Annotated in this window: 55 protein-coding genes (1 of these 55 running past the window's edge); 30 read left to right on the forward strand and 25 right to left on the reverse strand. The window is 66.2% G+C overall.

The window, feature by feature from the left end; genetic code table 11:
* The 11 genes from B2W22_RS03920 to flhF form a co-directional block, all read left to right on the forward strand.
* On the forward strand, positions 1-966 hold a 966-nt coding region (locus B2W22_RS03920), incomplete at its 5' end, for a chemotaxis protein CheW (protein WP_286936251.1).
* A gap of 17 nt (positions 967-983) precedes the next feature.
* Positions 984-1484, forward strand: coding sequence for a chemotaxis protein CheW (gene cheW, locus B2W22_RS03925; protein WP_129247084.1), 501 nt, complete (start codon positions 984-986; stop codon positions 1482-1484).
* Positions 1485-1577: 93 nt separating this feature from the next.
* On the forward strand, positions 1578-3281 hold the full coding sequence (locus tag B2W22_RS03930) for a methyl-accepting chemotaxis protein (RefSeq protein ID WP_286936253.1): 1704 nt from the start codon (positions 1578-1580) through the stop codon (positions 3279-3281).
* An 8-nt stretch (positions 3282-3289) separates the two neighbouring features.
* Entirely contained in the window at positions 3290-4144 is an 855-nt protein-coding gene (locus tag B2W22_RS03935) for a CheR family methyltransferase (protein WP_175139609.1), read from the forward strand.
* A 22-nt stretch (positions 4145-4166) separates the two neighbouring features.
* Complete coding sequence (locus B2W22_RS03940) at positions 4167-5225, forward strand: protein-glutamate methylesterase/protein-glutamine glutaminase (protein ID WP_175126221.1); 1059 nt, start codon at positions 4167-4169, stop codon at positions 5223-5225.
* Between the two features lie 51 nt (positions 5226-5276).
* Complete coding sequence (gene cheY, locus B2W22_RS03945; RefSeq protein WP_056316584.1) at positions 5277-5666, forward strand: chemotaxis response regulator CheY; 390 nt, start codon at positions 5277-5279, stop codon at positions 5664-5666.
* Positions 5667-5674: 8 nt separating this feature from the next.
* Complete coding sequence (gene cheZ / locus B2W22_RS03950) at positions 5675-6307, forward strand: protein phosphatase CheZ (protein ID WP_056570181.1); 633 nt, start codon at positions 5675-5677, stop codon at positions 6305-6307.
* Between the two features lie 295 nt (positions 6308-6602).
* Positions 6603-8150: a methyl-accepting chemotaxis protein gene (locus tag B2W22_RS03955; RefSeq protein WP_254594347.1), complete on the forward strand. Its 1548-nt coding sequence runs from the start codon at positions 6603-6605 to the stop codon at positions 8148-8150.
* 249 nt (positions 8151-8399) lie between these two features.
* Complete coding sequence (gene flhB / locus B2W22_RS03960) at positions 8400-9554, forward strand: flagellar biosynthesis protein FlhB (protein ID WP_175126220.1); 1155 nt, start codon at positions 8400-8402, stop codon at positions 9552-9554.
* 3 nt (positions 9555-9557) lie between these two features.
* Complete coding sequence (gene flhA / locus B2W22_RS03965; RefSeq protein ID WP_286936259.1) at positions 9558-11678, forward strand: flagellar biosynthesis protein FlhA; 2121 nt, start codon at positions 9558-9560, stop codon at positions 11676-11678.
* A complete protein-coding gene (gene flhF, locus B2W22_RS03970; protein ID WP_286936261.1) occupies positions 11675-14551 on the forward strand; it encodes a flagellar biosynthesis protein FlhF in 2877 nt (958 codons plus the stop codon). Before flhA ends, flhF begins: the two co-directional genes overlap by 4 nt.
* An 83-nt stretch (positions 14552-14634) precedes the next feature.
* Here flhF and B2W22_RS03975 read toward each other — a convergent pair whose 3' ends face one another.
* The 3 genes from B2W22_RS03975 to flgA form a co-directional block, all read right to left on the reverse strand.
* Entirely contained in the window at positions 14635-15108 is a 474-nt protein-coding gene (locus B2W22_RS03975) for a flagella synthesis protein FlgN (protein WP_175139611.1), read from the reverse strand.
* Between the two features lie 31 nt (positions 15109-15139).
* Positions 15140-15433 (reverse strand): flagellar biosynthesis anti-sigma factor FlgM, encoded by a 294-nt coding sequence (gene flgM, locus B2W22_RS03980; protein ID WP_056570190.1) that lies wholly within the window; start codon positions 15431-15433, stop codon positions 15140-15142.
* Positions 15434-15559: 126 nt separating this feature from the next.
* Positions 15560-16273, reverse strand: a complete 714-nt coding sequence (gene flgA / locus B2W22_RS03985; protein WP_286936264.1) for a flagellar basal body P-ring formation chaperone FlgA — start codon at positions 16271-16273, stop codon at positions 15560-15562.
* Between the two features lie 178 nt (positions 16274-16451).
* On the opposite strand from flgA, the gene flgB reads away from it, so the two are divergent.
* From flgB to B2W22_RS04065, 16 genes are all read left to right on the forward strand, one after another.
* Positions 16452-16859 (forward strand): flagellar basal body rod protein FlgB, encoded by a 408-nt coding sequence (gene flgB, locus B2W22_RS03990; protein WP_175126215.1) that lies wholly within the window; start codon positions 16452-16454, stop codon positions 16857-16859.
* 22 nt (positions 16860-16881) lie between these two features.
* Positions 16882-17301 (forward strand): flagellar basal body rod protein FlgC, encoded by a 420-nt coding sequence (gene flgC / locus B2W22_RS03995; protein ID WP_105238489.1) that lies wholly within the window; start codon positions 16882-16884, stop codon positions 17299-17301.
* 20 nt (positions 17302-17321) lie between these two features.
* On the forward strand, positions 17322-18020 hold the full coding sequence (locus B2W22_RS04000; protein ID WP_175126214.1) for a flagellar hook capping FlgD N-terminal domain-containing protein: 699 nt from the start codon (positions 17322-17324) through the stop codon (positions 18018-18020).
* A gap of 69 nt (positions 18021-18089) precedes the next feature.
* Complete coding sequence (locus tag B2W22_RS04005) at positions 18090-19556, forward strand: flagellar hook-basal body complex protein (protein WP_286936266.1); 1467 nt, start codon at positions 18090-18092, stop codon at positions 19554-19556.
* A gap of 38 nt (positions 19557-19594) precedes the next feature.
* Complete coding sequence (locus B2W22_RS04010) at positions 19595-20359, forward strand: flagellar basal body rod protein FlgF (RefSeq protein WP_175126212.1); 765 nt, start codon at positions 19595-19597, stop codon at positions 20357-20359.
* 51 nt (positions 20360-20410) lie between these two features.
* On the forward strand, positions 20411-21196 hold the full coding sequence (gene flgG, locus B2W22_RS04015; RefSeq protein WP_105238493.1) for a flagellar basal-body rod protein FlgG: 786 nt from the start codon (positions 20411-20413) through the stop codon (positions 21194-21196).
* Entirely contained in the window at positions 21196-21885 is a 690-nt protein-coding gene (locus B2W22_RS04020) for a flagellar basal body L-ring protein FlgH (RefSeq protein ID WP_175126211.1), read from the forward strand. The genes flgG and B2W22_RS04020 overlap by 1 nt, the downstream gene beginning before the upstream one ends.
* Before the next feature lie 3 nt (positions 21886-21888).
* On the forward strand, positions 21889-23025 hold the full coding sequence (locus B2W22_RS04025) for a flagellar basal body P-ring protein FlgI (RefSeq protein WP_279975072.1): 1137 nt from the start codon (positions 21889-21891) through the stop codon (positions 23023-23025).
* Positions 23026-23030: 5 nt separating this feature from the next.
* Positions 23031-24008, forward strand: coding sequence for a flagellar assembly peptidoglycan hydrolase FlgJ (gene flgJ, locus B2W22_RS04030; RefSeq protein ID WP_191578098.1), 978 nt, complete (start codon positions 23031-23033; stop codon positions 24006-24008).
* Between the two features lie 73 nt (positions 24009-24081).
* Positions 24082-25755, forward strand: a complete 1674-nt coding sequence (gene flgK / locus B2W22_RS04035) for a flagellar hook-associated protein FlgK (RefSeq protein WP_286936269.1) — start codon at positions 24082-24084, stop codon at positions 25753-25755.
* Between the two features lie 46 nt (positions 25756-25801).
* Entirely contained in the window at positions 25802-27061 is a 1260-nt protein-coding gene (flgL, locus tag B2W22_RS04040; RefSeq protein WP_175126208.1) for a flagellar hook-associated protein FlgL, read from the forward strand.
* A gap of 141 nt (positions 27062-27202) precedes the next feature.
* On the forward strand, positions 27203-29062 hold the full coding sequence (locus B2W22_RS04045; protein ID WP_286936271.1) for a methyl-accepting chemotaxis protein: 1860 nt from the start codon (positions 27203-27205) through the stop codon (positions 29060-29062).
* A 102-nt stretch (positions 29063-29164) separates the two neighbouring features.
* Complete coding sequence (locus B2W22_RS04050) at positions 29165-31036, forward strand: methyl-accepting chemotaxis protein (protein WP_286936272.1); 1872 nt, start codon at positions 29165-29167, stop codon at positions 31034-31036.
* Between the two features lie 29 nt (positions 31037-31065).
* Entirely contained in the window at positions 31066-31533 is a 468-nt protein-coding gene (locus B2W22_RS04055; protein WP_175126269.1) for a hypothetical protein, read from the forward strand.
* Between the two features lie 137 nt (positions 31534-31670).
* Entirely contained in the window at positions 31671-33395 is a 1725-nt protein-coding gene (locus B2W22_RS04060; protein WP_175126268.1) for a methyl-accepting chemotaxis protein, read from the forward strand.
* Positions 33396-33638: 243 nt separating this feature from the next.
* Positions 33639-35234 (forward strand): methyl-accepting chemotaxis protein, encoded by a 1596-nt coding sequence (locus tag B2W22_RS04065; RefSeq protein ID WP_175126267.1) that lies wholly within the window; start codon positions 33639-33641, stop codon positions 35232-35234.
* Between the two features lie 68 nt (positions 35235-35302).
* Here B2W22_RS04065 and fliR read toward each other — a convergent pair whose 3' ends face one another.
* The 7 genes from fliR to fliL are packed head-to-tail and all read right to left on the reverse strand — an operon-like array spanning position 35303 to position 39779.
* Positions 35303-36091: a flagellar biosynthetic protein FliR gene (fliR, locus tag B2W22_RS04070; RefSeq protein ID WP_175126266.1), complete on the reverse strand. Its 789-nt coding sequence runs from the start codon at positions 36089-36091 to the stop codon at positions 35303-35305.
* A gap of 34 nt (positions 36092-36125) precedes the next feature.
* A complete protein-coding gene (gene fliQ / locus B2W22_RS04075) occupies positions 36126-36395 on the reverse strand; it encodes a flagellar biosynthesis protein FliQ (protein WP_008163193.1) in 270 nt (89 codons plus the stop codon).
* An 18-nt stretch (positions 36396-36413) separates the two neighbouring features.
* Entirely contained in the window at positions 36414-37205 is a 792-nt protein-coding gene (gene fliP / locus B2W22_RS04080) for a flagellar type III secretion system pore protein FliP (RefSeq protein ID WP_370633024.1), read from the reverse strand.
* 34 nt (positions 37206-37239) lie between these two features.
* A complete protein-coding gene (fliO, locus tag B2W22_RS04085) occupies positions 37240-37563 on the reverse strand; it encodes a flagellar biosynthetic protein FliO (protein ID WP_056570231.1) in 324 nt (107 codons plus the stop codon).
* 11 nt (positions 37564-37574) lie between these two features.
* Positions 37575-38132, reverse strand: a complete 558-nt coding sequence (fliN, locus tag B2W22_RS04090; protein WP_286936275.1) for a flagellar motor switch protein FliN — start codon at positions 38130-38132, stop codon at positions 37575-37577.
* The gene (fliM, locus tag B2W22_RS04095; RefSeq protein ID WP_175126262.1) at positions 38125-39132 is read right to left on the reverse strand and encodes a flagellar motor switch protein FliM; all 1008 of its coding nucleotides are present in this window, start codon (positions 39130-39132) and stop codon (positions 38125-38127) included. Before fliM ends, fliN begins: the two co-directional genes overlap by 8 nt.
* A 2-nt stretch (positions 39133-39134) precedes the next feature.
* Positions 39135-39779: a flagellar basal body-associated protein FliL gene (fliL, locus tag B2W22_RS04100; RefSeq protein ID WP_175126261.1), complete on the reverse strand. Its 645-nt coding sequence runs from the start codon at positions 39777-39779 to the stop codon at positions 39135-39137.
* 14 nt (positions 39780-39793) lie between these two features.
* Here fliL and B2W22_RS04105 point away from each other — a divergent pair, with 14 nt between their 5' ends.
* A complete protein-coding gene (locus tag B2W22_RS04105; RefSeq protein WP_175186097.1) occupies positions 39794-39952 on the forward strand; it encodes a hypothetical protein in 159 nt (52 codons plus the stop codon).
* Here B2W22_RS04105 and B2W22_RS04110 read toward each other — a convergent pair.
* The 6 genes from B2W22_RS04110 to fliF form a co-directional block, all read right to left on the reverse strand.
* The gene (locus B2W22_RS04110; RefSeq protein ID WP_286936279.1) at positions 39949-41334 is read right to left on the reverse strand and encodes a flagellar hook-length control protein FliK; all 1386 of its coding nucleotides are present in this window, start codon (positions 41332-41334) and stop codon (positions 39949-39951) included. The two genes, B2W22_RS04105 and B2W22_RS04110, sit on opposite strands and share 4 nt — an antisense overlap.
* A gap of 24 nt (positions 41335-41358) precedes the next feature.
* Positions 41359-41811, reverse strand: coding sequence for a flagellar export protein FliJ (gene fliJ, locus B2W22_RS04115; protein ID WP_175126259.1), 453 nt, complete (start codon positions 41809-41811; stop codon positions 41359-41361).
* The gene (gene fliI, locus B2W22_RS04120) at positions 41804-43231 is read right to left on the reverse strand and encodes a flagellar protein export ATPase FliI (RefSeq protein WP_056318674.1); all 1428 of its coding nucleotides are present in this window, start codon (positions 43229-43231) and stop codon (positions 41804-41806) included. Before fliI ends, fliJ begins: the two co-directional genes overlap by 8 nt.
* An 86-nt stretch (positions 43232-43317) precedes the next feature.
* Complete coding sequence (gene fliH, locus B2W22_RS04125; RefSeq protein ID WP_175126258.1) at positions 43318-44061, reverse strand: flagellar assembly protein FliH; 744 nt, start codon at positions 44059-44061, stop codon at positions 43318-43320.
* The gene (gene fliG / locus B2W22_RS04130) at positions 44054-45064 is read right to left on the reverse strand and encodes a flagellar motor switch protein FliG (protein ID WP_286936282.1); all 1011 of its coding nucleotides are present in this window, start codon (positions 45062-45064) and stop codon (positions 44054-44056) included. Before fliG ends, fliH begins: the two co-directional genes overlap by 8 nt.
* Positions 45054-46730, reverse strand: a complete 1677-nt coding sequence (gene fliF / locus B2W22_RS04135; RefSeq protein ID WP_175126256.1) for a flagellar basal-body MS-ring/collar protein FliF — start codon at positions 46728-46730, stop codon at positions 45054-45056. The genes fliG and fliF overlap by 11 nt, the downstream gene beginning before the upstream one ends.
* A gap of 331 nt (positions 46731-47061) precedes the next feature.
* On the opposite strand from fliF, the gene fliE reads away from it, so the two are divergent.
* A complete protein-coding gene (fliE, locus tag B2W22_RS04140) occupies positions 47062-47394 on the forward strand; it encodes a flagellar hook-basal body complex protein FliE (protein ID WP_175126255.1) in 333 nt (110 codons plus the stop codon).
* A gap of 89 nt (positions 47395-47483) precedes the next feature.
* On the opposite strand, the gene B2W22_RS04145 is transcribed toward fliE, so the two are convergent.
* The 7 genes from B2W22_RS04145 to B2W22_RS04175 form a co-directional block, all read right to left on the reverse strand.
* Entirely contained in the window at positions 47484-48287 is an 804-nt protein-coding gene (locus B2W22_RS04145; protein ID WP_175139215.1) for a flagellar brake protein, read from the reverse strand.
* A 14-nt stretch (positions 48288-48301) separates the two neighbouring features.
* Positions 48302-48628: an EscU/YscU/HrcU family type III secretion system export apparatus switch protein gene (locus B2W22_RS04150; protein WP_175126254.1), complete on the reverse strand. Its 327-nt coding sequence runs from the start codon at positions 48626-48628 to the stop codon at positions 48302-48304.
* Positions 48628-49995 (reverse strand): flagellar hook-length control protein FliK, encoded by a 1368-nt coding sequence (locus B2W22_RS04155; protein WP_286936284.1) that lies wholly within the window; start codon positions 49993-49995, stop codon positions 48628-48630. Before B2W22_RS04155 ends, B2W22_RS04150 begins: the two co-directional genes overlap by 1 nt.
* A complete protein-coding gene (locus B2W22_RS04160; RefSeq protein ID WP_175121949.1) occupies positions 49992-50342 on the reverse strand; it encodes a flagellar protein FliT in 351 nt (116 codons plus the stop codon). The genes B2W22_RS04155 and B2W22_RS04160 overlap by 4 nt, the downstream gene beginning before the upstream one ends.
* Positions 50343-50389: 47 nt before the next feature.
* Entirely contained in the window at positions 50390-50818 is a 429-nt protein-coding gene (gene fliS / locus B2W22_RS04165; RefSeq protein ID WP_175121948.1) for a flagellar export chaperone FliS, read from the reverse strand.
* A gap of 20 nt (positions 50819-50838) precedes the next feature.
* Positions 50839-52233, reverse strand: a complete 1395-nt coding sequence (gene fliD / locus B2W22_RS04170) for a flagellar filament capping protein FliD (RefSeq protein WP_286936286.1) — start codon at positions 52231-52233, stop codon at positions 50839-50841.
* 143 nt (positions 52234-52376) lie between these two features.
* Entirely contained in the window at positions 52377-52754 is a 378-nt protein-coding gene (locus B2W22_RS04175) for a flagellar protein FlaG (RefSeq protein WP_175139155.1), read from the reverse strand.
* Between the two features lie 139 nt (positions 52755-52893).
* Here B2W22_RS04175 and B2W22_RS04180 point away from each other — a divergent pair, with 139 nt between their 5' ends.
* Positions 52894-53631: an IclR family transcriptional regulator gene (locus B2W22_RS04180; protein WP_175121945.1), complete on the forward strand. Its 738-nt coding sequence runs from the start codon at positions 52894-52896 to the stop codon at positions 53629-53631.
* Positions 53632-53652: 21 nt separating this feature from the next.
* On the opposite strand, the gene B2W22_RS04185 is transcribed toward B2W22_RS04180, so the two are convergent.
* Both B2W22_RS04185 and B2W22_RS04190 read right to left on the reverse strand, forming a co-directional pair.
* Positions 53653-54819, reverse strand: a complete 1167-nt coding sequence (locus tag B2W22_RS04185) for an acyl-CoA dehydrogenase family protein (RefSeq protein WP_175139156.1) — start codon at positions 54817-54819, stop codon at positions 53653-53655.
* Positions 54809-55646, reverse strand: the 3' portion of a protein-coding gene (locus tag B2W22_RS04190; RefSeq protein ID WP_286936289.1) for a CaiB/BaiF CoA transferase family protein. The gene runs 404 nt beyond the window's last position; the window shows 838 of its 1242 coding nt (coding positions 405-1242); its start codon lies off the right edge, out of view; it ends in the stop codon at positions 54809-54811. The genes B2W22_RS04185 and B2W22_RS04190 overlap by 11 nt, the downstream gene beginning before the upstream one ends.

A 55646-nucleotide genomic window follows, 5' to 3' on the forward strand; every position in this document is an offset into this window, starting at 1 on the left:
TTCCCGCGCCTGGTGCGCGATATCGCCGGCAAGATGGGCAAGCAGATCGAACTGCAAACGTACGGCCGCGCGACCGAGCTGGACAAGAGCCTGATCGAACGCATCATCGATCCGCTGACCCACCTGGTGCGCAACAGCTTGGACCACGGCATCGAAACGCCCGAAAAGCGTATCGCCGCCGGCAAGGATCCGGTTGGCCAGCTGGTGCTGTCCGCGCAGCACAACGGCGGCAACATCGTCATCGAAGTCAGCGACGACGGTGGTGGCCTGAGCCGCGAAAAGATTCTGAAGAAGGCCATGGCGCAAGGCCTGGCCGTCAACGAAAACTCGCCCGACGACGAGATCTGGCAGCTGATTTTTGCGCCCGGTTTCTCCACGGCCGAAAAGGTCACGGACATTTCCGGCCGCGGCGTGGGCATGGACGTCGTGCGCCGGAACATCCAGGACATGGGCGGCCACGTGCAGCTGTCGTGCGAGCCGGGCAACGGCACCACGACCCGCATCGTGCTGCCGTTGACCCTGGCCATTCTGGACGGCATGTCGGTGCGCGTCGGTGAAGAAACCTTCATCCTGCCGCTGAACCACGTCACCGAATCGCTGCAGCCCACCAACGACCAGATCTACTCGGTTGCCGGCAACGAGCGCGTCATGCACGTGCGCGGCGAATACCTGCCGCTGGTCGAGATGCACCGCGTGTTCTCGGTGGGCGAGGCCCAGACCGATCCCACGCAGGCGATCGCCGTCATCATGCAGGCCGAGGACCGGCGCTTTGCGCTGCTGGTCGATCACCTGATCGGACAGCATCAGGTGGTGGTCAAGAATCTGGAATCGAATTACCGCAAGGTCCCGGGCATTTCCGCCGCCACCATTCTTGGCGATGGCAGCGTGGCCCTGATTGTCGACGTATTTGCGCTCGCGCGCGCCAACCGGGAGCGCTGGTCGCAGCCCGAAGCCGTTCTGAATTGATGGAGCACTAAAAAATCATGGCAGCCAAACCGCAAGCGCAAGCCGCGCGCAATGAAGATGTCGGCAGCGAGTTCCTGGTCTTCACGCTGGGCGACGAAGAATACGGGATCGACATCCTGAAGGTGCAGGAAATCCGCGGCTACGACGCCGACACGGTCACCCGCATCGCAAACGTCCCGCCGTTCATCAAGGGCGTGACGAACCTGCGCGGCATCATCGTGCCGATCGTCGACCTGCGCATCAAGTTCAACCTGGGCCGCGTCGACTACAACGAGCAGACCGTCGTCATCATCCTCAACCTCGACCGCCGCGTCGTCGGCATCGTGGTGGACGGCGTGTCGGACGTGCTGATGCTCAACTCGGGCCAGGTTCGTCCGGCGCCCGAGTTCGGCGCCACGCTGTCGACCGAGTACCTGACGGGTCTGGGCACCGTGGATGAGCGCATGCTGATCCTGGTGGACATTGAAAAGCTGATGACCAGCGACGAAATGGCGCTGGTGGAGAAGGTCGCCTCCTGATCGGAGTCTGGCCGGAATGCGGGGTAAAGGCGCCATATTGATCGCGATGTGGCGCTTTCCTTTAACGATTGCAGTCAAGGGATGGTTCTTGTGATGCGCAAGTTTTTCGCGAACATGACGATACGCAGCAGCCTGTTGTGGGTGCTGGCGTTCTTCTCATTCATGTTGGTGATTGGTGCCGCGCTGGGCGTGTTGTCGTTGCGCATCAGCAATGGGACGCTGGCCGAGATCAAGCAATCGCAGGAATTGGACGACGCCGTCAACCGCGTCGTGCTGAGCCACAAGGACACGCTGAACGGCCTGGCCCGTGCCGCGACCCTGAACTATGCGGACATCGTGCGCAGCGTCGGTCAGCCGACCCTGCTGGCGCAAGGTCTGTCCAGCGAGGCCGCCGGCCTGCTCGAGCGCGCCAAGGCGTCGCTGAACAAGGGCCAGGCCGAGTTCGATTTCTTCAAGACCCTGCCACAGCCGGCCGAAGCCGCCGAGGCCCTGAAGGAAATCGACGACTCCTATGCGGCGCTGGTGCAGCAGGGTGTCGCACCGTTGGTCGCGGCGCTGGAAAAGGCCGACATGCCGGCTTACCAGACGCAGATCCAGAAGGTGCAGGACGCCCTGGAAGGCCGCTTTGCGCGCGCCGTCGAAGGCTTTGACTTCTGGCGCGCCAGCAAGATGACGGACGCGTTCGAAGTGGCGCAAGTGCGCTACCAGTTTGTGCTGATGGCCGTCAGCGCCGGCGGCATCATCGCGGCGCTGCTGGTGTTCGCCACCTACGTCTTCCTGCGCCGCCGCGTGCTGCAGCCGCTGAAGGAAGCCGGCCACCATTTCGACCGCATTGCCGGCGGCGACCTGACGGCGCGCGTGGAAGCCAGCAACACCAATGAAATCGGCCAGCTGTTCGCGGCGCTCAAGCGCATGCAGGAAAGCCTGACGCGCACGGTGGCCTCGGTGCGCCGCGGCGTCGATGAGATCAACGTGGGCTCGCATGAGATCGCGGCGGGCAACACGGACCTGTCCAGCCGCACGGAGCAACAGGCCGCTTCGCTGGAAGAGACCGCCGCCTCGATGGAAGAGCTGGCGTCGACCGTCAAGCAGAACGCGGACAACGCCCGCCAGGCCAACCAGCTGGCCGCCAGCGCGTCTGACGTGGCCGAGCGCGGCGGCGCGGCGGTGTCGGAAGTGGTGCACACCATGGAAGGCATCTCGGCCAGCTCGCGCAAGATCTCGGAAATCGTGTCGGTGATCGACGGCATCGCATTCCAGACGAACATCCTGGCGCTTAACGCGGCGGTGGAAGCCGCGCGCGCCGGTGAGCAGGGCAAGGGTTTTGCGGTAGTGGCGGGCGAAGTGCGTTCGCTGGCGCAGCGCAGCGCCCAGGCCGCCAAGGAAATCAAGGGCCTGATCGAAGACTCCGTGACCAAGGTGGGCGCGGGTTCTCAGCAGGTCGAACGCGCCGGCTCCACGATGCAGGAAATCGTGGCCTCGGTGAAGCGCGTGACGGACATCATGGGCGAGATCTCGGCAGCGTCCGAAGAACAATCCAGCGGCATCGACCAGGTGAACCGGGCCGTGTCGCAGATGGACGAAGTGACGCAACAGAACGCGGCGCTGGTGGAAGAGGCGGCTGCCGCCGCGGGCTCGCTGCAGGAACAGGCGCAGCGCCTGGCCGAAGCGGTGGCCGTGTTCAAGATCAATACGGGCGAGGTCATCGAAGTGCCGGCGCATCGGCTGTCATCGGTGCACGCCACCTATGACGACGCCCGCCTGCATGCGCCCGATGCGCCTGCTCTGGGACGCTGAGGATACGCGTGGCAACTTCGGCGAATACGGCCCCGTCCATTTCGGTGGACCGCCAGTTTGATTTCCGTGACGCGGATTTTTCCCGCGTCCGTAAGATGATCCACGCGCGGGCCGGCATTTCGCTCGGCACGCACAAGCGCGAGATGGTCTACAGCCGCCTTGCGCGCCGCCTGCGGGCGTTGGGCGGGCAGGATTTCGGCAGTTATCTGGACAGCCTGGAGAACGAGCCCGACGCCGCGGAGTGGGAAGACTTCATCAACGCGCTCACGACGAACCTGACCGCGTTCTTTCGTGAATCGCATCACTTTCCGATTCTGGCGGACTTCGCGAAGAAGCGCGGGGGACCCGTTTCGGTGTGGTGTTGCGCAGCCTCGACGGGCGAAGAGCCGTACTCGATCGCCATTACGCTGACCGAAGCCCTGGGCCCGCGGGCCGCCGGCTCGACCGTGCTGGCTACCGACATCGACACCAGCGTGCTGAACCGGGCGCGCACGGGCGTCTATCCGAACGAACGCGTCGCGAAGATGGAAAGCGAGCGCCTGCGCCGCTTCTTCCTGAAAGGACGCGGCGCGAACGAAGGGCATGTGCGGGTGCGTCCCGAGATCGCCGAGATGGTGCGATACGAGACGCTGAACCTCTTGTCGCCGTCGTGGGGGATCACCGAAAAGTTCGACGTGATCTTCTGCCGCAACATCATGATCTATTTCGACAAGCCGACCCAGGCCAAGATCCTGGAGCGGTTCGTGCCCCTCATGAAGCCGGGCGGCCTGCTGTTTGCCGGCCACTCCGAGAACTTCACGTACATCAGCCGGGATTTCCGTCTGCGCGGGCAGACAGTCTACGAATGCGCAAATAAGGCCTGAACGGGCCAGGGCAGCAAACAAGATGAAGAAAATAAGCGTTTTGTGTGTGGATGACTCCGCGCTTGTGCGCGGCTTGATGACCGAAATCATCAATAGCCAGCCGGATATGGAAGTGGTTGCGACCGCACCCGATCCGCTGGTCGCGCGCGACCTGATCAAGCGTCACAACCCCGACGTGCTGACGCTGGACGTGGAAATGCCCCGCATGGACGGGCTGGATTTCCTGGAAAAGCTGATGCGCCTGCGTCCGATGCCGGTCGTGATGGTGTCGTCGCTGACCGAGCGTGGTGGCGAAATCACGCTGCGCGCGCTGGAACTGGGCGCCATCGACTTCGTGACCAAGCCCAAGCTGGGCATCCGCGACGGCCTGCTCGAATACACGGAACTCATTGCCGACAAGATCCGCGCCGCGTCGCGCGCCAAGCTGCGCGCGCCCACGCCCCATGCGGCGGCAGCCGCGCCGGCGCCCATGCTGCGCCGTCCGCTGTCCAGCTCGGAAAAGCTGGTCATCGTGGGCGCGTCCACGGGCGGCACCGAAGCCATCCGCGAAGTCCTGCAGCCGCTGCCGCCGGACAGCCCCGCGATCCTGATCACGCAGCACATGCCGGCCGGCTTCACGCGGTCGTTCGCGCAGCGCCTGGACGCGCTGTGCGCCGTGACCGTGCGCGAGGCCGTGCACGGCGAGCGCGTGCTGCCGGGCCACGTGTACCTGGCGCCGGGCGGCGAGATGCACATGCGGTTGGGCCGCAGTGGCGCCAACTACGTCATCGAGCTGGAAGCCAGCGAACCGGTCAACCGCCACCGCCCGTCCGTGGACGTGCTGTTCAATTCCGCGGCCGTGGCGGCGGGCAAGAACGCCATCGGCGTGATCCTGACGGGCATGGGCAAGGATGGCGCCACCGGCATGCTGGCCATGCACCGGGCGGGCGCGCACACGATCGCGCAGGACGAAGCAAGCTGCGTGGTCTTTGGCATGCCTCGCGAGGCCATTGCCATCGGGGCTGCAAGTGAAGTGGTGCCGTTGTCGGCGATGAGCGAACGCATTCTGACTCGCCTGGGCGACCGTGGGCACCGCGTTTAACGCGGACTGACGCCACGATCGGTCTCAAGCAAATTTTTTCTGGAGTGAAAGATGGTAGACAAGGGCCTGAAGATTCTGGTGGTGGATGACTTCCCCACCATGCGGCGGATCATCCGCAACCTGCTCAAGGAGCTGGGTTTCGAAAACGTGGATGAGGCCGAGGACGGCGCCATTGGCCTGGAGAAGCTGCGCAACGGCGGCTTCCAGTTCGTGGTGTCCGACTGGAACATGCCCAACCTGGACGGTCTGGAGATGCTCAAGCAGATCCGCGCCGACGCATCGCTGGCCTCGCTGCCGGTGCTGATGGTGACGGCAGAAGCCAAGAAGGAAAACATCGTTGCCGCAGCCCAGGCCGGCGCCAACGGTTACGTGGTCAAGCCTTTCACCGCGGCAACGCTGGAGGAAAAGCTGAACAAGATCTTCGAGAAAATTGGCGGGTGAGGTGTGCGATGAGCTCAACGGAAACAGTTGACCCGGCAGAGTCGCCCGACCTGATCCATCGCATCGCCTCGCTCACCCGCATGCTGCGCGACAGCATGCGCGAACTGGGCCTGGATCAAGCGATCAAGGACGCCGCCAATGCAATCCCCGATGCGCGCGACCGCCTGCGGTACGTGGCGCAGATGACCGAGCAGGCCGCCAACCGCGTGCTCAACGCCACCGAGCAGGCCGGTCCGATCCAGGACAACATGTCGCGTTCGGCCCAGGCGCTGGATAGCCGCTGGCAGCAATGGTACGACCAGCCGCTGGAGATGCCGGAAGCGCGCGAACTGGTGCAGGACACGCGCGCCTTCCTGGCCGACGTGCCCAAGCAGACGCAGCAGACGCAGTCCAAGCTGATGGAAATCATCATGGCGCAGGATTTCCAGGACCTCACGGGCCAGGTCATCATGCGCATGATGGACGTGGTGGGCGCGATCGAACGCGAACTGCTGCAGGTGCTGCTGGACAACGTGCCGCAAGAGCGCCGCGATGAAGCCAACAGCCTGCTCAACGGTCCGCAGATCAACCCGCAAGGCAAGACCGACGTGGTCACCAGCCAGGACCAGGTCGACGACCTGCTGGCCAGCCTGGGCTTCTAAGCCCGGCCCTCGGGCGATGTTCGCTCCCGGACATCGCCCCGGTGTCAGACACCCGCATGGCCCTGGTGTCTGACACCCGCGCGCGGCTGCGTTCTTGCGGCTGCCTTCCTGCCGCACCTGGGCGTCTTTGCCGCCTCGTCCGCATGACGTATTCCCTAAGAGCGCAAACGCGACCCGCCCGATAGACTCCTGCCAACAATAATCGGGGCCTTGCAGCGCGAGACAAGGCGCGCTTTGCGCGTCAGGCCACGGATGCCCAAAGCAGGCGGTCCGGGCCAGGGAGAGGAGGTTCATCATGGCCAGATCCGTATTCCGCCTGGGCGGCATGTGGGGCTTGTTGCGTCGGCTCAATCGCGGCGACGCGATGCTGTCGGAGCGCGCCCTGTCTTTCAGTCCGGCCGCCTGGCCGCTGTACCGTTTTCTGGCGCAGATCCGCGTGCGGGTCATGACGGTGCGCCAGTCCAGCATCGAGATCGCGCTGAATGCGGCGCGCACGCAGTTCCAGGCGGGGCGCTGTTCGCTGCTGGCGCGCGAGCAGGCCAGGGCCGCCGACGCGCTTGCAGCCAGCGGCGCGCAGATCGCCGACCTGTCGGCATCCACCTCCACGCATGCCCGCGAAATCGCCGCCGTGTCCGGCCAGAACCTGCATGCCGCAGAGCAGGCGCTGGCCGAGCTGACTGAGGTCAAGACGCGCGTCGACCGCATGACGCAAGAGATGGCGGCTTTTACCGAAGTGGTGGGGCAACTGGCCGCCCGCGCGAAATCAGTGGGCGACATCAGCCAGGCAATCAAAGGCATTGCGCTGCAGACCCAGTTGCTCGCGTTGAACGCGGGCGTCGAGGCGGCCAGGGCAGGGGATGCGGGCCGAGGCTTTGCGGTGGTGGCCAGCGAGGTCGGCCGTCTGGCCGAACGCGTCAACACCGCCACCGGCGACATCGGCCGCCATACCTCAGAGATGCTGGACCTGGTCGAATCCACCCAGCGCCAGACCGGCACGCTGCGCGAGGATGTGGACGCGTCGGGCGCGGTGCTGAACCGCACCTGTGACGGATTCGAGCGCTTCGTGCGCGACTTCGACAGCATGAACCGGCAGGTGGGTGAAGTGGTCCAGGCGATTGGCGAGGTCGACGCCACCAATCACGGCATGAGCCAGGAGGTGGGGCGCATCGCGGCGTTGAGCGCGGACGTGCTGGAACGGGTCGGCAGCATGTCGGGCGAGATCGACCGCATCCGCCGCCAGACCGAAAGCGTGCAGGAGGTGCTGGCCGACATGCGCACCGGCGATACCGCGTTCGACAGCCTGTCGGCGTCGCTGGAGGCGTTTGCGGACGCGGCGGCCGGACTGCTGCACGATGCCCGGCGGCGCGGTGTCGACGTGTTCGACCGCCACTACCAGCGCATTCCCGGCAGCGAGCCGCCGCGGTATCACACGGCGTATGACCGGGCCATCGACGAGCCGCTGACGCGCCTGCTCGACAGTGTGCTGCAGGCGGTGCCCGGCGCGATCTACACGATCCTGGTGGACAACCGGGGTTACGCACCCGCGCACAACAGCCGATTTTCGCTGGCGCCGACCGGCGATCCGAAGGTCGACATCGTCCGGGTGCGCAACAAGCGGATCTTTGACGATCCCGTGGGCGCCCGGCTGGCTGCCAACACGGGCGCGCAGTTGTTCCAGACGTATTCGCGGGATACCGGCGAGATCGTCAACGACATTTCCCTGCCCATTTATCTGGGGCCGGAACACTGGGGCGCCGTGCGCATCGGGCTGGATTACGCGCGGTTCCAGGCGATCGTGGACGGGCAGGGCGCCGGGGGACGGGCGGCGCCGGTGGCGGGTTGACGGGGTGGCGTCACGCGGGCGTTCATGTTGCGGCTTGATGGCGCGGCTTGATGGCGCGGCATGATGTGGCAAGTTGAAGCGGCGGGCTGAAGGCGCCGCCAAGGGGGGCTGCCCGGCAGCCGGCGGCGCATCCGGGAATAGCGCCGCTTTCCCCCCGTTTCTTGGCATATCGCCAACCCCCCGCGCCTCCTAGAATCTCGGCGGGCGGCTTGCATTCCACGTCAGCGAGCCGCAACGATCCCGTAGAGCATGTCCGAAGAAAGCGACCTCGAGAAAACCGAAGCCGCCTCTCCCAGGCGCCTGGAAAAGGCGCGCGAGGAGGGGCAGATTGCGCGTTCCCGGGAACTGGGCACGTTCATGATGCTGGCCGTCGGTGTCGCCGCGATCTGGGCGGGCGGCGGGTCGCTTTACAGGGGCCTGAGCGGCGTGCTGCGCAACGGGCTGGCCTTCGATCAGCGCGTCGCGCTGGATCCCGGGGTCATGGTCGAGCAGGCGGTAAGCGGTTTCGGCCATGCGCTGCTGGTGCTGCTGCCGATCTTCGGTCTGCTGGCGGTGGTTGCAGTGCTGTCGAGCGTGGTGCTGGGCGGCCTGGTGATCTCGACCAAGCCGCTCACGCCCAATTTTTCGAAGCTCAGCCCGCTGGCCGGCTTGAAGCGCATGTTCTCGTCGCAGACGGTGGTGGAGCTGATCAAGGCGCTGGCCAAGGCGCTGCTGGTGGGCGGCGTGGCGGTCTGGGTCATCTGGCGCTATCACGACGACATGATGGGGCTGATGCACGTGGCGCCGTCGGCCGCGCTGACCAAGGCGCTGACCCTGGTGGCGATGTGCTGCGCCTTCATCGTGGCGTCGCTGCTCATCATCGTCATGCTGGACGTGCCCTGGCAGATCTGGAGCCATCTGAAGAAGCTGCGGATGTCCAAGGAAGACGTGCGCCAGGAGCACAAGGAAAGCGAAGGCGATCCGCATGTGAAGGCGCGCATCCGGCAGCAGCAGCGCCAGGCGGCCCGCCGGCGCATGATGTCCGAGGTGCCGAAGGCCGACGTCGTGGTCACCAACCCGACGCACTATGCGGTGGCGCTGAAGTACGACGAATCGAAGGGCGGCGCGCCGCGCGTGCTGGCCAAGGGCACGGGCCTGATCGCCGCGAAGATCCGCGAGCTGGCCGCCGAAAACAAGATTCCCACATTGGAAGCGCCGCCGTTGGCGCGCGCATTGCATCAACACGTCGAGCTGGGACAAGAAATCCCGGCCGAGCTGTATACCGCGGTGGCGGAAGTGCTGGCATGGGTATTCCAGCTACGATCCTGGCGCTCGGGTTGGGGGCTTGAACCCCCGGCCCCCACGAAGTTGAACGTGCCAGCCGAACTGGACCCGCAGGCAAAAACCGCAGCACAAGGAGTTTAAGGAATGAGCGCTCTGCTCACCATGTTGAAGAATAACGGCGGCACGCACGCGCGGCTGCTGGCGGGTCCCATCCTGATCGTGATGGTGCTGGGCATGATGGTGCTGCCCCTGCCCACGTTCCTGCTGGACTTGCTGTTCACCTTCAACATTGCGTTGTCCGTGATGATCCTGCTGGTGGCCATGTTCACGCGCAAGCCGCTGGACTTTGCCGCGTTCCCGGCCGTCCTGCTGTTCGCGACGCTGCTGCGCCTGTCGCTGAACGTCGCGTCCACCCGGGTCGTGCTGCTGCACGGTCACACGGGCCCGGACGCCGCGGGCAAGGTGATCGAGGCCTTCGGGCACTTCCTGGTGGGCGGCAACTTCGCGGTCGGGATCATCGTCTTCATCATCCTGACCATCATCAACTTCATCGTCATCACCAAGGGTGCGGGCCGTATCGCGGAAGTGGGCGCGCGCTTCACCCTGGACGCCATGCCCGGCAAGCAGATGGCGATCGACGCGGACCTGAACGCCGGCCTGATCGGCGAAGACGAGGCGCGCAAGCGCCGGTCGGAAGTCTCGCAGGAATCGGACTTCTTCGGCTCGATGGACGGCGCCTCCAAGTTCGTGCGCGGCGACGCCATCGCCGGCCTCTTGATCATGGCGATCAACATCATCGGCGGCCTGGTCGTCGGCGTGGCGCAGCACGACATGTCCATGGGCGAAGCCGGCCGCGTCTACACGCTGCTGACCATCGGTGACGGCCTGGTTGCCCAGATCCCCGCGCTGGTGATCTCCACCGCCGCCGGCGTGGTCGTGTCGCGTGTGTCGACCGACCAGGACATCGGCCAGCAGATCATCAGCCAGCTGTTCTCCAACCCGAGCGTGCTGTTCCTGACCGCCGGCATCATCGGCATCATGGGCCTCATCCCCAACATGCCCCACATCGCGTTCCTGACGCTGGCCGGCGCGCTGGGCTGGGGCGGCTGGGCGCTGCTCAAACGCAAGAAGGCCGCCGCCGTGGCCGCCGAGGAGATACCGCCGCAGGCGATCACCCAGGCGCAGGCCGCGGCTGCCGAGGCAAGCTGGGAAGACGTATCGATGGTGGACCAGCTGGGGCTGGAAGTGGGCTACCGCCTGATTCCGCTGGTGGACCACGCGCAGAACGGCGAGCTGCTTCACCGCATCCGCAGCCTGCGCAAGAAGTTTGCGCAGGACGTGGGGTTTTTGCCGCCGGTCGTGCACATCCGCGACAACCTGGAACTCAAGCCCAACGATTACCGCATCCTGCTGTCCGGCGTGGAAGTGGGCACGGGGGTCGCGATGCCGGGCCAGTGGCTGGCCATCGACCCGGGCGGCGTGACCATGCAGATCAAGGGCACGCCGACGACCGATCCGGCGTTCGGCCTGCCGGCGCTGTGGATCGACAGCTCGCTGCGCGATCAGGCCCAGGTCGCCGGCTACACGGTGGTGGATGCGGGCACTGTGGTGGCCACGCACCTGAATCACCTGATGCATCGCCACGGCTCGAACCTGTTGGGCCGCCAGGAAGTGCAACAGCTGCTGGATCGCATCGGCCGCGACGCGCCGAAGCTGGTCGAGGACCTGGTGCCCAAGACGCTGTCGCTCACCGCGCTGCAGAAGGTGCTGCAGGGTCTGCTGTCGGAAGAAGTGCCGATCCGCGACATGCGCACCATCATCGATACGCTGTCCGAGCATGGCCCGCGTCTGGCGGCGATGGCCGCCGGGTCGGGCGGCCAGCCGGACATCAACGAGCTGATCGCGCTGACGCGCCGCGCGCTTGGCCGCGCCATCACGCAGCAATGGTTCCCCGGCGAGGGCGAGCTGCGCGTGATCGGCCTGGACGTGAAGCTGGAACGCGTGCTGTCGCAGGCCATGACGACCAGCGGCGGCCTGGAGCCGGGGCTGGCCGACACGCTGCTGCGCGAGGCGCAGGCGGCGGTTGAACGGCAGGAGTCGCAGGGCAATGCGCCGGTGCTGCTGGTGTCGCCGGTGCTGCGCGCGCCGCTGTCGCGCTTCCTGCGGCATCATCTGCCGCAGCTTGGCGTGTTGTCGAATACGGAAATTCCCGATGAGCGCATCGTCCGCGTGACGGCGCTGATCGGCGGGAGCAATGGGCAATGAAGATCAGCCGCTTTTACGGGGCAAACACCCGTGACGTGATGCGTCAGGTGCGCGAGGCCTTGGGGCCGGACGCGCTGATCGTGTCGAACCGCAGCGTCGAGGGCGGCATCGAGGTGCTGGCCACCGTTGATGGCGCCTTTGACGACGCGCCGCAGCAGCAGACGCCGCCGCGCGAAGCGCCGGCCTATGCGCCGCCCGCGCCGGAACGTCAGCCCGCGGCGCCGTCGTTCGGCGCACCGGCCGGAATAGCGCGGCCGCAGGTTGCGCCGGCTGCCATGCCGCCCGTGCCGCCAGCCGGGTACGCGCCGCCGGCGCGATCCATTGCCGCTTACCAATCCGCGTATGCGGCGTCGGCGCAGCCGGAGATTGAACCGTCGCCGGCAGAATTCGTACCCGCTGCACCGCAGCCGGTTTCGGTTGCACCGACGGCGGCCGCACCTCAGCCGGCCGCACCTCAGCCGGTCGCACCTCAGCCGGCCGCACCGGTACGCGTCGAGCTGCCGCCGCTTGCGCCGGCAGTCCGCATGACGCCGCCGGCTCCCGCCATGCCCGAGCGCATGGCCACCGCCGCGCCCGCCACCGCCTATCACGCGCCCCAAGGCTACGCCGCGCCGCCCGCACCCGTGCAGGCGCCCGTCATGCCGCCGGCAGCGCCGCCGCAACCGGCCATGCTGCATGCCGCGCCGCCCATGGGCCGCACGCCCGATGCCCCGGTGCGTCCGCCGCAGGGTTTGCCGCCCGCGAATCTGCCGGCCGATACGGCCGCCGGTCTGCAGGACGCCATCAGCGCCTTGCGCGGCGCGCTGGAAACCCGCATGGACGGGCTGCTGTGGGGCGGCCGCCAAGGTCCGGGGCGCGAGCCCGCGGGCGCCGCGCTGTTCCGCAGCCTGCTGGACGCCGGCTTCAGCACCAAACTGGTCCGCACGCTGGTCGAGCGCCTGCCGCAAGGTCTCTCCACCGAGGCTGCGCAGAGCTGGGCACGCAATGAACTGGTGACCCATCTGCCGGTGGTGCGTTCCGAAGACGAATTCCTGGCGGGCGGCGTGTATGCGCTGGTCGGCCCGACCGGCGTGGGCAAGACCACGACGCTGGCCAAGCTGGCCGCGCGTTGCGTCGCCCGAGAAGGCCGGGAACAGGTCGCCATGCTGACGACCGACCTGTTCCGGATCGGCGCGCTGGAACAATTGCAGATCTACGGCCGCCTGATGGGCGTGCCGGCGCACTCGGTGCGCGATGCCGGCGAGCTGCGCCGCATTCTGGCCGAACTGGGCAACCGCAAGATCGTGCTGATCGACACTACCGGCATCAGCCAGCGCGACCGCCTGGTGGCCGAGCAGGCGTCGATGCTGTGCAACGCCGGCAAGCCCGTTCGCCGGCTGCTGGTGCTCAACGCCGCCAGCCAGGGCGACACGCTGGACGAGGTGGCGCACGCCTATCGCAATGGCGTGGGCGAAGATGTGGCCGGCTGCATCATCACCAAGCTGGACGAAGCCACCCGCCTGGGCGCGGCGCTCGACACCGCCATCCGCCACCGCCTGCCGATCCATTACATGTCCGTCGGCCAGAAGGTGCCCGAGCACATGGAACTGGCCCGCGCGGACGTGCTGATCGACCGCGCGTTCTCGATGGTCGAGCGCGCCCGCGCACTGTACACCCCGAGCGAGGCCGACCTGGCGTCGCTGGTGTCGTCGTCGCGCGAACCGGACGCCGTGGACCCGGCGCGCCGCCGCCAGTTGCTGGCCTCGGCCATCCTGCCGCAGCAGGGCGGTGCGGCGTCGATCGCAGCAGCACAGAACCTGGACGACACCATTTCGTGGCTGGACAGCGACCCGGCGTGCCTGCAATCGCGCACCGCCTGGCGCGAGTACGTCGGCGACGGCGCGGGCGCCAGCCTGGCCGCGCTGGGCGATGAGCCACTGGCGATGGTGCGCCGTGAATTTTCCGCTGCGTGTAGCCGCAACCTGCTTGTGATGCACGGCAAGACCGCCATGAAGGGCGAGGCCTTGCCCGGCGGCGCGCTGATGGGCGCGCTGTTGATGAGCGACCGCGGCGCCGCACTGGCCGCGCCCGCGCAGCAGCTCGCGCTGCCGCACGGCATGTTGAGTTCGTTTGCGCCCGCCGCGCCGGCCCAGCCGGACCCGGCGGCGGCCTTGCAGGGTCGCGTGCAGTGGCTGGGCGAGCGCCTGTCGTCCTTGCCGCTGGTCCACATGCTGGAGGCCGGCATGGTCGCGCTGTGGCAGCCGTTCAGCGAGCAAGGCGTGTCCTGGGTGGCGCGTTGCCCGGGCGGCCTGCGCGTGATCCAGGACGAATGTCCGACCAATCTGAACGCCGTCGGCAAGAGCGTGGGTTACCTGCCCGTCGGCCAGCCCGGCGACATGCCGGGCCTGCGCCCGGCGCCGGGCGCCAAGACCGCGCCGCTGGCGCTGTGGGCCTCCGGCACCGAAGTCGTGCTGCCGGGCAAGGGGCAGGGCGCCAGCGTCCGCCTCATCTGCGCGCGGCTGATCGACACGGTCTCCGGCGAGGTCGCGGGCCAATTGTTCGGCGCGACGAACCTGCCGGCGTCGCAGGCGGACGCCGCGACGATTGCGCGCTGGCTCGTCCTGCAGGAGGAGGCCAAGGCGGCGTTCCGTTACATGGCCAATGCCTGGCAGGCGCTGCCCGCCGTCGATGGCGCCCATACGCTGGCGCGACAGTCGCTGATGGCCGGGCAGCTTGGCGCGGCATGCTGGCAGCTGGCGCATTCGCCGGCGGCTGACGTCGTGAGTGGTCCGTTGTCGGGCATCGTGGGCACCGAGCGCAAGCTGTCGGGCAAGATGCTGCCGGTGGCGCTGCTGAAGATGTTCGCGCTGCTGGAGATGACGGGCGGGGCGTAAGGCCGCGACCCCGTCTCGCGGAAACAAAAAACGGCGTGCCATGCACGCCGTTTTTTTTATGCCGCAGGAGATCGGAAAAGGCGTCAGCCCGCCACGATCGGCCGGCGGCCCGGGGCGCTGCGGGCGCCGCGGCCTTGCGCGTCGTACGTCGAGGCGCTGCCGACGCCAACATTGCGCAGGGCGTCCAGAGATTGCTGGGTGTAGCGCAGATGCACGTCGATCAGGGCGCCATTGCGCATGTTGATTTCGCTGGCGGAGGCCGACTTGGTCAGCAGGGCCTGCCACACGCCGGACAACTGCGGATACTGCGCGGCGGCCTGTTCGGTGCCGACGTGGCCCGCGGGCAGGCCGATTTCGTTGAGCAGGTTGTCGCGCGTCTGGCTGAGGTCGACCAATTGCTGCGCGATGCCGCGCTTGCGCTCGGTGATCTGGTTCAGCGTCTCGACGCTGCCCTGGCTGACCAGGACCTCGGTTTCTTCCTCAAGGATCGAGGAGAACTCGGAGATCAGGGTGTCTTCCTGCTTCATGCAGGATTGCAGGGAATCGACGAGGCTCATGACAGACGGCTCAATAGAGGGAAGGGACGGGCTATTTCAGCAGGTCTCGGGCGCTGGCGATCAGGCTGTCGGCGATGCGGCCGGTGTCGATCTTGAGCTGCCCGGAGGCGATCGCGGCGCGAATGGCGGCGACACGCTCGACGTTGATGTCGTTCGAGCCGTCCTGCATGGCCAGCATCTTGCGCGACGCCGAGCTCAGCGCGACTTGCGAGCTGCTCGATCCGGTGGCGCTTCCGGCGCCATACGCTTGACTGACCGCGGACTCGGCGCGGGCACCGACGGCGTCGGCCGCGAGGGGCCGGTTGGTGGTCGAATTGATTTTCAAGGTTTTCTCCGCAGGGCGTCCTGGGTCGGTTTGCGACGGATCCGCCTACTTATGTCTCTGTAACGACAAGGGCCGGAGGAACTTTAGGGTATATGCGAGCCAGGCGCAACGCGATTTGTAACAGGCCTATAGCTGAATTTCCACCAGCGTGGCGTTCCGGACGACGCCGCTGACCACCTGGCCGCCCGCGGTGCGCACCTGGACGACGGCGCCGGGCGCCGCGTTGCCCATGGCTTCGCCTTCGCTGCTGACCATGAAACCGTTGCCGCGCGCGTTGATCCGCACGTTCGTGCCGCGCTGCACCGACTGGGCGTTGCGCAGCGACGAGCTGCGGATTGGCTGGCCGGCGTTGATGCGGAAGGCGGCGGTCATGCCGGCGACCGCCTGCGGGTCGGTGATGGCGTTGGGGGGCAGGGAGACCAGATCGCCCTCGCGGGCGTCCAGATCCGCCGGGGTCAGGGCCTGGCCGGCGGCGATCAGGCGCGAGGCCACGTAATAGTGGCCGGCCACGCTGACGGAGGCCTGCACGTAGGCGGTCCAGCCTTTGGCCGAGTTGCAGCGCACGCCGACAGTCATGCGCGACCGCAGCTTCATGCCGGACGGCAGGAAGGGGGTCAGGTCATCGCACGGCGTCAGGCGGTCGGTGCGCGGCGGGTCGATGGCGATGGACGCCTCGCCGGGCAGGGAGGCCAGTTGTTCCTGCAGATAGGTCTGCGCCGCAATGATGATCGCTTCCGGGGCCTGGGTGGCCGCGGCCTGTGCCTGGACGGCGCTTGCCGAGGTCAGGAGCAGGGCGGCGATGCCGGCGCGCGCGAGAAGGAGTCTTGCGGAGATTTTCATGATGGATGAATTGTAGAAGTGGGCGGCTTTCGGCAATACGTGAATTGGATGAGAAATGACGGGTTGTTTGGCTGATTGTGTTACAGGTCCGGCCCCTATCATGCCGTCATCCAATGGGATAACGGTGCGTCCGGCGTCCCTCGCTTTATCTGATCTGCAACGAATTCAAGGCGCCACGATGCTCGACAGGCTCAACGAAGATTTCCGGTTCTACCAGCAGGCTTTGGCACTGCGCGCGCAGCGCCAGGAAGTGCTTTCCTCGAACATCGCCAACGCCGACACGCCCAACTACAAGGCGCGCGACATCGACTTCAAGGCCGCGATGCAAAGCGCCATGGAAGGCACGATGCGCCTGCCCGACACGTCGCTCAAGCTGACGTCGGCCCGCCACATTCCGGCCAAGGCCGTGTCGCAGGGCCCGACGGATCTGCTGTACCGCCTGCCGTACCAGCCCAGCATGGACGGCAACACGGTGGACATGGACATCGAGCGCGTGCAGTTCGCCGACAACACCCTGCATTACCAGAGCACGATGCAGCTGATCTCCAACCGTATCCGCGGGCTGCAGACCGCCATCCAGGATTGATCTTTAAAGGGAGCAACAGGCAATGTCCTTGTTGAGCATTTTCGATATCGCCGGTTCGGCGTTGAGCGCGCAGTCGCAGCGCATGAACGTGGCGGCCAGCAACATGGCCAACGCCGACAGTGTGGTCGGCCCGGATGGCCAGCCTTACCGCGCCCGCCAGGTCGTGTTCCAGGTCAACCCGGCCGCGGGCCAGGCGCTGGGCCAGGAGATCGGCGGCGTTCGCGTGGCCGGCGTGGTCCAGGACCAGTCGCCCCTGAAGATGGTCTATGACCCCAAGCACCCCCTGGCTGACGCGCAGGGCTACATCAGCATGCCCAACGTCGATCCGGTGGCCGAAACGGTCAACATGATCGCGGCATCGCGGTCCTACCAGGCCAACGTCGAGGTCCTCAACACCGCCAAGGCGTTGATGCAGAAGACGCTGACCATCGGTCAATCCTAATTTCCAGCCAGAGTCTATCCATGACCACCGTCGACCAAACCACGAGCACCACGGCCATGGGCCTGGCGCAAACCGGCGCCAACAGCGCGAGCACCGCGCAGGGCCTGCAGGACCAGTTCCTGAAGCTGCTGGTCACGCAGCTCAAGAACCAGGATCCGCTGAACCCGATGCAGAACGCGGAGCTGACGTCGCAACTGGCGCAGATTTCCACGGTGGAAGGCATCACCAACCTGAAGAACACCATGCTGGCCATCAGCGGCCAGATCGACGTGTCCCAGTCGATGAACGCCGTGTCGATGATCGGCAAGGGCGTCCTGATCCCGGGCACCAAGGTCAAGGTCGGTGTCGACAGCGCCAACCCCGCGGACCGCGTGGTCACGCCCTACGGTCTGGATCTGCAGGGCGACGCCGCCAAGGTCCAGGTCCGCATCTCGGATTCGAACGGTGCAGTTGTCCGCACCATCGAGCTGGGCGAGCAGAAGAACGGCGTGTACACGCTGGAATGGGATGGCAAGAACGACGCCGGCGTGGCGCTGGAACCGGGCGCGTACAACGTGTCCGTCCTGGCGACCGACGCCGAGGGCGCGAAGGTGAACTCGGAAGTATTGAGCTACGGCAACGTGAAGAGCGTGGCGTACTCCACCAACGGCCTGCGTCTGGATCTGGGCCTGGACGGCCAGACCAGCATGCTGGACGTGCGCAAGGTGATCGGCGCCTGAACGGGCGGATATGAATTGGTGCCGGCGCAGGGGCGGCGGCTTTTCCACTAAAGATTAGCGAGAGTAAACATGGGCTTCGGACAAGGATTGAGCGGCTTGAACGCCGCTGCGCAGAACCTGGACGTCATCGGCAACAACATCGCCAACTCGGGCACCGTCGGCTTCAAGTCGGCCACCGCATCGTTCGCTGACGTCTACGCCAGCTCGCGCGTGGGCCTGGGCGTCAAGGTCTCGGCCATCAACCAGCGCTTCACGGTCGGTTCCGTGACGGGCGGCGGCGGCGAATACGACATCGCCATCGACGGCGCCAAGGGCATGTTCCGCGTGACCGACCAGAGCGGCTCGGTCATGTACACGCGCAACGGCGAGTTCCTCGTCGACAAGAACAACTTCATCGTGAACGCGCAGGGGTATCGCCTGACCGGTTACCCGGCCGGCGCGATCGGTGCGAACCCGGTCGAACTGCAACTGCCGACCGCCAACGTCGCGCCGCAGGCGACGACCAGCGCCACCACCGTGGCCAACCTGGATGCCAACGCCAAGATCGTCTATCTGAACGATACGGAGACGGCGCAGGAAGTACCCGGCAAGATCACTCTCGGTGGCACGGCGTACACGTTCACGAAAGCTGCCGGCGGCGCGCTGACGTGGACCCCTGGCAATCCGCCCGCCGCGGTGTACGGCACGGCACCGGCGACCGTCGAGCTTAACGCAGCGGGCGAGGTTATCAATGGCAAACTTGAGAACATCCCTGGCTTTGTCGACTTTACCGCCGCCGTCGTCGAGTTGGGCCGACCCTTCGACCCCAAGATCTCCAGCACCTACACGAACGCCTCTCCCATGACGGTGTTCGACTCCCTGGGCAACTCGCATCAGGTCATGCAGTATTTCGTCAAGCGTCCCGCCGAAGCTGGAACCAGCGTATATGACGTGTACTACACGATGGACGGCCAGGCTATGTCGCCCACGACGGAGAACAACGGCGTGTGGGGCGTTCCCACAAAGTTCACGTTCAACAACGCCGGGACGCTGACCAGCGCGCCAATCGTGAACCTGACCTTCGCCCAGCCCGGCGGCACGACCACCCCGGCCGATCCGCTGAACGTCGCCATCAACTACACCGGCACGACCCAGTACGGCAGCAACTACAAGCTGATCGCCAAGCCCGACGGCTACACGTCCGGTGAGTTCAGCGGCATCAACATCAGCAGCGACGGCAGCCTGGTCGCCAGCTACACCAACGGCGAAACCCAGATCGTGGGCACGCTGGTGCTGGCCGACTTCTCGAACCTGCAGGGCCTGCAGCCCGTGGGCAACAACGCCTGGAAGGAAACGGCGGCTTCTGGCCAGCCGATCCTGGGCCAGCCCGGCACCAACAGCATGTCGACGGTGGTGGGTCAGGCGACCGAAGCGTCCAACGTGGACATGAGCAAGGAACTGGTCAACATGATCATTGCCCAGCGCACCTACCAGGCCAATTCGCAGACCATCAAGACCCAGGACGAAATCATGCAAGTCCTGATGAACCTGAAGTAATGCCCGCAGGGCAAGCGACGACACCGACGGAATAGGCAATGGACAGAATCATCTACACCGCCATGAATGGCGCAGCGCGGATCACGGAGCATCAGGCCGCGCTCTCCAACAATATGGCCAACGTGAACACGGCGGGCTTTCGCGAGCAGATCGCGCTGTACCGCTCGGTTCCCGTGACGGACGGGGTGAGCCTGCCTACGCGTGTTTCGACGGTGGCGTCAACGCCCGGCAACAGCTTCGAGATGGGCACCATGCAGACGACGGGCCGCGGCCTGGACGTGGCGCTGGCCAGCGAGAACGGCTGGATTGCGGTGCAGACGCCGCAAGGCGAGGCCTATACCCGCGCGGGCAGCCTGCAGGTCGGCATCAACGGCCTGCTGCAGACGTCGCTGGGCCAGCCGGTCCTGTCGGACCAGGGAGGCCCCATCGACGTGCCCGACCAGGCTGCGCTGACCATCACGTCGGACGGCACGATCACGGCGCTGGGCGCCGGCGACGCGCCGAACAACATTCTGAACCTGGGCCGCCTGAAGCTGGTCAACCCGGACAACAAGCAGTTGGTGCACGGCGACGACGGCGTCTTCCGCATGGCGCCGGTCAACGGCCAGCCCGCACCGCCGGTGCCCGCCGACCCCGCGCTTCGCCTGCTGTCGGGCGTGCTGGAAGGCAGCAACACCAATCCGATGGCATCGATGGTGGGCATGATCGAAAACGCCCGCCGCTTCGAGCAGCAGATGCAGGTGATTCAGCAGTCGGACCGCAACGCGGAACGCGCCAACGGCATTCTGTCCGTAAGCGCCTGATTTAAATAACATTTAGTTCGCGGCCAGGCCGCGGCACCGGAGTCTTTCATCATGATGCGTTCGCTGTGGATCGCCAAGACGGGCCTGGAAGGTCAGCAGACCTCCATGGACGTGATTTCCAACAACTTGGCCAACGTCTCCACCAACGGGTTCAAGCGCGGCCGTGCCGTGTTCCAGGACCTGATGTACCAGACGCTGCGCCAGCCCGGCGCCCAGGTGGGCGATGCCACGCAACTGCCGTCCGGCCTGCAGTTGGGCACCGGCGCGCGCGTGGCCGCGACCGAGCGTATCCACTCGGACGGCAACCTGAACAACACCGGCAGCGAAATGGACGTGGCGATCAACGGCCGCGGCTTCCTGCCGGTTGAACTGCCCGACGGCACGCAGGCCTACACGCGTGACGGCGCGCTGCAGCGCGACCAGAACGGCCAGCTCGTCACCGTCAGCGGCTACGTCATCCAGCCGCCGATCAACGTGCCGGACAACGCGCTGTCCATCACCATCGGCACCGACGGCATGGTCTCGGTGACGCAACCCGGCGCCGCCGGCATCAACGTGCAGATCGGCCAGTTGCAGATCGCCACGTTCATCAACCCGACCGGCCTGCAAAGCATCGGCGAAAACCTGTACCTGGAAACTGACTCGTCGGGTCCGGCGAACCTGCTGCAGCCCGGTGTGGACGGCGCGGGTTCGATCATGCAGAAGTACGTCGAAACCTCCAACGTCAACGTCGCTGAAGAGCTGGTCAACATGATCACGACGCAGCGCGCCTACGAAATGAACAGCAAGGCCGTCAAGACGTCGGACGAAATGCTGGCCCGCCTGACCCAACTGTGATGCTCATGTCTGTCCTGCGCCTGGTACTTGCGTCTGCGCTGGCTCTGCTGGCGGCTGGTTGCGCCATGATCCCGCCCGAACCCATCGTGACCGGGCCGACGACGGCGGCCCCGCCGCCGCCGCCGATGCCCATGGCGCAGCCCACGGGCTCCATCTACCAGCCCACGACTTACGGCAATTACCCGCTGTTCGAAGACCGCCGGCCGCGCAATGTCGGCGACATCGTCACGATCGTGCTGAACGAGCGCACCAACGCGTCCAAGAACGTGGCGACGAATACCAATCGCAGCGGCTCGACCACGCTGGGCATCGCCGCGGCGCCGTCCTTCATGGACAGCTGGGCGAACGCCAACCTGAACACCGAAGCCAATGGCGGGAATGTGTCGCAGGGCAAGGGCGACAGCAGCGCCAACAATGCCTTCACCGGCACCATCACGACCACGGTGGTGGGCGTGATGTCCAACGGCAACCTGCAGGTCGCCGGGGAAAAGCAGATCGCCATCAACCGCGGCAGCGAGTACGTGCGCTTTGCCGGCGTGGTCGATCCGCGCTCCATCACGGGCACGAACACCGTGTCGTCCACGCAAGTGGCCGACGCGCGCATCGAATACCGCAGCAAGGGCGTCATGGACGAAGTCCAGACCATGGGCTGGCTGCAACGCTTCTTCCTGATCGCTTCGCCGTTCTAAATCATGAAACAACAGACTCCGATATCCACCTTGCTGTCCCTGATGGCGCGGGTGTGCGTGGCCGTCGGGCTGGCCGCGGGCGCCGGTGCGGCGCACGCCGAGCGGCTCAAGGATCTGGCCAGCATCCAGGGCGTCCGGGGCAACCAGCTCATCGGCTACGGCCTGGTCGTGGGCCTGGACGGCAGCGGCGACCAGGTGCGCCAGACGCCATTCACGCAGCAGAGCCTGACCAATATGCTGTCGCAGCTGGGCATCACGGTGCCCGCCGGCAGCAACATGCAATTGAAGAACGTGGCCGCCGTCATGGTCACGACGACCTTGCCGGCATTCGCGCGGCCCGGCCAGACGCTGGACGTGGTGGTCTCGTCCATGGGTAACGCCAAGAGCCTGCGCGGCGGCACGCTGCTGATGACGCCGCTCAAGGGCGCGGACAGCCAGGTCTACGCCATTGCCCAGGGCAACATCCTGGTCGGCGGCGCCGGCGCGTCTGCGGGCGGTTCCAGTGTGCAGATCAACCAGTTGAACGGCGGCCGCATCAGCGCGGGCGCCATCGTCGAGCGCGGCGTGCCGACCACGTTTGCCCGCGACGGCTACGTGCATGTCGAACTGAACAATACCGACTTCGGCACCGCGCAGAACGTGGCGACGGCCCTGAACCGCCAGTTCGGACAGGGCACGGCCACGGCGCTGGACGGCCGCGTCATCCAGGTGCGCACGCCCATGGAACAGGGCTCGCAGGCCCGCTTCCTGTCGCAGATGGAAGACCTGCAGGTCACGCGCGCGCCGACGGTCGCCAAGGTCATCATCAACGCCCGCACCGGCTCGGTCGTCATGAACCGAACGGTCATGATCGAAGAGGCCGCCGTGGCGCACGGCAACCTGTCGGTCATCATCAACCGCCAGAACGAGGTCGTTCAGCCGGACACGCCGTTCACGCAGGGCCAGACGGTGGTGGTGCCCAATACCCAGATCGAAGTGCGGCAGGACAACGGCTCGCTGCAGCGCGTGAGCACCAGCGCCAACCTGGCCGACGTGGTCAAGGGCCTGAACGCCCTGGGCGCCACGCCGCAGGACCTGCTGGCCATCCTGCAGGCGATGAAGACCGCGGGCGCCTTGCGCGCCGAACTTGAGATCATCTGACGGCCATGGCTTACACCAACGACGCGGCACGCGGCAGCGCCCGGCAGGATTCGGTCTTCGACATGGGCCGCCTGTCGGACCTGAAGCGCGACGTCAAGAAGGATCCCGCGGGCACCGAGCAGCAGAAGCAGGTCGCCAAGCAGTTCGAAGCGCTGTTCCTGCAGATGATGGTCAAGCGCATGCGCGAGGCCACGCCCAAGGAAGGTCTGTTCGATTCCCAGCAGACGCAGATGCTGCAGTCCATGGCGGATGAGCAACTGGCCCTGCATCTGGCCTCGCCCGGCATCGGTCTGTCGCAGGCGATCCTGGCGCAGATGCAGCAGGGCAAACCCGGCGAGATCCCGGATGAAGCGATCAAACGCATCGGGCAGGGCGGCGATCTGGACTTCCAGACCGGCGGCTCGCGTGAAGTGTCGGCGCTGCTGAACGTCATGCGCAACAACCGGCCGGCCGACCGCGCGCTGGCTGCGGCGGAAGGCGCGCCCGAGCACGTGGTCGACTTTGTGTCCAAGATGTCGCGCGCCGCCAACCTGGCGTCGCAGCAAAGCGGCGTGCCGGCCCGTCTCATCATGGGCCAGGCGGCGCTGGAATCCGGCTGGGGCAAGCGCGAAATCAAACATGAGGACGGCAGCACCAGCTTCAACCTGTTCGGCATCAAGGCAGGTTCGAGCTGGAAGGGCAAGGTCGTCAACGTGCTGACCACCGAATACGAAGACGGCGTCGCCCGCAAGGTGACGCAGCCGTTCCGGGCCTATGCGTCGTACGAGGAATCGTTCGCCGACTACGCCCGGCTGATCGGCAACAGCCCGCGGTACGAGAGCGTGACGACAGCCCGCAACGAGATCGAGGCAGCCCGCCGGATCCAGGACGCGGGCTACGCGACCGACCCGCGCTATGCCCAGAAGCTCATCGGCATCATGGGGCAGCTGCGGGGCGCGGCATCCAATGTGGAAAATTCACGCCGGATGTTGGAAGGACTCTAAATTTGGGTGATCCCCTGCCGTAAACGGGGTATCCAGAGATAACAGCTGCGGTTACATACGGGGCATTGTCAGCATGAATTTGTACAAAACGGCACTGGGCGGGTTGAACGCGGCGCAAGCCGGCCTGGCAACCACCGGCCACAACATCAACAATGCCACCACGGTCGGCTACAACCGCCAACGCGTCATGACCTCGACGGCGGGCGCGCAAGCGACCTCCAACGGCTACATCGGCCGTGGCGTCCAGGTTGACACCGTCGTGCGCAGCTACGACAGCTTCCTGTACAAGCAGCTCGTCGGCGCGACCGGCAGCGGCGCCCAGCTCCAGGCGCAGCTCGACCAGGTTTCGCAGATCAACAACCTGTTCTCCGACCGTACGGTTGGCATCGCCCCGGGCCTGACCAACTTCTTCACCAGCATGAACACGGTGGCCAGCAAGCCGGCGGATCCCGCCGCGCGCGCCGACCTGCTCGGCCAGGCCAACAGCCTGACGACGCAGATCCGCTCGGCCTACTCGGAAATGCAGAAGCAGCGTGAAGGCCTGAACACGCAGATCAGCACCACGGTCGACCAGGTCAACAGCTACCTGACCCGCATCGACGACCTGAACCAGCAGATTTCCCTGGCGGCCGGCAAGGCCGGCGGCAGCCCTCCCAACGATCTGCTCGACCAGCGCGACCAGGCCGTCATGGAACTGAACCAGCTCATCGGCATCACGACCTACGAGCAGGGCGACAAGATCAGCATCTCGCTCACGAAGGGCGGCCAGTCGCTGCTGTCGGGCAACACGCTTTACCCGCTGCAGGCCGTGCCGTCGGCCGCGGACGCGGGCCGCACGGTCATTGCCTATACGCTGCCCGCGGGCACCGGCAAGACCATCGCGGTCGAGATGCAAGACAGCGAAGTCACCGGCGGCAAGCTGGGCGGCCTTCTGCAGTTCCGCGCCTCGTCGCTGGACGTCATGCAGAACCAGCTGGGCCAGATGGCCGTCGGCCTGGCGCTGTCGTTCAACGAGCAGCACAAAGAGGGTCTGGACCAGGGCGGCAATCCGGGTACGGACTTCTTCAGTATCGGATCGCCGCAAGGTGTGCCCAATTCGGCAAACAAGAGCAACGCGCAGATCTCGGGTGCATTCACCGACCTGGCAAACGTCAATGCCAAGGACTACGAGATCTCGTTCGACGGCACCAACTACCAGGTCGTGCGCATGCCGGAAGGCTCGCAGGTCTACAACGGTCCGGCTACCGGCACCCCGCCGACCGCAACGCTGAACCTCGAAAGCGAGATGGGCGTGACGCTGACGATCAATGCGCCGCCCCAGGCCGGCGACAAGTGGTCGCTGTCGCCCACGCGTAACGCGGCCCGCGACATCAACGTTCTGATCACCGATCCCGACAAGGTTGCCGCGGCGGATCTGGAGGGCGGCGATGCCAACGGCAAGAACGCCCTGAAGCTGGCGCAGCTGCAGACCAGCAAAGTGCTGGGCCACGGCACGATGAGCATCAACGACATGTTCGCGCAGGTCGTGAACACGGTCGGCGTGCAGACGCAGCAGATCAAGACGGCCGCCACGGCGCAGGTCAACCTGATCAAGCAGACGACCGCTGCCCAACAGGCGGTGTCGGGCGTGAACCTGAACGAAGAATACGTAAGCCTGTCGCTGTACCAGGAGCAATACCAGGCCAGCGCCCGCATCATCGATGTGGCGAGCACCATTTTTGACACGCTGTTGGGCCTGCGCGGCTGATCAGAACGTTGATTGTGAATACTAGAAAGCATTACGGAGCTGCACCATGCGTCTGAGCACCACGATGATGTACACGAACGGACTGAGCGGCGTTCTCGCTCAGGAATCCGACATGAATCGCCTGGTCGAACAGGTTGGCAGCGGCCGCAAGTTCCTGACCCCCGCGGACGATCCGCTGGCGGCTTCCCTGTCGATCGGCGTCGCGCAGACGCAGAGCATGAACACGACGTATGGCCTGAACCGCAACACGGCAAAGACCAACCTCGGCCAGGAAGCCAACGTTCTGGATTCGATCACCACCGCGCTGCAGGACGTGCGCACGCGCGTCGTCCAGGCCGGCAACGGCACGTTCGCCGACAGCGATCGCCAGGCCCTGTCGACTGCATTGAAGAGCGCTCGCGATGCGCTGCTGGGTCTTGCCAACAGCACCGACGGCAACGGCCAGTATCTGTTCTCCGGTTACGAAGGCAGCGTGGTGCCTTACGCGCAGGACGCCACGGGCAAGGTCGTTTTCAGCGGCGCCACCGGTGAGCGCACCGTGCAGGTCGACCAATCGCGCCAGCTGTCGACCAGCGATCTGGGCAGCGACGTTTTCAATCGCGCCAACCCGGGTTCGACCGCCTATGTCAGCACGGCAAATGACAACAACACGGGCACCGCGCAGTTCGGCACCGTCTCGGTCACGCCGGGCAGCGCCAACATCGGCAAGAGCTTCAGCCTGCAGTTCGAGGCCGATCCCGCCACGGGCAACATGGGTTATCGCGTCATCACGACCGACCCCAACGCCAATCCGCCCGTGCCGCCGGTGACCACGCCCGCGCCGCCGGCCGGCCCCACCGAATACAAGGAAGGCGCCAGCATCGACTTCGGCGGCGTTGCTGTGGTCGTCAAGGGCACGCCGGAGAACGGCGACGTGATCGACGTCGAAAGCATCCAGTCGGCCGATGTGGATCTGTTCAACACGCTGGATAGCCTCATCAAGGTGCTGGATTCGCCCATCGCGGGCGACGAGAAGGCGCTGGCCCGTCTGAACAACGAACTGGCGACGGCGAACAAGAAGCTCGCGTCCAACTACGACAACATCCTGACCGTGGGCGCGTCGGTGGGCGCCCGCCTGAACGAGCTGGAGGCGCTGGACGCCACCGGCACGCAAAAGGGCCTGTCGTATTCGAAGTCGCTGTCGGATCTGGAAGACCTGGACTACTACGCCGGCGCCAGCCAGCTCGCGCTGCGCCAGGTGGCGTTGCAGGCGGCCTCGGCCGCGTTCATGACCATCCAGGGTTCCAGCCTGTTCAGCCGCAAGTGATGCGGTAGTTATCTGCGCGGCGCCGTTTGCGCGCGCCGCGGGTGGCGCACTTTTCGGACGCTGCCGGCCCGGGGCCGGGGCGTCCGTAGTGCGTGTAGGGTAGGTTGTGTCGTTTTTCGTTGCTTAACGCTCGGATATTTCATGCTTGGTAATTTAAAAGTTCGCACCTGCATCATCCTGGTGCTGTTGCTCTTCACGGGCGCCATGTTCATTTCGAACGGTGTGGCGTGGATGGGGTTGAATTCCGGCAGCGACAAGCTGGCGCAGGTCAACGAGGCCTATGCCAACCAGGCGACGCAACTGCAGCGTGCCTACAGCACCTTCCTGCGCGGCCGTCTGTTGCTTGCCAATTCGCTGATGGACATGCAGCAGGGCAAGACCGAACAATCGACGTCGCAAGCCAAGCGTGCCGATGCGCTCATGGCCGATGGTCAAAAGCTGTTCGACTCGTTCCGCAAGGCGCCGCGCATGGCAGGCTCCGAGGACCTCGTCGCCAAGCTGGAAGCCGCCTACAAGCAGTTCGACGACGTCTACCGCCGCCAGGCCGCCGCGCTGGCAAACCTGGCCATCCAGGACTACCTGGATCTGAACGACGCCGGCGGCGCTGCCAACACCGCGTTCCGTGAGGCCGTCAACAACGTGCTGCAGTTCACGGACACGCGCACGGACGAGCTCATCGCGCAGGCGGAAGCCGATCACAACATTTCGCGCATGGTGACCATTGTGATGCTGGCCATCGCTCTGGTGCTGGCGCTGGGCTGCTGGATCTTCATCAACCGCACCGTGCTGCGTCCGCTGCATGAAGCGGGCGACCACTTCGAGAAGATTTCCGCTGGCGATTTCACCGGCCGTATCGAAGTGCGCAGCACCAACGAAATCGGTCACCTGTTTGGCGCCATCAAGCGCATGCAGGAAAGCCTGACCCGCACGGTGGCCTCGGTGCGCCGTGGCGTGGAAGAAATCAATCTGGGCGCGCGTGAAATTTCCGCGGGCAACACGGACCTGTCCAGCCGCACGGAGCAGCAGGCTGCCTCCCTGGAAGAGACCGCCGCCTCGATGGAAGAGCTGGCCTCGACCGTGAAGCAGAACGCGGACAACGCCCGCCAGGCCAATCAGTTGGCGGCGAGCGCGTCTGACGTGGCCGAGCGCGGTGGTTCGGCCGTGTCGGAAGTGGTCAACACGATGCAGGAGATCTCGGCCAGCTCGCGCAAGATCTCGGAGATCGTGTCTGTCATCGACGGCATTGCGTTCCAGACCAACATCCTGGCGCTGAACGCGGCGGTGGAAGCTGCACGTGCCGGCGAACAGGGCAAGGGCTTTGCCGTGGTGGCGGGCGAAGTGCGCTCGCTGGCGCAGCGCAGCGCCCAGGCCGCCAAGGAAATCAAGGGCCTGATCGAGGACTCGGTGTCCAAGGTCGGCGCGGGTTCGCAGCAGGTCGAACGCGCCGGTTCCACGATGCAGGAAATCGTGTCCTCGGTGAAGCGCGTGACGGACATCATGGGCGAGATCTCGGCGGCGTCGGAGGAGCAATCCAGCGGCATCGACCAGGTGAACCGCGCCGTGTCGCAGATGGACGAAGTGACGCAGCAGAACGCGGCGCTGGTGGAAGAGGCTGCGGCCGCCGCCGGCTCGCTGCAGGAGCAGGCGCAGCGCCTGGCCGAAGCGGTGTCGGTGTTCAAGATCAACGCCGGCGAAGTCATCGAAGTGCCCGCGCGCCAGCTGGCGCAGCAACGCAGCGCGCCGCTGGTGTCCGCGCCCAAGCCCGCGCAGGAAGCTGCCGCCGCGCCTGCCGCGCAGCCCGAGCCCGCCGCCAAGGCCGCGCCCGCGCCCGCACCCCGTCTGACCCAGGTTGCCCGGCCCAAGCCGGCGGGCGCGACCGCCGCGCGCCCGCTGCGCCGGCCGGCCACGCGCGCCGCGGATGCCGCGGACGTTGCCGCGGCGGCGCCCAGGCCCGCCTCGCGCCGTCCGCCGCCCTCGGATGACGATTGGGAGTCCTTCTGACGGATCCGTTCCGCCAGTGCATTGAACAGGCAGTAGAGAAAATCCCTTTTACGTGCTGACGGCCAGGAACGCGCCGCCAGCACGATTACCGGAACTACGTAAATGTTTAGCAATCTGAAGGTGCGCACCGGCTTGATGCTGGCCCAATTGGCAGTCGCCTTGGCCGCGCTCGTTGCCATTGTCCTGGGTTGGAACAGCATGCAGTCCAATGCCCGGGCGATCAACACCTTGGATTCCCTGAGCGTCCAGCAGAGCAATCTGATCAAGGACTCGTACACGCAGATGCTGCGCGCCACTGTGCGCGCCGACATCGCCGCTGCCCAGCGCGCCGCAGGCGACGCGAGCGGCGCCGCCGAAAACTCCCGCATCGTCCAGCAGCTGATCGCGGACGCCAAGAAGAAGATGGAGACCTTCAAGGCGATTCCGAAGACGACCGAGATCGGCCGGAAGTCCGAAGGCGACCTGCTGTCCGCTTTCACTGGCTTTGCCGACTCCCTGGAAGGCATGATGGCCGCCCTGGACAAGGGCGACGCCGCGACCTACCTGTCGCTCAAGAATACGAAGGCGGGCGCCGCCAGCGGCCTGTTCTTCAAGCAGCTCACGGACTTTGCCGCCAACATCAACAATTTCAGCGAAGAGATGGTGAAGTCGTCGCGCGCACAGGCCTCGACGATGACCTTCGTCTACATCGGTCTGGCCGTGCTGATTCTGGTGGTGTCGCTGGGCGCGTTCCTGTTCATGAATCGCGTCGTGCTGCGTCCGCTGCGCGTTGTGGGCGAAAGCTTCGACAAGATCGCCGCGGGCGACCTGACCGTACGCGTGGACGTCAACTCCACCAACGAAATCGGCGCCCTGATGGCGGCCGTCAAGCGCATGCAGGAAAGCCTGGCGCGCACCGTGTCCGCGGTGCGCCGCGGCGTGGATGAAATCAACGTCGGTTCGCGTGAAATCTCGGCGGGCAACACGGACCTGTCCAGCCGCACCGAAGAGCAGGCCGCCTCGCTGGAAGAGACCGCCGCGTCGATGGAGCAACTGGCCTCGACCGTGAAGCAGAACGCGGACAACGCGCGCCAGGCCAACCAGCTGGCGGCCAGCGCGTCGGACGTCGCTGAGCGTGGCGGTTCGGCCGTGTCGGAAGTGGTCAGCACCATGGAAGGCATTTCGGCCAGCTCGCGCAAGATCTCGGAAATCGTGTCGGTGATCGACGGCATCGCATTCCAGACCAACATCCTGGCGCTGAACGCCGCGGTGGAAGCCGCGCGTGCGGGCGAGCAGGGCAAGGGCTTTGCGGTGGTGGCGGGCGAAGTGCGCTCGCTGGCGCAACGCAGCGCCCAGGCCGCCAAGGAGATCAAGGGTCTGATCGAGGATTCGGTATCCAAGGTGGGCGCCGGTTCGCAGCAGGTCGAACGCGCCGGCGCGACGATGCAGGAGATCGTCGCCTCGGTCAAACGCGTGACAGACATCATGGGCGAGATCTCGGCGGCCTCCGACGAGCAGTCCAGCGGCATTGACCAGGTCAACCGCGCCGTCGCGCAGATGGACGAAGTGACGCAGCAGAACGCGGCGCTGGTCGAAGAGGCCGCCGCCGCGGCAGGCTCGCTGCAGGATCAGGCGCAGCGCCTGGCCGAAGCGGTGGCCGTATTCAAGATCAATGCAGGCGAAGTCATCGAAGTGCCGGCACGCCAGTTGGCGCAGCAGCATCGGCCGGCTGCCCGCGTGGCCGCACCGGCGCCCGAGCCCGAGGTGGCGCCCCAAGCCGCCGCGCCGGCCGCCAAGCCCGCCGCCGCCGTGCGCCTGACACACACCGCCCGCGCCAAGCCGGAACCGGCCGCCGGCGCCACGGCAACGCGCCCGCCGCGCAAGCCCGCCGCGACGCGTCCGGCGCCCGCGGCAAAGGACGTTTCGAAGCCCGCGCCAGCACCGGCTGCAAGCCGGCGGCAGGCGCCTTCGGACGACGATTGGGAATCTTTCTGACGCCGGCGCCGCCGGCATATAGGCAGGGTATGCGAGGTTATCTACATCTTCTGGCAGCGGCCGCGATTGCGGCCCTTGTCGCTGGCTGTGCGGCAACGGGTCACAACTTCGACCCGAGCAAGCTGTCGACCCTGACGCCCGGGCAGACGACCATGGAAGAGGCCGCGCGTGCGCTGACCGCCCCGCCTGCCCAACAATTCAAACAGAGCGACGGCACCGTGCTGGCGCTCTGGTTCCACAAAATCACCTTTGTCACCGACGGCCTGTACAGCCGTAAGGAAGCGCTGCTGCAGTTCGGCCCCGATGGCCGGCTGATGCGGCTCGTCGACAGCACCAATATTCTGCTGGAACCTTGGGAACGCCAGAAGTTGCTGGGGCCTGCCCCCGCGCCTGCCTTGACGCAGGACTGGGCACAACCTGCGATGGAACCCGAGGTGCAAACGATCTACATTCCGGGTCCGGGTGAACCGGCCGGTCTGGTGCCGCAGGGCAAGTAGCCCTGCAGTTCGGCAGAAGACATCGGGCGTCACATGCCCGGTGTTCGTCGCCCTGAGTGCATCCCCTGTGTAACAGGGCATGTCCACAGGGTGGTTTTTCATTTGGTCAGAGCAGTTCCTGAGGGATGGGGAAATAAATGGAAGCGAGTCTCGAATCCGGTGGTAAAGCCGGCAAGGCCGGCAAGAAAAAAGCCGCGCGCGCACCCAAGGTCAAGCGCAAACTGAGGCTGCGCGATGCGCGCGTTGGCACGATGCTGCTGTGGGTGATGGCGTTTTTCGCGTTGCTGATCGCGGCGGTGGGCGGCCTGGCCGCGTACTTCCTGCAGAGCAACTATGAATCGATCCGCGAGGTCAACGCGCTGACGGCGCGGGCCAAGCAGGTCGAGATCATCAACAGCGACATGCTGCGCGCCCGCGTGAGCCTGATGGTGGCCGCGCGCCACCTGCAGGAATCCGGCTGGGGCAGCGGCGAGAACTCCGCGCGTGACGCGGCCGCTTCGCTCAAGGGCGCGACGGACCTGTTGACGGGTGTGCGCAGCCGCTTCGCCGATTTCCAGAAGAACATGCTCGAGGACGACACTGGCCGCCAGTTGTCGATGAACCTTGTGCGCCGCTATCGCTCGTACATCGACGACGGCGTGGACACGATGGTCGAAGCCCTGCGCAGCGAAGACTATTCGACGTTCTACATGGTGAACAACGAATACGGCACGCCTCGCAGTGCGGCCTTCATCGAGGCGATCGGCCAGTTCGACAAGTACATCGCCGACCAGCAGCGTGAAACGATCGAACAGGCCGAGGCCAACTTCAACCTGGCCATGATCGCCGTCGGCATCGCGGTTGCGCTGGCGCTGCTGCTGATGGTGCTTGCCCGCATCCTGTTCGGCCGCCTGGTGGTGCGCCCCTTGGTCGAAGCCGGTCAGCACTTTGACAAGATTGCCGCGGGCGACCTGACGGGCCGCGTGGAAGTGCGTTCGCACAACGAAATCGGCCAGCTGTTCGCCGCGCTCAAGCGCATGCAGGAAAGCCTGACGCGCACCGTGTCGACGGTGCGCCGTGGCGTGGACGAGATCACCGTCGGTTCGCGTGAAATCTCGGCCGGCAACACGGACCTGTCCAGCCGCACGGAAGAGCAGGCCGCCTCGCTGGAAGAGACCGCTGCCTCGATGGAAGAGCTGGCGTCGACCGTGAAGCAGAACGCGGACAACGCCCGCCAGGCCAACCAGTTGGCGGCCAGCGCGTCGGACGTGGCCGAGCGCGGCGGTTCGGCGGTGTCGGAAGTGGTCAACACCATGGAAGGCATTTCGGCCAGCTCGCGCAAGATCTCGGAAATCGTGTCGGTCATTGACGGCATCGCGTTCCAGACCAACATCCTGGCGCTGAACGCCGCGGTGGAAGCCGCGCGTGCGGGCGAGCAGGGCAAGGGCTTTGCGGTGGTGGCGGGCGAAGTGCGCTCGCTGGCGCAGCGCAGCGCCCAGGCCGCCAAGGAGATCAAGGGCCTGATCGAGGACTCGGTGTCCAAGGTCGGCGCGGGTTCGCAGCAGGTGCAACGCGCCGGCGCGACGATGCAGGAGATCGTGGCCTCGGTGAAGCGCGTGACGGACATCATGGGCGAGATCTCGGCGGCGTCCGAAGAGCAGTCCAGCGGTATCGACCAGGTCAACCGCGCCGTGTCGCAGATGGACGAAGTGACGCAGCAGAACGCGGCGCTGGTGGAAGAGGCTGCCGCCGCCGCCGGCTCGCTGCAGGAACAGGCGCAGCGCCTGGCCGAAGCGGTTGCCGTGTTCAAGATCAATGCCGGCGAAGTGATTGAAGTGCCGGCGCACCAGCTGGGCGGGTATGCCGCGCCGTCGCTGAACTGATCGTCGTTATCCCGGGCCGCGCCCGATCCTGCAGATGCGGGATCGGGCGCGGCTTTTTTGTGGGCCAGCGATCCGCGGATGCGCTTGTTTCATATCGGATGGTTATGCGTGCGTTGATGGAAATCATAAGCACGTTAAGTTTTCCGCTTTATGACCGTAAATAATGTCAACGCCTGAATTTTCAGGACGAAAACAGAGTAATCAACGGTGGCCGGGGGATCGGACGCCAGCTGGAGACAAACCATGCGTGTCAATCTACCCGTCACCAATGTGGAAACCAAGCTGCGCGAGGACCAGTACCTGATCTCGCGCACGGACACCAAGGGCCGCATCGTCTACGCCAACCCGGCCTTCGTCGAGGTCAGCGGCTTCACCCGCGAAGAGCTCATCGGCAAGGCGCACAACATCGTGCGCCATCCCGACATGCCGCCGGAGGCCTACGCGGATCTCTGGGAGACCCTGGAGGCCGGGGAATCCTGGCTCGGCGTGGTCAAGAACCGCCGCAAGGATGGCGGCTACTACTGGGTGCTGGCCAATGCCACGCCCATTGTCGAGAACGGCGAAGTCGTGGCCTATTCGTCCGTGCGCGTGCAGCCGTCGGAAGAACAGATCGAGATGGCCGAAGCGCTGTACGCGCGCATGCGCGAGGGCACGGCCAAGGGCGTGCGCATCCTGCACGGCCGGCCCGTGCGCGCCGGCTGGCGCAGCGGCCTGGACCTGCTGGCGTTCCCGTTTCGGCCTGGCGTGCGCAGCCGCATGCTGCGCCACGCCACGCTGTCGTCGGCCATCGTCGGCGCCGCGGGCGCGTATGGCCTGCATGCCAATTGGCCCAGCCTGAGCCCGTTGGGCGCGGCGCTGGGTTGTGGCGCGATCGGGCTGGGCATCGTCGCCATCTACGCGATGGGCTGGAGCCTGTCGCGTTCGCTGCTGGACCCGATGCGAGACGCGGCGAACATGGCACGTCAGGTGGCTGCGGGCAACCTGACCACGCAGATCGTGCCGGAATCGGATGACGAGGTGGGCAGCCTGAAGTTTTCGCTGGAGGTCATGCGCAAGAGCCTGATCGGCATTGCCCAAGACGTCTATCGCGGCATCGAGGGCACGACGCACGCCGCGGTGGACATCGCCCGGGGCAACCAGGAACTGGCCGGCCGCACGGAAGGGCAGGCGGCGTCGCTGCAGCAGACGGCCGCCAGCATGCAGCAACTGACGTCCACGGTGCGCCAGAACGCCGACAATGCGCGGCAGGCCAACGATCTGGCCGCCAGCAGCATGGACGTGGCGCGGCGCGGCGGCGTGGCCGTCGGGCAGGTGGTCAACACCATGCACGGCATCTCGGACAGCTCGCGCAAGATCGCCGACATCGTCACCATCATCGAAGGCATCGCCTTCCAGACCAACATCCTGGCGCTGAACGCCGCGGTGGAAGCCGCCCGGGCCGGCGAGTCCGGCAAGGGCTTCGCGGTGGTCGCGGGCGAAGTGCGCAGCCTGGCGCAAAAAAGCGCCCAGGCCGCCAAGGAAGTGAAGACGCTGATCGAGGACTCGGTGGACCGCGTGACCGAAGGCTCGGCGCAGGCGGAGCAGGCCGGCGCGACCATGCAGGAGATCGTGGATGCCGTTCACCGCGTCACGGACATCATCGGCGAGATCTCGCGCGCCTCGCAGGAACAGTCAACCGGCATCGAACAGGTGGATACCGCGGTCTCGCAAATGGACGTGATGACCGTGCAGAACACGGCACTCGTGCAGGAACTGGGCGGCGCGGTGACGCAGCTGGGCAATCAGTCGGGCGCGCTGCGCGAGACCATCCGCGTCTTCCGCGTGGTGGGACAGCACTGATCGAGTTGCGGGCGGCGGGGTCAGGGCCCGCGGTCACGCCCGATTGCAGGACTGCTGGCGGCGGGCGGTTACCGCCCAGCCAGCGCATCCACCACACGGCTCATCGCCGTCAGCCCCGATTCGAACAACGACTCCAGGAACGGCCCGGCGTGGGGCAGCACGATCGCCAGGATCGTCACGCCGACGATGAGCGTGACGGGAAAGCCCACCGCAAACACGGAAAGCTGCTGGGCGGCGCGGTTCAGGATGCCCATGGCCAGGTTGATGGTGAGCAGGGCGCAGATCAGCGGCAGCGCCAGCAGCAGGCCCGACACGAAGATCGTCTTGCCCCATTCCACGACTGCGCCCCAGCCGTTCTGGTGCAGTTGGATCATGGCGATGGGCAGCGTGTCGAATGACCGCACCAGCGCCGCCAGCACCAGCAGATGCCCATCCAGCGCCAGGAAGGTCAGCATCGCGACGATGTTGAAAATGCGCGACAGCACGGCGGTGTTGGCGCCCGAGCTGGGATCGAAGAACGAGGCGAACGACAGGCCCATCTGCAGGCCCACGAATTCACCGGCCGTCTGCACCGCTGCGAATACGATGCGCATGGTGAATCCCATGGCGATGCCGATCAGCACCTGCTGCATCACCATCCAGAGGCCGGCGTAGGAACCGGGTGCGACGGGTGGCATGGGATCCAGGGCCGGGCTGATTGCCACGGCCAGGACGAACGACAGTCCCACCTTGACCTTGACGGGGATCAGCGATTCGGAGAAGAGCGGCGCGGTGCCCACGAGCGCGAGAATACGCACGAACGGCCAGAGGAACTGGCCGACCCAGCCGTTCAGCTGCTCGAGCGTAAAAGAGAACATGGCGTCGCAACCCGTGCCCGGCGGCCGGCGCCGCTCAGGACACCAGCATGGGGATCTGGCCGATGAGCTGCCGGATGTAGTCGACCATGACGCCGATCAGCCAGGGGCCCAGCAGCACCAGCACGCCGCACATGGCCAGCAGCTTCGGAATGAACGACAACGTCATTTCGTTGATCTGGGTGGCGGCCTGGAAGATGCTGATGACCAGACCCACGACCAGCGTGACGAGCAGAAGGGGACCGGCCATCGCCAGGACGATCTTCATCGCCTGGTAGGTCATGGTCATGACGGTTTCAGCGGTCATGGCGATCTCCTTGCGGCGTTACTGGTAGAAGCTCTGGGCCAGCGAGCCCATGAGCAGGTTCCAGCCGTCGGCCAGCACGAACAGCATCAGCTTGAAGGGCAGCGCCACGGTGACCGGCGGCACCATCATCATGCCCAACGCCATCAGGACGCTGGCAACCACCAGGTCGATGATGAGGAAGGGAATGAAGATCGTGAAGCCGATCTGGAAGGCGGTCTTCAGTTCGCTCGTGATGAAGGCCGGCACCAGGATGCGCATCGGCACCTGCGAGGGGTCTTCCAGCGCGGGCTGCTTGGCCAGGTTGGCAAAAAGCGCCAGGTCGTTCTCGCGTGTCTGGTGCAGCATGAAGGTGCGCAGCGGATTCGCGGCGCGTTCGACCGCGGCCTCGAACTGGATCGTGCCTTCGGACAAGGGCTTGTAGGCGTCGGTGTAGATCTTGTCGAACACCGGCGACATCGTATAGAAGGTCAGGAACAGCGCCAGGCCGATCAGCACGTGGTTGGGCGGCGACATGGCCGTGCCCATCGCGCTGCGCAACAGGCCCAGCACGATGATGATGCGCGTGAAGCCCGTCATCATCAGCAGCGCCGCCGGCAGGAACGACAGCGACGTCATCAGCAGCATGGTCTGCATGCTGAGCGAGTAGGTCTGCGAGCCATTCGCGCCCGGCGTGGCCGTCAGCGCGGGCAGCGTGGCCTGCGCCACCACGCCGGCCGGGAAAAAGGCCAGGCCCAGCACCGCGGCGGCGGCCAGCATGGGCAGCGCGCGCTGGGCGGCGCGGGCGGTAGTCGTGCGGGTAGGCAAACTCATGGGTATCGCTTGATTCGCGCCGGGGCGTTGTGCCCTAGCGGCGCTTGAGTGCCTGGCCCAGCTTGGCCGCGAAGGCGGCCGTGGGCAGAGGCGAACCCTCCGGCAACTGGCCGGCGGGCAGGGTATGCAGGGTGGTGAGCTGGTTCGGGCCAACGCCCACCACCAGCCAGGTGTCTTCGATCTCGACGACGACGACGCTTTGGCGCGGACCGACCGGCATGCTGGCAACCTGGCGCAGCACGTTGCCGCCGCCGCGCTGGACCAGTCCGGCGCGCTTGGCAAGCCACGCCGCGGCCAGGATGGCGGCCACCACCAGCACAAGGCCGATGATGACGCGCAGCAGGGCAGGTTCGGTCATGGCGCCAGGGGTCAACGACGGTTGTTCAAGCGGTTGATCCGCTCGGACGGGGTGATGATGTCGGTCAGGCGGATGCCGTACTTTTCTTCGACGACCACGACTTCGCCCTGGGCGATCAGGTAGCCGTTGACGAAGATGTCCATCGGTTCGCCGGCCAGGCCGTCCAGTTCCACCACCGAGCCCTGGCCCAGCTGGAGCAGGTTCTTGATGGTCAGGCGGGTGCGGCCAAGCTCAACCGTCAGCTGGACGGGAACGTCCATGATCAGGTCGATGTCGGTGCCTTGGCCGGACGTGGCGCCGGCCAGCGGCTTGAACACGGACGCGGCGGCCGAGGCCGTGGCGGCCGGCGCCGCGGCGGGGGCCGGTGCCGGGGCAGGAGCGGCGGCGGGCGCCGCGGCAGAGGGCGCAGCGGGCGCGGCAGCCTGTTCGGCCATCGCGGCAGCCCAGTCGTCCTGCGGCTTCAGACCGTCGGCTTGCGTGGGCGGGTTGGCGCGGGATTGTTCGGCGAGCGCGTCGGCCCAGTCGTCGGCCGGGGACGAGCCAGTGCCGGGCTCGTTCTTGTCAGTCATGGTCAGAGGCCTCGTTGGGTTCTGTATCGTGGGTAAACAGGTTTTGTACGCGCAGGGCGTATTGGCCGTTGAAAACGCCGTAGCCGCATTCCATCAGCGGCACGCCGTCGACGTGGGCGATGACGGTTTCAGGCACGTCCACCGGAAGGACGTCGCCGACCTTCAGGCTCATCAGTTCGCGGATCGACGACGGGATGCGGGCAAATTCCGCGACCACGTCGATGTCCGCGCTGCGCACCTGGCGGGAAAGCTGCTGCGACCAGCGCTGATCCACTTCCTCGAGCGTCGTTTCCTGCAGCGGGCGCGTCAGCAGATCGCGCACCGGCTCGATCATGGAGTAGGGCAGGCAGATGTTCAGGTCGCCGCCGGTCGCGCCGAATTCGATGTGGAACGAGGAGACCACCACCACTTCGTTGTTGCCGGTGATGCTGGCGAACTTGGTGTGCATCTCCGAGCGGACGTATTCGAACTCGATCGGGTAGACGGGATCCCAGGACTTGCCGTAGCTTTCCAGGGTCAGGTTGAGCAGGCGCCGGATGATGCGCTGTTCGGTGGTGGTGAAGTCCCGGCCTTCGACGCGCGTGTGGTAGCGGCCATCGCCGCCGAACAGGCTGTCGATGACCAGGAACACCAGGTTCGGGTCGTACGTAAAAAGCGCCGTGCCGCGCAGCGGCTTCATCTGAATCATGTTCAGATTGCTGGGAACCGGCAGGTTGCGTTCGAAGTCCGCGTACTTCTGGATCTTGATCGAGCCGACGGTGATGTCGGCGCTGCGGCGCATGAAGTTCAGCAGCACGTTGCGCATGTTGCGCGCAAACCGCTCGTTGATGAGCTCCAGCGTCTGCATGCGGCGGCGCACGACACGCTCTGGCGAGCTCAGGTCGTAGGCACGCGCACCGCCGTTCTGGCCGTCGGATTCCTTTTTACTATCGCTCTCGCCGGTGACGCCGGCTAGCAGCGCATCGACTTCGTCCTGCGAAAGAAATGCCTCGTAGGCCATGCTTATTGCACCACGAACGCCGTGAACAGCACGTCGGTCACGTACTGGCCGTCAGGCAGGGGCGAGAAGGGGCGGTTCACCGCCTGCTTGATGGCCGTGATCATGTCGGTCTTGCCTTGCTGCGTCTGCACCGCGGTGGGCGATTGCGACGACAGCACCATCAGGATGCGGCTGCGCACTTCGGGCATGTACTTTTCCAGGCGCGTGCGGGTCTGTTCGTCGCTCACGCGCAGGGTCAGGCCGACGTGCATGATGCGTTCCGTGTCCGCGTTCTGCAGCGTGACGGTGAAGGCTTCGATCGGCACGAAGATCGGCGCGGGCACGGCGATCGGGGTGGCAGACGGCGCGACGAAGGTCGTCGGCGTGGCCTGCGGGCCTTGGCCGGGCTGGCCTTGCACGCCGCCGGCCTGACCGGGCTGACCCGGCTGGCCGGGTTGGCCGCCAGGCACCTGGCCCACGCCAAGCTGCACCGGTGCGCCGCCTTGCGGTTGCTGCAGACGCTGCGTGATGAACCAGGTCGCGCCGGCGCTGGCCGCGGCAACCAGCAGCAGCACCAGGATCGCCAGCAGCGGCCGAAGGATGCGGCCAATGCCGCCGGAGGACTTCGCGTCGCGCGCCGGCGCGGGAATGGGTTTGATTGTCGCCATCTGGAGTTCGATGCGTGTTTGCCGCTGGTGAAAACGGATTCTTAGTGGATGAAAGCATTCTGCCCGAATTCACGCCGCCGCTTGGAGGCGAAAAACAGGGCGAAAGCCGCGTATCTCAAGCTATTGCTGCACTGCCCGCATCCGTTGCCGGACACGGGCCGCCGGATCATTAAGCGAACGTGTCGACCAATGCGTTGGCGTTGCGCGACGCCGTCACTGCGGGCTGCGCGGCATCTGCCCCGCTGTCCGCCACGGCGACGCCGCCGCCTTGCTGACGCTGCGAGCCGTTGCCGTTCTGTTGCGCGAATTCCTGCTGCGCGGCTTGTTCACCGACGCTGGTCTGGCCCAGCGAGATGCCGGCCTGGGCGAGCGCCTGCTGCAACTGCGGAATGGCGACTTCGATCGCCTGGCGTACCGACGCATGCGCCGACACGAACGAGGCGCTGGCCACGCCGTCCGCCAGGTTCAGGCTGACGCGCAGCGGACCGAGGTCCGGCGGATCCAGCCGCAGTTCGGCGGTCTGCATGCCCTGGCGCACGTTGTTGCTCATCATGACCATCTGCTGGCCAAGTTCGGTGCCCCAGTGGGTGGCGCCGACCGGCGTGGCCACTTGCATGACGACGGGAACGATGGGCTGTGCGATGGCGGCCTGGTTGACGACCGGCAGCGCCTGGCGCTGCGTGGCGGCGGCCAGCGCGTGGGCCAGCGCTTCCTGCGGATTGGCGCCATGCTGCGGCACCTGGAATTGCGGGGCCGAGCCGGCCAGCAGGTCGGGCTGCTCTTCGTCGGCAACGTGGGCGGGCAGCGCCGGAGCGGCTTCTTTCTGGTCGGCGGGCATGTCGCGCGCGACGCGCGGCAGCGGCAGGTCCAGGGCGGCCTTCGGGGCGTCGGCCTTGACCGTTGCCTTGGCGTCGACGGGCGCCTGGGCAACCGGCGCGGAGCCCGGCTTGACGGCGGCAGTGACGACCGGCAGCGCGGCTTCGGCTTCGCGGGCGATCTGCGCGGCGGCGGCCTGCGCCTGACCGGCGGTCGCGGCTGCCGGTGTCTGCTGAGCGGCCTGCGGCACCAGCGTGTCGGCGGCGTTCAGCGCGGCCGTCAGCACGGCGGCGCCCTGATTCATGGCGCTGGCGGCGGCAGCGGCATTGCCGCGCGCGAGCTGCACCTGCTCGGCGGCCTGGGCCGCAATCTCCAATGCCTGTTGCGGCAGGTCAGAGGCGGCCACCGGCTGTTGTGCGGCGACGGCGAGCGCGCCGGCTTCGGCCTGGGTGGCGGTCTGCACCGCATCATTGATGGCGCCGGCGGCTGCGCCTTCGGCCGTGCTGGCCGGATCGCTGGCTTTGCCGTCCTTGGACGGCGTCTTGCTGTTGCCGTTCGCGGGCCGTGCGTCGGCGGACTGGTTGGGCCGCTGCTGCGCCGGACGCTTTTGCGCCAGCACGTCCGAAAACGAGGGGCCTTTATCTTTCTTGTCCGCGGCAGCCGGTTTGGCGCCGAGCGCGTCGTTGGGCGACGTCGGGGCGGCCGGTGCGAGCAAGGTCAAGGGCAGGGGAGCGGTCATCTGGGGCTTCCTGTGAGGAACTGCTTAATGCATGCCGCTGGCCTGGCGCTGGACCAGGCGGGCGGAGTATTCGTCGTTGGCGCGCTGTTCGCGGCGCGATTCCACGAGGGCCTGGGCGCGCTGCTCGCGCTGCGCCAGGGCATCGTAGGAGTTGAGCTTGCGCTTTTCCTGCTGCCAGTAGAGCTGGCCCTTGGACAGGTTTTCCTCGGCCTGGCGCAGCACGCCTTGCTGCTGGCCGATCGCGTCGTCCAGCGTGCCGATGAAGCGCTGATAGTTGTGGCAGTCGCTGGCCGCCATGCCGCTCGTCATCGCCGTCTGAAGGCGCTCGAGGTAGTCCTGGCGGTAGTCGTGCAGCATGGAAAGCTGGCGCTGCGCATTGCTGCGTTCGGCGGTCAGCCGGCCCAGCAGGCGCGCGGCTTCGTCCGTGCTCTCCTTGGCCAGGTTGATCAGCATGTCCAGAGGCAGTTGGCTAGGCATAGGTGTCCCGTGATTCGAAACTGGCTCGCAATTGATTGACGGCGTCTTCGTAGCCGACGTTCTCGCCGATGTCCTGCTGCAGGAAGGCTTCCAGGCGCGGGTAGCGCGCGATGGCGTCGTCCAGCTGCGGGTCGTTGCCGGCGGCGTACGCGCCCACGGCGATGAGGTCGCGGTTGCGCTGGTAGCGCGACAGGCTTTGCTTGAAGCGGCGCACGATGGAGAACTGCTGCGGCGTGATGAGCGAAGTCATTGCCCGCGAGATCGACGCTTCGATGTCGATGGCGGGGTAGTGGCCCGATTCGGCCAGGTGCCGCGACAGCACGACGTGACCGTCCAGAATGGCGCGCGCCGAGTCGGCGATCGGGTCCTGCTGGTCGTCGCCTTCGGCCAGCACGGTGTAGAACGCCGTGATGGAGCCTGCCTTGCCGGACGGACCGGGCGCGCCCATGCCCGCGCGTTCCACCAGCGTGGGCAGCTTGGCAAACACCGACGGCGGATAACCCTTGGTGGCGGGCGGTTCGCCGATGGCCAGCGCGATTTCCCGTTGCGCCATTGCGTAGCGGGTCAGCGAGTCCATGATCAGCAGCACGTCCAGGCCCTGGTCGCGGAAGTGTTCGGCCAGGCGCGTCGCATAGGCGGCGCCCTGCAGGCGCAGCAGCGCCGACACGTCGGCCGGTGCGGCCACGACGACCGAACGCGCCAGGCCTTCGGGACCCAGGTTGTGCTCGATGAATTCCTTGACTTCGCGGCCCCGCTCGCCGATCAGTCCGACGACGATGACGTCGGCCTTGGTGTAGCGGGCCATCATGCCCAGCAGCACCGATTTACCCACGCCGGATCCTGCGAACAGACCCATGCGCTGGCCGCGGCCGACGGTCAGCAGACCGTTGATGGCGCGCACGCCGGTGTCCAGCACCGTATCGATGGGCGCGCGCGACAGCGGGTTGATCGGCTGGGCGGACAGGGGGGCCAGTTCGGCGCCCGTCAGCGGACCCAGTCCGTCCAGCGGGCGGCCGGCGCCATCCAGCACGCGGCCAAGCAGCGCGTTGCCGACGGGCAGGTGGCGGCCAAGCTGGGGCTTGGCGTTGCCGTTCAGTTCGGCCTTGCGCGGCAGCGGAATCTGGCGCTGCACGGGCGGTTCGCCGGGCACGACGCGCGCGCCGGGCGGCAGGCCGGAAATATCGGCCTGCGGCATCAGGTACAGCGTGTGGCCGTCAAAACCCACGACTTCGGCGTCGGCCCAATGGTCATGGCCGCGCGCGATCTCGATACGGGCGGCGGCGCCGACGGGCAGGCGCAGGCCGGTGGCGTGCAGCACCAGGCCCGTGGCCCGCGTGATCTTGCCGCTGACCAGCCACGGATCGGTGGACGCCGCGCGGATCGAGCCGATCTCAAGCTGCGTCTGCCAGCGGTCGAGCACGGGCGCGGTCGGCTTGGCCGCCGCGGAAGCGGCTGCGGCGCCCGCGAGGGGCGCCTGGCCGGATTGCTCGGAGGCCGGATTGCCGTTCACACCGGCTCCTCCCAGGTTGCGTTGCGGCCGAGCGAGGCGGCCACGCGGCGCCAGCGGGTCTGCAGGGTGGCGTCGATGTCGCCGAACGGCGTCTCGGCACGGCAGCCGCCGCGCAGGATGGATTCATCGGCCAGCACGCGCCAATGGCCTTCTTTCAGTTCGTCGGCCAGGTGCAGGCGGATCAGTTCGATATCTTCCGGATTGGCCCACAGGCGCATCTGGCCGCCGGCCGTCGGATTGATGTGCAGAACGTCGCGAACCGCGTTCACCACTGTCTCGGGTTGTTCCGCGAGGGTGGTGCGGACCACTTGCTGGGCGATGTCCAGGGCCAGCGTCAAGAGGCTCTGGCCCATCTTTTCTTCCAGCGCGCCGATCGACACCGCGCAGGCTTCGACCAGCGTGTGCAGGCGTTGCGCTTCGGCGGCGCCCTGTTCGCGACCCTGGGCCAGGCCTTCCGCATGACCGGCTTCGCGGCCGGCGGCAAGGCCGGCCTCGTAGCCCGCCTGCTGGCCGGCTTCCATGCCCGCGGCGTGACCGCGCGCCAAGCCTTCCTCGTGACCTTCCGCGATGGCCTGGGCGCGCAACTGCGCCATCACCACGGCGGGATCGGGACCCGGATCGGGTTCGGGCTCGGGTTCGACTTCGACGGGCGCCGGCTCGTCGAACGACAGCATCTGCCAGCGACGCCAGGCGGCGCTGCGCGAGATGAGCGTCGCCGCGCCGTTGTCCGCTTCAGACATACGCGTCGTCTCCGGAATTGCCCAGCACGATCTGGCCGCTTTCCGCCAGGCGGCGCGCGATCTGCAGGATCTTCTTCTGTTCGGTCTCGACCTTCGACATGCGGATCGGACCCTGGGCTTCCAGGTCCTCGCGCAGCATTTCGGCCGCACGGCTGGACATGTTGCGCAGGAACTTGGCGCGCAGCTCTTCCTGGGCGCCCTTGAGCGCGACCATGAGCGTGTCGTTGTCGATTTCCTTGAGGATGAGCTGGATGGCGCGGTCCTCGACGTCGAGCAGGTTGTCGAAGACGAACATCTCGTCGATGATCTTTTGCGCCAGGTCGTTGTCGCGTTCGCGCAGGCTGGCGACCACGGTCTCTTCCTGCGTCGAGTTCATCATGTTCAGGATCTCGGCCGCGGTGCGCACGCCGCCCATCTTGCTGCGCTTGGCGCCCTGGCCGGCCAGTACGGAATTCAGCACTTCCGTCAGCTCGGACAGCGCCGCCGGCTGCACGCCGCCGAACGTCGCGATACGCAGCATCACGTCGTTGCGCAGGCGGTCGGTCAGCAGGGCCAGCACGCCGGCCGCGCGGTCGCGCTCCAGGTGAACCAGGATCGTCGCGATGATCTGCGGGTGCTCGTCGCCGATCAGTTCGGCCACGGTGTTCGGATCCAGCCAGTTCAGCGCATCGATGCCGCTGCCGCCGTCGCCGGCTTCCAGAATGTCTTCGATCAGGCCGGCGGCGCGATCGCTGCCCAGCGCCTTGGTCAGCACGCTGCGGATGTAGTCGTCCGAGCCCAGCGTCACGGCCATGAACTGGTCGGCTTCCAGGCGGAACTCCTCCAGCACGACGGCGACGTCGTTGCGCGTGACCTGTTTCAGGCTGGCCATCGCGGCGCCGACCTGCTGGACTTCTCGGGCGCTCAGATACTTGAACACTTCAGCCGCGGCGTCTTCGCCCAGCGACATCATCAGGACGGCGCTGCTCGTCATGCCGTCCATCGGCAGGGAATCATTTTTCATCTTTGGTCATCCAGGTGCGCAGGACCATCGCGACGGCGCGCGGATCCTTGTTGGCCATGGTGCGTGCGCGCTCAAGGTTGTCCTGATAGCGGTCGGTTTCCTTGGCGCGGGCCAGGTCCTGCGCTTCGCGGGCGGCTTCGGCGCGCTCGGCTTCGGCCTGCTCCGGATCCACCGGCGGGTACAGGTACTCGGTGACCGAGCGGCGAATCTTGCGGTACAGCCACAGGGCCAGGACGCCACCGACCAGCCAGAGCAGGATCGTCTTGAACAGCGAGATCATTTCCGGATCGCGCCACATCGGCAGGGGCGGCGGGCCGTCGTTGAACTGGCTGTTGACCAGGTTGAGCGAGTCGCCGCGGCCTTCGGAATAGCCCATGGCTTCGCGCACCAGGTTGGTCAGCTTGTTCAGTTCTTCGGGCGGCAGGGCCTGCAGTTCGCCGTCCTTGTCGCGCACGTAGTTCACGACCACGGCCACCGACATGCGCTTGAGGTTGCCCGTCGGCTGCTTGATGTGGCTGATGGTGCGGTCGACTTCGTAGTTCGTCGTCGCGTCGCGGCGTTCGTTCAGGTTGGCGGCGGCAGCCTGGGTGCCGGTCTGTTGCTGCTGTTGTTGCTGCTGCTGCGCGTTGGCCTGCGGCGGCTGGCCGGGACGGGGCGGCTGTTGCTGCGGCGGATTGGCGATGGGCGCCTGCGCGTTGGCGGGGGCCTGGTTCGACAGCGCGCCGGGCACGCCCTGAGCGGGGCCGACGCCGCGCTGCGTGGAATCGCTGGTCTGCTGGCTGCGCACGGCGGCCTGGCCAGGTTCCTGGTTGGGACGATAGACCTCGGACGTTTCCTCGCGGCGCGAGAAGTCGACGTCCGCCGTGGCCTGGGCGTGCACGTTGCCGGGGCCGACCAGGGGATTCAGGATGGTGAGGATGCGTTCGACGGTACGCTGCTCGATCTCGCGCACGAAGCGAAGCTGATCGGCGTCCATGCCGCGGCCTTCACCCAGCGGGGAGGACAGCAGGCGGCCGTTCTGGTCGACGATGGACACGCTTTCGGCGGTCAGTTCCGGCACGCTGGAAGCCACCAGCCACGAGATCGCGGAAACCTGGGCATCGCTCAGGCTGCGGCCCGGGTACAGATTCAGCAGCACGGAGGCGGTGGGCGCCTGGCGCTCGCGCACGAACAGCGACTGGCGCGGCATGGCCAGGTGGACGCGGGCGTGCTGCACGGTGTGCATGGCTTCGATCGAACGGGCCAGCTCGCCCTCCAGACCGCGCTGGTAGTTGATCTGTTCGGCAAACTGGCTGGCGCCGAAGCGGGCGTTGTCCATCAGCTCGAAGCCGACGGAACCGCCGCGCGGCAAGCCTTGCGATGCAAGCTGCAGCCGGGCGTCATAGACGCGGTCGGCCGGCACGAGCAGCGCGGTGCCGTTTTCGTTGTAGCGGTAGGGCACGTTCATCGAGCCCAGGGCGGTCACGATGGCGCCGCCATCGCGGTCGTCCAGGTTCGAGAACAGCACCTTGTATTTCGGTTCGCTGCTCCACATGGCCACGGCGACGATCACCGCGACGAGGGCTGCGGCGGCGCCGATCAGGACGGGTTTGGGAAGCGCACGGACCCGTTCCAGCACGGGGAACTTGGCCAGAAGCGACGAGCTCAGGGTAGCCTGCTGATTCATTGACGGCTCCCGCTGGCTTCGCGGAGCAGGGAAAATGACTTCATGTCTGGGTAGGGCCGATTACACATGCAACGTGCTTCTGGTCTGGGGAGAGCGTGGATTATTGCCCCTGAGACAGCAATCCCAATCGATGAAAACAGCCGTTTTTTGGCGTTACTTAAGCCCTATGTCGATGACGAGGCGCAAAGCGGGGCCGTATCCCCGGCAAGGGGTGTCCGCATTCGTTGAAATGTCGGGTTTTTTGGCGGTTCTTGTCGGCTATGGACCGGTCCGATCGGCGTTACGCTGCGTGTGCACTTTGGCGTAATCCCCCACCAGCAAGGAATAGGTAATGGCTGTATCAGGCTTGTCCGGCATCGAAGGCATGCTCCAGCAGATGCGCGCGGTCGTGAGCAAGGCGGAGACCGGTAATCTGGGCGCCGGCGACGCCGTGGCGCAACCCGACGGTTTTGCCGCGGAACTGCAGCGCTCCATCCGTCGCGTGACCGCCGCGCAGAACGCGGCCAGCAATCAGGCCAAGGCCTTCGAGCTGGGCGCTCCCGATATTTCCTTGAACGACGTCATGATCGACCTGCAGAAGGCAAGCCTTGGCTTCCAGACGGCGGTCCAGGTGCGCAACAAGCTGGTGGCGGCCTACAAGGAAATCTCGTCGATGGCCGTGTAAGGCCCACGACTTGTACAAAGGCCTTCCCGCGGGAAGGCCTTTTGCGTTTCAGTCGCGTCCTTTGGGTTGCGCCTTCCGGCAGCGCGCCGTCAGTTGCGCTGCGCGCCTTTCTCCAGGCGCCACACCACCTGCTGCAGCCAGTTCTCCTGGCGCGCGTTCAGGTTCATGAACAGCGCGCCCACATGGCTGACCGGCGGCTCGCCCGTCAGCGACACGTGCTTGGGCGCTTCGCCGTCGCTGCTGCCTTCGGCCGAGGCCATCGGCTGCCCCGATACCGGATAGATGTTGCGCACTTCCAGGTCGGCGCTCAGTTTGCCAAGTTCGCCGAAATCCAGCTCAACATCTTCCATCACCGCGCCGCGCTCGGGCAGCTCGCCCACCGCCAGACCCACGCGCAAGCCCACGCCGTCCACCGAGATGTCGCGCACGGTAAAGCCCACGGGCTTGTCCGCGGGCGCCGGTTGCCACGTGGCCAGACAGCGGCTGGCGCTGGAGATCATCGAGGCGCGGAACATCTTGCGGCGCTGGATGCGGGCAAGACGATCGGGGAAGGGCGACATCAGCGCCGCGCTGCCGTCATCGAAATGGATGACTTCGGGGCGCTGGATGCGGAAGCGGATCTGCACGCCGCCATAGGCGGTGGCATTGAAGTGGAAGGTCGTGCCGCTGAGCAGACCCATGCTGTCGGACTGTTCAAAGTCCGCGCCGTCGTAGTCGCGCGGCCGCCAGAAAAACTGGCGGGTCTGCTTGTCGGCGCCCAGGATCAGCACGGCGATCTCCCGGTCCGCGGCGTCGCGCACCAGGATGTGGCTGTCGGGGTGCGTCAGCTCGAAGAGCGCTGAGCGCATGTCTTCCGGCCGGGTCAGCAGGAATTCCGGATCGGCGGCATCCAACACGGTGATCGTCCTTAGGTAGAGATTTCGGGCCGCGCGGCCTGGGGGATGTCGCGCGATTCCAGGCGGTACAGCCAGGCGAGCAATTCTGCCACCGCGACATAGAGTTGGGGAGGAATATGTGCGTCCAGGTCGACCTGCATGAGCAGACCCACCAGTTCGCGCGATTCGTGCACGTACAGCCCGTTTTCCTCGGCCGCCCGGACGATCGTGTCCGCCAGCTGGCCATAGCCCTTGGCGACCACGCGCGGCGCGCCGTCGCTTTCGTCGTACGAAATGGCGACCGCCGCGTTTCGGTTGGCGTTCGGGCCGGCGTCCGCGGGGGAGGGAGGGGTGTTCATCAGAAATCGTTGGGGATGACGAGACGGGGTTCAACCACGTTCACGGTCAGATTGCTCAGGGTCAGCCCGGCGGCCAACAGGCGCGAGCGTAGCATGTCCGACGAATCGTTGATCTCGGCAGCGCTGTGCGGCGCAATCAGCTGCAGCACGATCTGGTCTCCGGCCAGGTTCAGGCGGGCGTCGACCAGGCCCAGGCGCGGCAGGTCCAGTTTCACGCGCGTGGCCCAGGTCGGCACGGCCGATTCACGGTCCTCGCCGTAGGGGTCGCGCTCGACTTCCCACTCCATCGGGGTGCCGGGCCAGGCTTCGCCTTGCCAGTTCAGTGTCTGGTTGGCCAGCACGTCCAGTTGCTGGCGCACCAGCACGGTCAGATCCTGATGGATGCCGGTGATCGGCGCGCCGGGCGTGGACGATGAAGACGACGTTCCCGAGGCCGAGGGCGCATCCGCGCCGGCACCCGAGCGGCTGGCGCCGGCGGCTTCGCCGCGGCTGCGCGCCTGGGTGCTGGCGTGCGCGGCGGTGTCGCGCGACATCCTGGCCTGGGGTTCGTTTTCCAGTGTGGCCGGGTTCTTGCGCCCGAAGACCATGTCGGTCAGGTGCGATTCGTAAAAGAGCCCGCTGGTCTGCAGGGCAGTGCGCAACGCCTGGCCCAGCGCGCGGGCGGACGGGCCGCCTGCGGCCAGCGAGGCATGCGTTGCGGCTTCGGCCCCTTTCGCGGCACCGGCCTGGCCCGCCGGGTGCCCGGCGCCCGGCTTGGCGTTGGCGGCGTCGGCGGCTGCGGTGGCCGACGGCGCGGCGGCTGGGGCGCCAGCCGGCAGGGTGGTCGAAGCCGGCAGCGGGGTAGTCGTCGCCGCGGCGGGCTCGCTGGGCTGACCTGCCTGCGCGGGCTGACCCGATTGGGCCGGGGCGGGTTGGCCGCCGGGGGCTGCACCGCCCGCCTGCTGTCCGCCCTGCGCGTCGGCGCTCCACAGCGGCGCGCGCCCTTGCACGGCCGGGGCCGCTTCGGGGTACTGCGCGAGCAGGGCAAGGATGGTGCGTGCGGTCGTGCCCAACGTGGTCGGCGCCGAGGCCGTGGTGTCGCTGCTGGTGACCAGCCCGCGCGCGGCCAGCGCCAGCGCGGCGGCGGTTTTGGGGTCGACAACAGTATTCTGGCGGTCGCCTCGGGCGCCGCCAGTCTGTATGCCTTGCCGGGTATCGCGCGCGGAGCCGTCCGACGGCCCGGCCTTCTCCGGGCTGCCAGGCTGGCTGACCGCGTCCGGCCGCGCGCCGGAAATCTGGTTGGCGTTCGCGGCGGACATCGTCGTGCCCAGCACGGCGTCCAACCGCTGCACCAGGACGTTGCCAAGCGCGGCGGGACCGATGCTCATTGGTCAGACGCCTGGTTGCCGTAAGCCGACAGCAGGGTCTGCTGGCGCTTCATGCGTCCCAGCAGTTCGCCCAGCCGCGCCAACTGGGGCAGCGCCAGATCACGCGTCATGGCATCGTTTTCAAGAATGCGCACAAGCAGGTCGTATTTCATGCTGCGGCCGGCCTCGTCCAGCGGACTGGACGGCTCGGCATGCCGCAGGCGTTCGACCTGTTCACAGTAGAGCTGACCGTGCACAAGCGCGGTGTCCCAGTCGCCGGCCTGGGCGGCCGTCAACATCTCGCCCGTTGATTGGGCGATCTCCTGATACTGTTCCAGGATGGCGGAGTACTGGGTGAGCGACGTCATAGAAATCTCGGGCGAGCGATGGCTGGCAATAGTCGTTGTGGGGGCCATCAAAGCGTTGCGTCCGGGGCAGGCCGATCGATGGAGGTCTGCCAGGCGTCGGAAAGGTCCGCCAGCAGGCGGTCTGCGATGTCGAGCTGCTCGACGTCCGCTTTAAGGTTTGCCATGAGCAGCGTGCGGACGATGTAGTCGTACAACCGGCTCAGGTTGGCGGCGATGTCGCCGCCGGCTTCCATGTTCAGGCCCATCTTCAGGCCCTCGTCGACGATCTTGATTGCCTTGGTGATAGCTGTCCCGCGTTCGGCGACGCGACCTTCCTGCATGTGCAGGCGCGCTTGTCCGATTGCCGCGCGCGCACCCTGGTAAAGCAGGGTGATCAGCCTTTCCGGCGTGGCGCTCATCACTTGGGTCTCCAGGCCGATATCGGCGTAGGAGCGGGCAGAGTATGAGCCTGTGGGGCGGCGCGCGGCGTACGTCATTTAATGCATCTTCTCGGTTATCACTTCGACGACTTGTTCATGGCCGCGAATTGCTGCGTCAGATAGTTGGCCGTGACCGATTGCTGCGCAACGAATTTGTCCAATTGGACGAACTGGGCGCGCATCAGCTCGAGCTGGGCTTCACCGGCTGCCTTGGCGCGCGTGTACTGGTCTTTCACGGTGGCGATCGATTTGGCCAGGCCGTCGGTCTTGGTCTTGATCGAACCGGTGTCGCTCAGGATGTCCTTCGTGGCCTTTTCGAAATTGGCGGCCAGGCCGTTCGTGCCGGTCAGCAAGCGCGAGACGTCGGCGCCGTTCGTGGACAGTGCCTTGTCCAGCTTGGTCTGGTCCAGCGTGAGCTGGCGCGTCTGCGGGTTGGTCGTGATGCCCAGGTCGGCCAGCGAACGCAGGGAGCCTTCGCCCGACAGCACCTGCAGCGCACCCGCCAGGGACGACTGGATGGCGCGCGTCGTGCCGTCGCCGGTCAGCGGCTGATTGGTGGCGGCGGCGGCGTCGAAGGCCGTCAGGTTCTTGATCGTCGTCTGCAGCGTGTTGTAGGCGGTGACGAAGCTCTGGATGGCTTTGCTGGCCACCGAGGGGTCGCTTTCCAGCTTCAGCTTGATCGGCTTGCCGTCTTCCGTCTTCGAGGACAGGTTGAGCGTGACGCCGTCGATGGCGGTCGAAATGTTGTTCGTGCCGCTCTTGATCGTGATGCCGTTGATGTCGATTTCGGCGTCGACGGCGTCGGTGGCCGTCAATTTGCTATTGGCTGCATCGGTGCTGCTATAGCTAAGGATGTTCTTGAGCTTGTCGTCACCCGTCACGGTAATGGACTTCACGGAAGCCTGGACGCCGGTGTCTTTCGCGGACAGCATCAGATAGCTCTTGGCATCCGGTCCATCGCCGTCGGTGATGACGGTGGCACGCACGCCCAGCGTATCGTCCGCATTGATGGCTTTGACGATGCCGTTGAGCGACGTGTCGCCTTTCAGGTCGACAGTTTTCTTCTTGCCATTGGCCAGTTCGACCTCAAACGAACCCGTGTCGCCGTTGGACGCCTTGCGGTCCGCAACCGCACCCGATTTCAGGGTCTGGGAAGTGGCAACGTTCTTCACGTTGATCGTGTACTCGCCGGCCACGGCGCCTTCGGCGGCCACGGTCGCGGTCAGGGCGTCGCCGCCGGTCACGCTGCCTTTCACGGCGCCCAGCGTCTCGGGCTTGCCGAGCGCGGCGGCAGCCTTCTGCACGGCTTCCACGGCGCTCTTGAGCTGGCCGAACGCCGTAACGCGGGTCTCGAAGCTGGTCTGCCGTACGGTGTACTGCTGCAGCCTCTTTTCCTCGGCGGCTTCCAGCTTCGAGAGGATGTCCTCGAGGGGCAAGCCTGAATTCGAACCGAGGTTGGTAATGGTGGCCATGTGAAATTCCTTCCTAGCGATGCAATTCTGACAAAAATGTGATCCCGGCTATTGGCCGGGTAAAGGCATAAGGCGGGCCTAATTCGGCGGTTCTCTCACCGGGCCGCGCGTCAATCTTGGCGAACGGTGTTTTAAGTGCCGGATCAGGCCGACGTCTTGATACCGTTCCCTTGCATGTTCACGATCATCTTGGCAATCTTCAGCACCGCTTCGCTGGGGATGGTGCGCAGGACGTCTCCCGACTCCGCATCGATCACCGACACCACCACCTGGTGCACGTTCGGGTCGATTTCGAACTGAAGCTGGGTCGACCAGGCCTTCATCTGTTCGTTGATCTCATCCAGCGCCTTATCCAGGGGCATTTTTTGCGAATTCGCCTGGTCGGACGTGGCGCCGCCGGAGGAGCTGCTGTCGGTGGTCGCGGGCGCCGGCGTGGCGGTGGCAGCAGGGTCGGGCGTGGCGATAACGGTCGAAACCGGTAACGACGCGAACGCTGCGGGGGCTAACGGGGTTACGGCCATGATCACTCCAACGGCGAGGGGGGCGTCTCGGAGAACGCGCTGTTTTCAGGAAATTCTCAGTTACCATAACGGCACCCTCGCAGGGAACTTTAGCCTTGCGCAAATGGATGGTTCACGTGCTAAGAGTCTGGATCGGGCAATGAGTGTCAAGACGGCGTTGCGAGTTATCGAAATCATCGAAACCTTCGCCCGCGAGAAACGCGCGCTGCCCTTGTCGGAATTGGCCCGGTTGCTCGATGTGCCCGTGTCCAGCTGCCTGGCGCTGATCCGCACGCTGACCAGCCTGGGCTACCTCTATGAAACGGGCCGCCGCCAGGGCTATTACCCGACAGGCCGGCTGCTCGCCATGGCCCAGCGCATCGCCCGGGCAGATCCCGTTCTGGATCGCGTCTATCCCAGTCTTGTCGAATTAAGGGACGCCACCCGCGAAACCGTGGTCTTCGCCAAGCTGTCGCCGGATGGCCGCGTTGTCTATCTGGATGTGCTGGATTCGCCGCATACGATCCGATACGCGCCTGTTGCAGGCGAGTTCAAGGATGTTCACGCAAATTCGCTGGGAAAGGCGCTGCTGTCGCTGCTGGACGAACCGGCCCGTGACGCCTTGCTGGCGGACATCCCCATGACCCGCTACAACGACCGGACCCTCGTCACCCGCGAGGCGCTGCTGGCGGACCTGGACGCCGCGCGGCAGCGGGGGTGGTTCATGAACAGCGGCGAGTCCATCGCTGACGTGGGCGCGATTGCCTGGCCGGTCACGCTGTCCGGCGAACACTACGCCATTTCGGTGGGCGGCCCGATCTACCGGATCGAGCCAGAACAGGAAACCTACGCCCGCATTCTGCGGGCGGCCTGCACGGGACTGGAGCAGCAGGCCTGACCCGCGCCTGCCGCCGTCCGCTCAATACGACTTGGGCAGCCCCAGCACCTTTTCCGCGATGAAGCACATGATGAGCTGCGGGCTGACCGGCGCGATGCGCGGGATGAAGCTTTCGCGCAGCAGCCGCTCCACGTGGTACTCCTTGGCATACCCCATCCCGCCCAGCGTCATCACTGCCGTCTGGCAGGCGTTGTAGCCGGCCTCGGCCGCCAGGTACTTTGCCGAATTGGCGGCGGGGCCGCACGGCTTGCCCGCGTCGTACAGGCTGGCTGCCTTGAACACCATCAGGTCCGCGGCCTCCAGCTGCATCCAGGCCTGGGCGAGCGGATGCTGGATGCCCTGGTTTTTGCCGATGGGGCGTCCGAACACGGTGCGTTCGCCCGCGTACTTGACGGCCCGGTCCAGCGCGGCGCGCCCGATCCCCACCGCTTCGGCGGCGATCAGGATGCGCTCGGGGTTCAGGCCGTGCAGGATGTATTCAAAGCCACGGCCTTCCTCGCCGATGCGGTCGGCGACCGGAATCCGCAGGCCGTCAATGAACAGCATGTTCGAATCCACGGCCTTGCGGCCCATCTTCTCGATCTCCCGCACCTCGATCTTTTCGCGGTCCAGGTCGGTGTAGAAGAGCGACAGGCCCTGCGTGGGCTTTTCCACCTCGGACAGCGGGGTGGTGCGCGCCAGCAGCAACATCTTGCTGGCCACCTGCGCGGTCGAAATCCAGATCTTGCGGCCATGCACGATGTATTCGTCGCCCTGGCGCACGGCGCGGGTGCTCAGCTTGGTCGTGTCCAGCCCCGCGTCGGGCTCGGTGACCGCAAAGCAGGCTTTTTCCCGGCCGGCGATCAGCGGTTCAAGCCAGCGGCCGCGCTGCTCGTCGGTGCCAAACACCACCACCGGATTCAGCCCGAAGATGTTCATGTGGACGGCCGAGGCGCCCGTGAAGCCGGCGCCCGACGCCGCGATGGTCTGCATCATCAGCGCGGCTTCGGTCATGCCCAGGCCCGCGCCGCCGTATTCCTGCGGCATGGCGATGCCCAGCCAGCCGTCGCGCGCCAGGTCGGCGTGCAGCGGTTCCGGAAAGCCGCCTTCGCGGTCGCGTTCCAGCCAGTATTCGTCGGGATAGCGTTCGCAGATGCGGGATACGGCGTCGCGCAACGCCAGCTGTTCCGGGGTGAATTCAAAGTCCATCGTTGTTTCCGTCCTGGGTAATGCCACGGGCAAGCATGGCGTCGATCTGTTCCTGTCCATAGCCCGCTTCGGCCAGCACCTCGCGGCTGTGCTCGCCCAGCCGCGGGGCGGGGCGGCGTATCGAGGTCGGCGTGCCGGCGTACCGGCCGAGCGTCCCCGTGGTGCGGATGCGGCCTTCCGAGGGGTGGTCCATTTCCTGGATGAAGCCGGTCGCGGTCAGGTGCTCGTCCTGGATCAGGCCGTCGATGGTGTAGAGCTGCGAGGCTGGAATATCGGCGCGCGCCAGCTCGCGTAGCCAGTCGTCGCTGGCGCGGGTGGCGATCACCTCGGCCACGAAGGCATAGACCTCGCTGATGTGCGCGGCGCGGGCGCCATGGGTGCTGAAACGCGGGTCCTGCGACAGCTCGGGCCGCCCGATCAGTTCAAAGAAATTGCGCCAGTGCTTGTCGTTGTAGATCAGCAGGCAGATGTAGCCGTCCGCCGTCGCGTACGGCCGGCGATGCGGCGCCAAGAGGCGCGCGTAACCGGTGGGTCCCATCGGCGGCTCGAAGGTCGATCCGCCCAGATGGTCGCCCAGCACCATGTGCGCCATGCCCTCGAACATGGGGATCTCCACCGGCTGTCCGCGGCCCAGCGTCCGGGCGCTCAGCACCGCGGACACCAGCGCAATGCCGACGTGCAGGCCCACCGCCCGATCCGCCAGGGTCAGCGGCGCGTAGCGCGGCACGTCGCCGCTTTGCTGCGCGGACAGCGCGGCAATGCCGGTCTGCCCCTGGATCAGGTCGTCGTAGGCGGGGCGGCCGGCATAGGGGCCAGCCTCGCCGAAC

The organism is Achromobacter sp. UBA4530, from assembly GCF_002388205.1.
Taxonomy (GTDB): Bacteria; Pseudomonadota; Gammaproteobacteria; order Burkholderiales; family Burkholderiaceae_B; genus Achromobacter; species Achromobacter animicus.

What these genes read in the sequence shown, in the direction of transcription:
- cheW (WP_129247084.1), top strand. Translation starts at nt 984, where the DNA reads ATGGCAGCCAAACCGCAAGCGCAAGCCGCGCGCAATGAAGATGTCGGC.
- B2W22_RS03930 (WP_286936253.1), top strand. Translation starts at nt 1,578, where the DNA reads ATGCGCAAGTTTTTCGCGAACATGACGATACGCAGCAGCCTGTTGTGG.
- B2W22_RS03940 (WP_175126221.1), top strand. Translation starts at nt 4,167, where the DNA reads ATGAAGAAAATAAGCGTTTTGTGTGTGGATGACTCCGCGCTTGTGCGC.
- cheY (WP_056316584.1), top strand. Translation starts at nt 5,277, where the DNA reads ATGGTAGACAAGGGCCTGAAGATTCTGGTGGTGGATGACTTCCCCACC.
- cheZ (WP_056570181.1), top strand. Translation starts at nt 5,675, where the DNA reads ATGAGCTCAACGGAAACAGTTGACCCGGCAGAGTCGCCCGACCTGATC.
- B2W22_RS03955 (WP_254594347.1), top strand. Translation starts at nt 6,603, where the DNA reads ATGGCCAGATCCGTATTCCGCCTGGGCGGCATGTGGGGCTTGTTGCGT.
- flhB (WP_175126220.1), top strand. Translation starts at nt 8,400, where the DNA reads ATGTCCGAAGAAAGCGACCTCGAGAAAACCGAAGCCGCCTCTCCCAGG.
- flhA (WP_286936259.1), top strand. Translation starts at nt 9,558, where the DNA reads ATGAGCGCTCTGCTCACCATGTTGAAGAATAACGGCGGCACGCACGCG.
- flhF (WP_286936261.1), top strand. Translation starts at nt 11,675, where the DNA reads ATGAAGATCAGCCGCTTTTACGGGGCAAACACCCGTGACGTGATGCGT.
- B2W22_RS03975 (WP_175139611.1), bottom strand. Translation starts at nt 15,108, where the DNA reads ATGAGCCTCGTCGATTCCCTGCAATCCTGCATGAAGCAGGAAGACACC.
- flgA (WP_286936264.1), bottom strand. Translation starts at nt 16,273, where the DNA reads ATGAAAATCTCCGCAAGACTCCTTCTCGCGCGCGCCGGCATCGCCGCC.
- flgB (WP_175126215.1), top strand. Translation starts at nt 16,452, where the DNA reads ATGCTCGACAGGCTCAACGAAGATTTCCGGTTCTACCAGCAGGCTTTG.
- flgC (WP_105238489.1), top strand. Translation starts at nt 16,882, where the DNA reads ATGTCCTTGTTGAGCATTTTCGATATCGCCGGTTCGGCGTTGAGCGCG.
- B2W22_RS04000 (WP_175126214.1), top strand. Translation starts at nt 17,322, where the DNA reads ATGACCACCGTCGACCAAACCACGAGCACCACGGCCATGGGCCTGGCG.
- B2W22_RS04005 (WP_286936266.1), top strand. Translation starts at nt 18,090, where the DNA reads ATGGGCTTCGGACAAGGATTGAGCGGCTTGAACGCCGCTGCGCAGAAC.
- B2W22_RS04010 (WP_175126212.1), top strand. Translation starts at nt 19,595, where the DNA reads ATGGACAGAATCATCTACACCGCCATGAATGGCGCAGCGCGGATCACG.
- flgG (WP_105238493.1), top strand. Translation starts at nt 20,411, where the DNA reads ATGATGCGTTCGCTGTGGATCGCCAAGACGGGCCTGGAAGGTCAGCAG.
- B2W22_RS04020 (WP_175126211.1), top strand. Translation starts at nt 21,196, where the DNA reads ATGCTCATGTCTGTCCTGCGCCTGGTACTTGCGTCTGCGCTGGCTCTG.
- B2W22_RS04025 (WP_279975072.1), top strand. Translation starts at nt 21,889, where the DNA reads ATGAAACAACAGACTCCGATATCCACCTTGCTGTCCCTGATGGCGCGG.
- flgJ (WP_191578098.1), top strand. Translation starts at nt 23,031, where the DNA reads ATGGCTTACACCAACGACGCGGCACGCGGCAGCGCCCGGCAGGATTCG.
- flgK (WP_286936269.1), top strand. Translation starts at nt 24,082, where the DNA reads ATGAATTTGTACAAAACGGCACTGGGCGGGTTGAACGCGGCGCAAGCC.
- flgL (WP_175126208.1), top strand. Translation starts at nt 25,802, where the DNA reads ATGCGTCTGAGCACCACGATGATGTACACGAACGGACTGAGCGGCGTT.
- B2W22_RS04045 (WP_286936271.1), top strand. Translation starts at nt 27,203, where the DNA reads ATGCTTGGTAATTTAAAAGTTCGCACCTGCATCATCCTGGTGCTGTTG.
- B2W22_RS04050 (WP_286936272.1), top strand. Translation starts at nt 29,165, where the DNA reads ATGTTTAGCAATCTGAAGGTGCGCACCGGCTTGATGCTGGCCCAATTG.
- B2W22_RS04055 (WP_175126269.1), top strand. Translation starts at nt 31,066, where the DNA reads ATGCGAGGTTATCTACATCTTCTGGCAGCGGCCGCGATTGCGGCCCTT.
- B2W22_RS04060 (WP_175126268.1), top strand. Translation starts at nt 31,671, where the DNA reads ATGGAAGCGAGTCTCGAATCCGGTGGTAAAGCCGGCAAGGCCGGCAAG.
- B2W22_RS04065 (WP_175126267.1), top strand. Translation starts at nt 33,639, where the DNA reads ATGCGTGTCAATCTACCCGTCACCAATGTGGAAACCAAGCTGCGCGAG.
- fliR (WP_175126266.1), bottom strand. Translation starts at nt 36,091, where the DNA reads ATGTTCTCTTTTACGCTCGAGCAGCTGAACGGCTGGGTCGGCCAGTTC.
- fliQ (WP_008163193.1), bottom strand. Translation starts at nt 36,395, where the DNA reads ATGACCGCTGAAACCGTCATGACCATGACCTACCAGGCGATGAAGATC.
- fliP (WP_370633024.1), bottom strand. Translation starts at nt 37,205, where the DNA reads ATGAGTTTGCCTACCCGCACGACTACCGCCCGCGCCGCCCAGCGCGCG.
- fliO (WP_056570231.1), bottom strand. Translation starts at nt 37,563, where the DNA reads ATGACCGAACCTGCCCTGCTGCGCGTCATCATCGGCCTTGTGCTGGTG.
- fliN (WP_286936275.1), bottom strand. Translation starts at nt 38,132, where the DNA reads ATGACTGACAAGAACGAGCCCGGCACTGGCTCGTCCCCGGCCGACGAC.
- fliM (WP_175126262.1), bottom strand. Translation starts at nt 39,132, where the DNA reads ATGGCCTACGAGGCATTTCTTTCGCAGGACGAAGTCGATGCGCTGCTA.
- fliL (WP_175126261.1), bottom strand. Translation starts at nt 39,779, where the DNA reads ATGGCGACAATCAAACCCATTCCCGCGCCGGCGCGCGACGCGAAGTCC.
- B2W22_RS04110 (WP_286936279.1), bottom strand. Translation starts at nt 41,334, where the DNA reads ATGACCGCTCCCCTGCCCTTGACCTTGCTCGCACCGGCCGCCCCGACG.
- fliJ (WP_175126259.1), bottom strand. Translation starts at nt 41,811, where the DNA reads ATGCCTAGCCAACTGCCTCTGGACATGCTGATCAACCTGGCCAAGGAG.
- fliH (WP_175126258.1), bottom strand. Translation starts at nt 44,061, where the DNA reads ATGTCTGAAGCGGACAACGGCGCGGCGACGCTCATCTCGCGCAGCGCC.
- fliG (WP_286936282.1), bottom strand. Translation starts at nt 45,064, where the DNA reads ATGAAAAATGATTCCCTGCCGATGGACGGCATGACGAGCAGCGCCGTC.
- fliF (WP_175126256.1), bottom strand. Translation starts at nt 46,730, where the DNA reads ATGAATCAGCAGGCTACCCTGAGCTCGTCGCTTCTGGCCAAGTTCCCC.
- fliE (WP_175126255.1), top strand. Translation starts at nt 47,062, where the DNA reads ATGGCTGTATCAGGCTTGTCCGGCATCGAAGGCATGCTCCAGCAGATG.
- B2W22_RS04150 (WP_175126254.1), bottom strand. Translation starts at nt 48,628, where the DNA reads ATGAACACCCCTCCCTCCCCCGCGGACGCCGGCCCGAACGCCAACCGA.
- B2W22_RS04155 (WP_286936284.1), bottom strand. Translation starts at nt 49,995, where the DNA reads ATGAGCATCGGTCCCGCCGCGCTTGGCAACGTCCTGGTGCAGCGGTTG.
- B2W22_RS04160 (WP_175121949.1), bottom strand. Translation starts at nt 50,342, where the DNA reads ATGACGTCGCTCACCCAGTACTCCGCCATCCTGGAACAGTATCAGGAG.
- fliS (WP_175121948.1), bottom strand. Translation starts at nt 50,818, where the DNA reads ATGACGTACGCCGCGCGCCGCCCCACAGGCTCATACTCTGCCCGCTCC.
- fliD (WP_286936286.1), bottom strand. Translation starts at nt 52,233, where the DNA reads ATGGCCACCATTACCAACCTCGGTTCGAATTCAGGCTTGCCCCTCGAG.
- B2W22_RS04175 (WP_175139155.1), bottom strand. Translation starts at nt 52,754, where the DNA reads ATGGCCGTAACCCCGTTAGCCCCCGCAGCGTTCGCGTCGTTACCGGTT.
- B2W22_RS04180 (WP_175121945.1), top strand. Translation starts at nt 52,894, where the DNA reads ATGAGTGTCAAGACGGCGTTGCGAGTTATCGAAATCATCGAAACCTTC.
- B2W22_RS04185 (WP_175139156.1), bottom strand. Translation starts at nt 54,819, where the DNA reads ATGGACTTTGAATTCACCCCGGAACAGCTGGCGTTGCGCGACGCCGTA.